This window comes from Azospirillum isscasi (assembly GCF_030849505.1).
In the GTDB taxonomy this organism is placed as follows: Bacteria; Pseudomonadota; Alphaproteobacteria; order Azospirillales; family Azospirillaceae; genus Azospirillum; species Azospirillum isscasi.
The window spans coordinates 1-44,761 of sequence record NZ_JAUJFI010000027.1 but is presented as its reverse complement, the minus strand read 5'-3'; the positions used below and the strand labels follow the sequence as shown (position 1 = coordinate 44,761).

General features: G+C 69.2%; 46 protein-coding genes and 1 other RNA gene. 13 read left to right on the top strand and 34 right to left on the bottom strand.

The window, feature by feature from the left end:
* The 8 genes from deoA to QSG27_RS08225 all read right to left on the bottom strand — a co-directional run.
* Positions 1 to 1,208 (bottom strand): thymidine phosphorylase (gene deoA, locus QSG27_RS08260; RefSeq protein ID WP_306705014.1); only part of this gene is annotated, 1,208 nt, incomplete at its 3' end.
* 37 nt (positions 1,209 to 1,245) lie between these two features.
* Positions 1,246 to 2,088 (bottom strand): deoxyribose-phosphate aldolase, encoded by an 843-nt coding sequence (gene deoC / locus QSG27_RS08255; RefSeq protein ID WP_306705012.1) that lies wholly within the window; start codon positions 2,086 to 2,088, stop codon positions 1,246 to 1,248.
* The gene (locus tag QSG27_RS08250) at positions 2,085 to 2,915 is read right to left on the bottom strand and encodes a purine-nucleoside phosphorylase (RefSeq protein ID WP_306705010.1); all 831 of its coding nucleotides are present in this window, start codon (positions 2,913 to 2,915) and stop codon (positions 2,085 to 2,087) included. Before QSG27_RS08250 ends, deoC begins: the two co-directional genes overlap by 4 nt.
* A 14-nt stretch (positions 2,916 to 2,929) precedes the next feature.
* Positions 2,930 to 3,376 carry a cytidine deaminase gene (cdd, locus tag QSG27_RS08245; protein ID WP_306705008.1) on the bottom strand — a complete coding sequence of 149 codons (447 nt, stop codon included), beginning with the start codon at positions 3,374 to 3,376 and terminating at the stop codon, positions 2,930 to 2,932.
* Positions 3,376 to 4,362: an ABC transporter permease gene (locus QSG27_RS08240; RefSeq protein ID WP_306705006.1), complete on the bottom strand. Its 987-nt coding sequence runs from the start codon at positions 4,360 to 4,362 to the stop codon at positions 3,376 to 3,378. The genes cdd and QSG27_RS08240 overlap by 1 nt, the downstream gene beginning before the upstream one ends.
* Before the next feature lie 3 nt (positions 4,363 to 4,365).
* Complete coding sequence (locus QSG27_RS08235) at positions 4,366 to 5,535, bottom strand: ABC transporter permease (protein WP_306705019.1); 1,170 nt, start codon at positions 5,533 to 5,535, stop codon at positions 4,366 to 4,368.
* Between the two features lie 141 nt (positions 5,536 to 5,676).
* Complete coding sequence (locus QSG27_RS08230) at positions 5,677 to 7,221, bottom strand: ABC transporter ATP-binding protein (protein WP_306705004.1); 1,545 nt, start codon at positions 7,219 to 7,221, stop codon at positions 5,677 to 5,679.
* Positions 7,222 to 7,408: 187 nt separating this feature from the next.
* A complete protein-coding gene (locus QSG27_RS08225) occupies positions 7,409 to 8,383 on the bottom strand; it encodes a BMP family lipoprotein (RefSeq protein WP_306705002.1) in 975 nt (324 codons plus the stop codon).
* Positions 8,384 to 8,554: 171 nt separating this feature from the next.
* On the opposite strand from QSG27_RS08225, the gene QSG27_RS08220 reads away from it, so the two are divergent.
* A complete protein-coding gene (locus QSG27_RS08220; protein ID WP_306705000.1) occupies positions 8,555 to 9,217 on the top strand; it encodes a LysE family translocator in 663 nt (220 codons plus the stop codon).
* Between the two features lie 28 nt (positions 9,218 to 9,245).
* Here QSG27_RS08220 and QSG27_RS08215 read toward each other — a convergent pair whose 3' ends face one another.
* Complete coding sequence (locus QSG27_RS08215) at positions 9,246 to 9,872, bottom strand: DedA family protein (RefSeq protein WP_306704998.1); 627 nt, start codon at positions 9,870 to 9,872, stop codon at positions 9,246 to 9,248.
* 264 nt (positions 9,873 to 10,136) lie between these two features.
* Here QSG27_RS08215 and QSG27_RS08210 point away from each other — a divergent pair, with 264 nt between their 5' ends.
* Positions 10,137 to 11,834, top strand: a complete 1,698-nt coding sequence (locus tag QSG27_RS08210; protein WP_306704996.1) for a methyl-accepting chemotaxis protein — start codon at positions 10,137 to 10,139, stop codon at positions 11,832 to 11,834.
* Positions 11,835 to 11,885: 51 nt separating this feature from the next.
* Here QSG27_RS08210 and mrdA read toward each other — a convergent pair whose 3' ends face one another.
* The 5 genes from mrdA to QSG27_RS08185 all read right to left on the bottom strand — a co-directional run bounded on the left by mrdA (position 11,886) and on the right by QSG27_RS08185 (position 17,317).
* Positions 11,886 to 13,763: a penicillin-binding protein 2 gene (gene mrdA, locus QSG27_RS08205; RefSeq protein WP_306705017.1), complete on the bottom strand. Its 1,878-nt coding sequence runs from the start codon at positions 13,761 to 13,763 to the stop codon at positions 11,886 to 11,888.
* A 49-nt stretch (positions 13,764 to 13,812) separates the two neighbouring features.
* Positions 13,813 to 14,325 carry a rod shape-determining protein MreD gene (mreD, locus tag QSG27_RS08200; protein ID WP_306704994.1) on the bottom strand — a complete coding sequence of 171 codons (513 nt, stop codon included), beginning with the start codon at positions 14,323 to 14,325 and terminating at the stop codon, positions 13,813 to 13,815.
* The gene (gene mreC / locus QSG27_RS08195; protein WP_306704992.1) at positions 14,322 to 15,191 is read right to left on the bottom strand and encodes a rod shape-determining protein MreC; all 870 of its coding nucleotides are present in this window, start codon (positions 15,189 to 15,191) and stop codon (positions 14,322 to 14,324) included. The genes mreD and mreC overlap by 4 nt, the downstream gene beginning before the upstream one ends.
* Before the next feature lie 90 nt (positions 15,192 to 15,281).
* Positions 15,282 to 16,322 carry a rod shape-determining protein gene (locus QSG27_RS08190; protein WP_014240000.1) on the bottom strand — a complete coding sequence of 347 codons (1,041 nt, stop codon included), beginning with the start codon at positions 16,320 to 16,322 and terminating at the stop codon, positions 15,282 to 15,284.
* Positions 16,323 to 16,774: 452 nt separating this feature from the next.
* Complete coding sequence (locus QSG27_RS08185) at positions 16,775 to 17,317, bottom strand: TIGR00645 family protein (RefSeq protein ID WP_306704988.1); 543 nt, start codon at positions 17,315 to 17,317, stop codon at positions 16,775 to 16,777.
* Between the two features lie 209 nt (positions 17,318 to 17,526).
* On the opposite strand from QSG27_RS08185, the gene phoU reads away from it, so the two are divergent.
* Entirely contained in the window at positions 17,527 to 18,231 is a 705-nt protein-coding gene (gene phoU / locus QSG27_RS08180; RefSeq protein WP_306704987.1) for a phosphate signaling complex protein PhoU, read from the top strand.
* Between the two features lie 248 nt (positions 18,232 to 18,479).
* Here the strand turns inward: phoU and ilvC are convergent, their stop codons facing one another.
* The 8 genes from ilvC to QSG27_RS08140 all read right to left on the bottom strand — a co-directional run bounded on the left by ilvC (position 18,480) and on the right by QSG27_RS08140 (position 25,846).
* A complete protein-coding gene (gene ilvC / locus QSG27_RS08175) occupies positions 18,480 to 19,499 on the bottom strand; it encodes a ketol-acid reductoisomerase (protein ID WP_306704986.1) in 1,020 nt (339 codons plus the stop codon).
* A gap of 53 nt (positions 19,500 to 19,552) precedes the next feature.
* Positions 19,553 to 20,008 carry a PIN domain-containing protein gene (locus tag QSG27_RS08170; protein WP_306704985.1) on the bottom strand — a complete coding sequence of 152 codons (456 nt, stop codon included), beginning with the start codon at positions 20,006 to 20,008 and terminating at the stop codon, positions 19,553 to 19,555.
* A complete protein-coding gene (locus QSG27_RS08165; RefSeq protein WP_306704984.1) occupies positions 20,005 to 20,244 on the bottom strand; it encodes a type II toxin-antitoxin system Phd/YefM family antitoxin in 240 nt (79 codons plus the stop codon). Before QSG27_RS08165 ends, QSG27_RS08170 begins: the two co-directional genes overlap by 4 nt.
* A 179-nt stretch (positions 20,245 to 20,423) precedes the next feature.
* Positions 20,424 to 20,930 carry an acetolactate synthase small subunit gene (ilvN, locus tag QSG27_RS08160; protein WP_306704983.1) on the bottom strand — a complete coding sequence of 169 codons (507 nt, stop codon included), beginning with the start codon at positions 20,928 to 20,930 and terminating at the stop codon, positions 20,424 to 20,426.
* A gap of 50 nt (positions 20,931 to 20,980) precedes the next feature.
* Entirely contained in the window at positions 20,981 to 22,744 is a 1,764-nt protein-coding gene (locus QSG27_RS08155; RefSeq protein ID WP_306704981.1) for an acetolactate synthase 3 large subunit, read from the bottom strand.
* Positions 22,745 to 23,050: 306 nt separating this feature from the next.
* The gene (locus tag QSG27_RS08150; protein WP_306704979.1) at positions 23,051 to 24,265 is read right to left on the bottom strand and encodes an aminotransferase-like domain-containing protein; all 1,215 of its coding nucleotides are present in this window, start codon (positions 24,263 to 24,265) and stop codon (positions 23,051 to 23,053) included.
* Positions 24,266 to 24,283: 18 nt separating this feature from the next.
* Positions 24,284 to 25,276, bottom strand: a complete 993-nt coding sequence (miaA, locus tag QSG27_RS08145) for a tRNA (adenosine(37)-N6)-dimethylallyltransferase MiaA (RefSeq protein WP_306704977.1) — start codon at positions 25,274 to 25,276, stop codon at positions 24,284 to 24,286.
* 81 nt (positions 25,277 to 25,357) lie between these two features.
* Positions 25,358 to 25,846 carry a cupredoxin domain-containing protein gene (locus QSG27_RS08140; protein ID WP_306704975.1) on the bottom strand — a complete coding sequence of 163 codons (489 nt, stop codon included), beginning with the start codon at positions 25,844 to 25,846 and terminating at the stop codon, positions 25,358 to 25,360.
* A gap of 147 nt (positions 25,847 to 25,993) precedes the next feature.
* Between QSG27_RS08140 and serB the strand changes: the two genes are divergently transcribed.
* A complete protein-coding gene (gene serB / locus QSG27_RS08135; RefSeq protein ID WP_306704974.1) occupies positions 25,994 to 26,905 on the top strand; it encodes a phosphoserine phosphatase SerB in 912 nt (303 codons plus the stop codon).
* Positions 26,906 to 26,988: 83 nt separating this feature from the next.
* On the opposite strand, the gene QSG27_RS08130 is transcribed toward serB, so the two are convergent.
* The 4 genes from QSG27_RS08130 to hflK all read right to left on the bottom strand — a co-directional run bounded on the left by QSG27_RS08130 (position 26,989) and on the right by hflK (position 31,224).
* Positions 26,989 to 28,518, bottom strand: coding sequence for a DegQ family serine endoprotease (locus tag QSG27_RS08130; RefSeq protein WP_306704972.1), 1,530 nt, complete (start codon positions 28,516 to 28,518; stop codon positions 26,989 to 26,991).
* 258 nt (positions 28,519 to 28,776) lie between these two features.
* Complete coding sequence (locus tag QSG27_RS08125) at positions 28,777 to 28,965, bottom strand: DUF2065 domain-containing protein (RefSeq protein WP_306704970.1); 189 nt, start codon at positions 28,963 to 28,965, stop codon at positions 28,777 to 28,779.
* A gap of 121 nt (positions 28,966 to 29,086) precedes the next feature.
* Positions 29,087 to 30,034, bottom strand: coding sequence for a protease modulator HflC (gene hflC / locus QSG27_RS08120; RefSeq protein ID WP_306704969.1), 948 nt, complete (start codon positions 30,032 to 30,034; stop codon positions 29,087 to 29,089).
* 11 nt (positions 30,035 to 30,045) lie between these two features.
* Positions 30,046 to 31,224, bottom strand: a complete 1,179-nt coding sequence (gene hflK / locus QSG27_RS08115) for an FtsH protease activity modulator HflK (protein WP_306704968.1) — start codon at positions 31,222 to 31,224, stop codon at positions 30,046 to 30,048.
* 183 nt (positions 31,225 to 31,407) lie between these two features.
* On the opposite strand from hflK, the gene apbC reads away from it, so the two are divergent.
* Both apbC and QSG27_RS08105 read left to right on the top strand, forming a co-directional pair.
* Positions 31,408 to 32,565 (top strand): iron-sulfur cluster carrier protein ApbC, encoded by a 1,158-nt coding sequence (gene apbC / locus QSG27_RS08110; RefSeq protein WP_306704964.1) that lies wholly within the window; start codon positions 31,408 to 31,410, stop codon positions 32,563 to 32,565.
* A 129-nt stretch (positions 32,566 to 32,694) separates the two neighbouring features.
* A complete protein-coding gene (locus tag QSG27_RS08105; RefSeq protein WP_306704962.1) occupies positions 32,695 to 34,500 on the top strand; it encodes a monovalent cation:proton antiporter-2 (CPA2) family protein in 1,806 nt (601 codons plus the stop codon).
* Positions 34,501 to 34,506: 6 nt separating this feature from the next.
* On the opposite strand, the gene QSG27_RS08100 is transcribed toward QSG27_RS08105, so the two are convergent.
* From QSG27_RS08100 to QSG27_RS08090, 3 genes are all read right to left on the bottom strand, one after another.
* Positions 34,507 to 35,304 (bottom strand): ABC transporter ATP-binding protein, encoded by a 798-nt coding sequence (locus QSG27_RS08100; protein WP_306704960.1) that lies wholly within the window; start codon positions 35,302 to 35,304, stop codon positions 34,507 to 34,509.
* Positions 35,301 to 36,200 carry an ABC transporter permease gene (locus QSG27_RS08095; RefSeq protein ID WP_306704958.1) on the bottom strand — a complete coding sequence of 300 codons (900 nt, stop codon included), beginning with the start codon at positions 36,198 to 36,200 and terminating at the stop codon, positions 35,301 to 35,303. Before QSG27_RS08095 ends, QSG27_RS08100 begins: the two co-directional genes overlap by 4 nt.
* Before the next feature lie 144 nt (positions 36,201 to 36,344).
* Complete coding sequence (locus tag QSG27_RS08090; protein WP_306704956.1) at positions 36,345 to 37,310, bottom strand: ABC transporter substrate-binding protein; 966 nt, start codon at positions 37,308 to 37,310, stop codon at positions 36,345 to 36,347.
* 79 nt (positions 37,311 to 37,389) lie between these two features.
* Between QSG27_RS08090 and QSG27_RS08085 the strand changes: the two genes are divergently transcribed.
* Both QSG27_RS08085 and QSG27_RS08080 read left to right on the top strand, forming a co-directional pair.
* On the top strand, positions 37,390 to 37,581 hold the full coding sequence (locus QSG27_RS08085) for a hypothetical protein (RefSeq protein ID WP_306704954.1): 192 nt from the start codon (positions 37,390 to 37,392) through the stop codon (positions 37,579 to 37,581).
* 60 nt (positions 37,582 to 37,641) lie between these two features.
* The gene (locus QSG27_RS08080) at positions 37,642 to 38,046 is read left to right on the top strand and encodes a DUF983 domain-containing protein (RefSeq protein ID WP_306704953.1); all 405 of its coding nucleotides are present in this window, start codon (positions 37,642 to 37,644) and stop codon (positions 38,044 to 38,046) included.
* Positions 38,047 to 38,069: 23 nt separating this feature from the next.
* Here the strand turns inward: QSG27_RS08080 and QSG27_RS08075 are convergent, their stop codons facing one another.
* Positions 38,070 to 39,980, bottom strand: a complete 1,911-nt coding sequence (locus tag QSG27_RS08075) for an O-linked N-acetylglucosamine transferase, SPINDLY family protein (RefSeq protein WP_306704951.1) — start codon at positions 39,978 to 39,980, stop codon at positions 38,070 to 38,072.
* A gap of 144 nt (positions 39,981 to 40,124) precedes the next feature.
* Here QSG27_RS08075 and ssrA point away from each other — a divergent pair.
* The 3 genes from ssrA (at position 40,125) to QSG27_RS08060 (ending at position 41,461) form a co-directional block, all read left to right on the top strand.
* Positions 40,125 to 40,501: a transfer-messenger RNA gene (gene ssrA / locus QSG27_RS08070) on the top strand.
* 31 nt (positions 40,502 to 40,532) lie between these two features.
* Entirely contained in the window at positions 40,533 to 41,087 is a 555-nt protein-coding gene (locus QSG27_RS08065) for an SspB family protein (RefSeq protein ID WP_407653187.1), read from the top strand.
* Between the two features lie 5 nt (positions 41,088 to 41,092).
* Entirely contained in the window at positions 41,093 to 41,461 is a 369-nt protein-coding gene (locus QSG27_RS08060) for a TfoX/Sxy family protein (RefSeq protein ID WP_306704947.1), read from the top strand.
* 40 nt (positions 41,462 to 41,501) lie between these two features.
* Here the strand turns inward: QSG27_RS08060 and QSG27_RS08055 are convergent, their stop codons facing one another.
* Positions 41,502 to 42,209, bottom strand: a complete 708-nt coding sequence (locus QSG27_RS08055) for a COQ9 family protein (RefSeq protein WP_306704946.1) — start codon at positions 42,207 to 42,209, stop codon at positions 41,502 to 41,504.
* A 1-nt stretch (position 42,210) separates the two neighbouring features.
* Positions 42,211 to 42,768, bottom strand: coding sequence for a peptide deformylase (gene def, locus QSG27_RS08050; RefSeq protein ID WP_306704944.1), 558 nt, complete (start codon positions 42,766 to 42,768; stop codon positions 42,211 to 42,213).
* Positions 42,769 to 42,983: 215 nt separating this feature from the next.
* Between def and rpsU the strand changes: the two genes are divergently transcribed.
* Positions 42,984 to 43,187, top strand: coding sequence for a 30S ribosomal protein S21 (gene rpsU, locus QSG27_RS08045; RefSeq protein WP_012974546.1), 204 nt, complete (start codon positions 42,984 to 42,986; stop codon positions 43,185 to 43,187).
* A gap of 207 nt (positions 43,188 to 43,394) precedes the next feature.
* Positions 43,395 to 44,219 carry a 3-methyl-2-oxobutanoate hydroxymethyltransferase gene (panB, locus tag QSG27_RS08040; RefSeq protein ID WP_306704934.1) on the top strand — a complete coding sequence of 275 codons (825 nt, stop codon included), beginning with the start codon at positions 43,395 to 43,397 and terminating at the stop codon, positions 44,217 to 44,219.
* A 69-nt stretch (positions 44,220 to 44,288) separates the two neighbouring features.
* Here the strand turns inward: panB and QSG27_RS08035 are convergent, their stop codons facing one another.
* Positions 44,289 to 44,576, bottom strand: coding sequence for a DUF1330 domain-containing protein (locus tag QSG27_RS08035; protein ID WP_306704932.1), 288 nt, complete (start codon positions 44,574 to 44,576; stop codon positions 44,289 to 44,291).
* A gap of 96 nt (positions 44,577 to 44,672) precedes the next feature.
* Positions 44,673 to 44,761: NAD(P)(+) transhydrogenase (Re/Si-specific) subunit beta (locus tag QSG27_RS08030; protein WP_253828409.1), on the bottom strand; the 89-nt coding region annotated here is incomplete at its 5' end.

Sequence of the window (44,761 nt, the reverse complement as noted above, 5' to 3'; positions counted from 1 at the left end):
TGGACGACGGCGAGCGGGCGTTCGGCAGGCCCCACCGCGGCCCCCAGCCCGGCGACGTCGGCCAGCCCGACCGCGAAGTCGATGGGGTCGGTCGTCTTGGTGCGCCCGCCGCCCAGCGCCACCACGGCGATGCCGACGGCCCGCACGTCGATGGCCGCCACCACGCCCGCGCGCTCCGCGAAGACGGGGCGCACGACGGGGGCGGCATCCAGATGACGGTCGGGTGCGTCCAGCAGATCCGCCGGACCGCCCAGCGCGTGGACCATGCGGGCGAAGCGCTCGGCGGCCTGCCCGCTCGCCATCGCCTCGTCGAAACGGGCGCGGCCCGCGGCGACGTCGGGCGCCAGCCCGGCCAGGACCAGCAGTTCGGCGGCCTGCGCCGCGGTGACCTCGTAGAGCCGCGTCTCGGCCTTGCCGCCGCGCAGGATGTCGATGCACTCCCGCATCTCCAGCGCGTTGCCAGCGGTCCGGCCCAGCACCTCGTTCATGTCGGTCAGCAGGGCGACGGTGGGCAGCCCGGCGCCCTCCGCCACGGTGACGAGGCTGTCCGCCAGTTCCCGCGCCTTGCCGTAGTCGGGCAGGAAGGCGCCGGAGCCGAACTTCACGTCCATCACCAGCGCGTCCAGCCCCGCCGCCAGCTTCTTCGACAGGATGGAGGAGGTCAGCAGGTCGATGGTCTCCACCGTCGCCGTCACGTCGCGGATGGCGTAGAGCCGCCGGTCGGCCGGGGCGATGTCGTCGGTGGCGCCGATGACCGCGCAGCCGGCCTCCTTCACCACCCGCTCCAGCGTCGCCCGGTCGGGCTTGGCGCGGTAGCCGGGGATGCTCTCGAACTTGTCCAGCGTGCCGCCGGTGTGGCCCAGGCCGCGGCCCGACACCATCGGCACGAAGCCTCCGCAGGCGGCCAGCGCCGGGGCGAGGATCAGGCTGACCTTGTCGCCGACGCCGCCGGTCGAATGCTTGTCCACCACCGGGCCGGGCAGGTCCAGATGGTCCCATCGCATCACCGTTCCGGAATCCCGCATGGCCAGCGTCAGGGCCACCCGCTCCTCCAGTGTCATGCCGCGGAAGAAGACGGCCATGGCGAAGGCTGCCGCCTGCCCCTCGGTGACGGAGCCGTCGGTGATGCCGCGCACGAAGGCGCCGATCTCCGCCGCGTCGAGGCGTGCGCCGTCGCGCTTCTTGCGAATCAGTTCCTGGGGAAGCATCCCTGCGTCCGTCCGGTGGTCGAGCCTGTCGCCCGGATCAATAGCCGGCGGCGGCGGGCTGGGCAACCGCCCCGCCTCCCTTGCCGCCCCCGTTGCCTCCATGACCGGCGACGGCGAGGAGCGAGTCCAGCAGCCCCGACGCGCCGAAGCGGAAGGTTTCCGGCTTGGCCCAGCCCTTCCCCTGGATGGCGGTGGCGAGCGCCAGATAAGCCGCCGCGCCGTCCGCGTCGCGGATGCCGCCCGCCGCCTTGAAGCCCACCGGCTTGCCCGATTCATGGATGACGTGCAGCAGCAGCGCCGCCGCCTCCAGCGTCGCCGCGGGCTGCACCTTGCCGGTCGAGGTCTTCAGGAAGTCGGCCCCGGCGGCGATGGCGTCGCGGGCCGCCCAGGCCAGCAGATCCGGGTCGGGGAAGCAGCCGGACTCCAGGATCACCTTCATCGTCACCTCGGCCCCGCAAGCCTCGCGGCAGGCGCGGACGACGTTCATCGGCTGGGTGCGGGCGCCGTCGATGAAGGCGCGGTGGGGAAGCACCATGTCGATCTCGTGCGCGCCGTCCTTGATCGCGGCCTTGGTCTCCGCCGCCACCGCCGCCGCGTCGGCCTCCCCCGTGGGGAAGTTGACGACCGTGGCGATCCGCACGCCGGAGCCCTTCAGCGCCTTGCGCGCCGTCTTCACGAAGCGCGGCCAGATGCACACCGCGGCGACCTTCCCGGCGGGCGTCACGGCGCGCTTGCACAGCGCCTCCACCGTCTGGTCGGTGTCGTCGTCGTTCAGGCTGGTCAGGTCGAGCAGACCGATGGCCCGGCCCGCCCCCTTGACGTCGGCCTTGGCGGCAGCGGCGGTGTCGAGCGCCCGTTGCAAGTCGGCGGGAAGTTTCATGACCGGCGTCCTTCTTCGTTCAGCCCGCCCAGAAAACCGGTCAGCAGCCGCTCCAGTTCGGTGGCGGCGGCCGAGGCGGCGCGCAGGGTCTGGTCGTGGTCCACCGGCCCGTCGCCAAGTCCCACCCCCAGGTTGGTGATGACCGCGCATCCCGCGACCCGCAGGCCGCAATGCCGCGCGACGATGCATTCCGGGACCGTGGACATGCCGACCGCGTCCGCCCCCAGGATCTTCAACATCCGGACCTCCGCCGGCGTCTCGAAGGAGGGGCCGGAACAGGCGGCGTACACGCCCTCGGCCAGATCGATGTTCCGCTCCAGCGCCTTGCGCCGCATCAGGGCGCGCAGGGCCGGGTCCCAGGCGTCGGTCATGCTGGGAAAGCGCGGGCCGAAGCTGTCCTCGTTGGGGCCGGTCAGCGGGTTGGCGCCCAGCAGGTTGATGTGGTCGGAGATCGCCATCAGCCGCCCCGGCCCGACCTCCACCCGCAGCGATCCGGCGGCGCAGGTCAGCACCAGCGTGTCGCAGCCGGCCAGCTTCAGCGCGCGGATCGCCGTCTTCAGCGCGTCGAACCCGTTGCCCTCATAGGCGTGGACGCGCCCCTGCATGCAGGCGACGGGCTGGCCGCCCAGATGACCGAGCACCAGCCGGCCCATGTGCCCCTCCACGCTGGGCAGCGGGAAGCCGGGCAGGTCGCCGTAGGGCATGGCGGTCGCCCCCTCGATCCGGTCGGCGACCCCGCCCAGACCGGAGCCGAGCACGATTCCCACCCTCGGGCGGAAACCGGGAACCCGGTGCAGGATTTCCGCGGCGGCGCGTGCGGCAGTCATGGCGGTCTGTGTCCTCAGAAATCGAGATTGTCGGGGCCGAAGGAGTGCGGCAGCAGTTCCTCCAACGTAAACGTGCGGCGAAGCCCGTCCGGTCCACAGACGTGAATCGGCGTGTCGGGTTTGGCGAATTCGCGCAGGCGCTGGCGGCAGCCGCCGCAGGGGGTGCAGAGCCGCCCGTCGCCGGGCTGGCCGCCCATCACCACGACCGCGCGGATGTGCCGGTCCCCGGCCAGGACCATCGCCCCGATGGCCGACGCCTCGGCGCACTGGCCCTGCGGGTAGGCGGCGTTCTCCACATTCGCCCCGGCGTGGATGCGTCCCGACCCGCCCAGGATCGCCGCCCCCACCGGAAAGCGCGAATAGGGCGCGTACGCCTTCGCCATGGCGACGCCGGCGGCGGCGACGAGGGCATCCAGGGGGGCGTCCAGAGGGGCGTCCAGGGGGGCTTGCGGGTCGCTCATCACCGCTCCTTCACATAGGGGATGCCGCCGGCCCTGGGCGCCACGGCCCGCCCGACGAAACCGGCGAGCAGAAGCACCGTCAGCACATAGGGCAGCATTTGGATGAACTGCACCGGGATGACGCCGACCACCGGCAGCGGCACGCCCTGCAAGCGCACCTGCACCGCGTCGGTGGAGGCGAACAGCAGGCAGGCAAACAGCGTCGGCCAGGGCCGCCACTTTCCGAAGATCAGCGCGGCCAGCGCAAGATAGCCCTTGCCCGCCGTCATGTCCCGCACGAAGCCGGCGCCGTGCGCGGTGGACAGATAGGCGCCCGCGATGCCGGTCAGCACGCCGGTGACGACGACCGCCTGATAGCGCAGCCGGGTGACCGACAGGCCCGCCGTGTCCACCGCCGCGGGGTTCTCCCCCACCGCCCGCAGCCGCAGCCCGAAGCGGGAGCGGGTGAACACCCAATGGGTCGCCACCACCAGCAGGACCGTCAGCCAGACCAGCACGTTGGCGTCGTCGATCAACTCCCGGTAGACGGGGCCGAGCACGGGGCCGAGCACGGGGATGCCGGCCAGCGCCTCCACCCCCGGCAGATGGATCTGCGGCAGGCGCGCCTCCCCCGGCAGCAGCGGGGTCTGGCCGCCCTGGCGGAACCACGCATAGGCCAGCGTTGGGGCCAGACCGGCAACCAGGATGTTGACCGCCATGCCCGACACCACCTGGTTGCCCTTGTGGGTGATGCAGGCGAACCCATGGACCAGCGCCAGCCCGACCGAGGCCGCGACGGCGGCGAGCAGCCCCAGCCAGGGGTTGCCGGTGGAGGACGCGACGGCGGCGGCGAAGAAGGCGCCAGCCAGCATCTTGCCCTCCAGCCCGATGTCCACCACCCCCGCCCGCTCGCTGTAGAGCGCCGCGAAGGCGGCCAGCACCAGCGGCGTCGCCACGCGGACGGTGGCGTCGGTCAGCAGGAGGGCGACCAGAAAGGCGTGCTCCATCGCTCACGCCCTCCCTTCGGCCTGCGGCCCGCCACGGCGGCGCCGGAACAGCGCCTCCACCTGCGGCTTGAACAGATTCTCCAGCGCCCCGGCGAACAGGATGACGAGTCCCTGGATGACCATCACCAGCTCCCGGTTCACGGTGGGATATTCGAAGGACACCTGCCCTCCCCCCTGCGCCAGCACGCCGAACAGCAGCGCCGCCAGGACGATCCCCACCGGGTGGTTGCGCCCCATCAGCGCCACGGCGATGCCGACGAAACCCACCCCGCCGGTGAAGTTCAGCAGAATGCGGTGTTGCACCCCCATGATCTCGTTCACCCCGACGAAGCCGGCCAGTGCCCCCGAAATCGCCATGGCGAGGATGATGTTCCGCGACGGCGAGATGCCGGCATAGACCGCCGCCCGCTCGTTCCGCCCGACCGTGCGGATCTCGTAGCCCCAGCGGGTGCGCCACAGGAACAGGTAAAACAGCGCGCAGCAGGCCAGCGCCCACAGGAACGACAGGTTCAGCGGCGAGGCCGGGATGGCGACGCCGAACCAGCCCAGAGCCCTGTCCATGGTCGGCAGCCAGACTCCCGGATCGAACTCCCGCGTTTCCGGCGACTGCGATCCGGGACGGATCAGCACGTCCACCAGCAGGTAGGTCATGACCGAGGCGGCGATGAAGTTGAACATGATCGTCGTGATGACGATGTGGCTGCCGCGTTTGGCCTGGAGCCAGCCGGGAATCGCCGCCCACACCGCCCCGAACAGCCCCGACAGGGCCACCGCGGCCAGCGCCGCCACCGGCCAGGGCCAGCCGGTCAGCGCCAGCCCGACCAGCCCGGCCCCCAGCCCGCCAAGATAGGCCTGCCCCTCCCCGCCGATGTTGAACAGCCCGCAATGGAAGGCGATGGCGACCGCCAGACCGGTGAAGATGTAGCCGGTGGTGTAGTAGAGGGTGTAGCCGACGGCCTCCGGATAGCCGACCGCCTCCGTCACCAGCAGGGTCAGAACGGCCAGGGGGTTTTCCCCGATCACCAGGATGACCAGCCCGGACAGGACAAGGGCGGCCAGCAGGTTCAGCAGCGGCAGAAGCGCGTAGCCGACCCAGCCGGGCACGTCCCCCGGCCTGCCGAACCCCCGGCCCACCACATCCTGTGCCACACCCTGCGCCGCCTCCTGCGCCATCCCGGCCCCATCCGTGGTCATGCCCGTTCACAAGCCGGCCCCTTGATCGACAAGGGCTTCAACGTGCTCGTGCAACGGCTCGAGCCATGGAAGGTGCCCCGCCCCACGGCCCAGCGCAAGCGGGAGCGTTCGGGGATCGCCTTACGCGGCGTCCACAACCCCCGCCATCATCAGGCCGAGGCGCCGCTCGTCCGCCTCCTCCGGCCCAAGCTCTCCCACCAGACGGCCGTCGAACATGACCAGGATGCGGTCGGACAGGGCGCGGATCTCGTCCAGTTCCACCGAAACCAGCAGAATCGCCTTGCCCTGGTCGCGCAGCGCCACCAGACGCCGGTGGATGAACTCGATGGCGCCGATGTCCACGCCGCGGGTGGGCTGGCCGACCAGCAGGAGGTCGGGGTTCCGCTCGATCTCACGGGCCAGCACGATCTTCTGCTGGTTGCCGCCGGAGAAGTTGGCGGCGGGGAGACGCGGGTCGCGCGGGCGGATGTCGTAGGCGTCCATCTCCGCGGCACAGCGGTCGAACAGGGCGCTGCGGTCCATCAGGAACCGCCCGTTGAAGGCCGGATCGCCCTGATGGCCGAGGATCGCGCATTCCTGCGCCTCGAAGCCGGTGACGAGGCCGACCCTCTGCCGGTCCTCCGGCACATGGCCGACGCCGAGCGCGCGCAGCCCCCGCGCGGTGAAGCGGGCGGGCCGGTCCGCCAGTTCCTCCCCGCGCAGGCGGACGGAGCCGCCGGCCAGCGGGCGCATGCCGGCCAGCGCCTCCAGCAGTTCCGACTGGCCGTTGCCGGACACGCCGGCGATGCCGACGATCTCCCCGGCGCGCACGGTCAGGCCGACGCCCTTCACCCGCTCCACCCCCGCGCCGTCGCGCACGCACAGGCCCGCCGCCTCCAGCACCGGCGCGCCGGGGCGGGCGGGCGCCTTCTCCACCCGCAGCAGCACCTTGCGCCCGACCATCAGTTCGGCCAGTTCCTCGCGGCTGGTGCCGGCGGTGGCGAGGTTCGCCACCACCTGCCCGCGGCGCATGACCGTCACGTTGTCGGTCAGCTCCATGATCTCGCGCAGCTTGTGGGTGATGATGACGATCGTCTTCCCCTGCTCCCGCAGCGCGCGGAGGATGCGGAAGAGATGGTCGGCCTCCTGCGGGGTCAGGACGCCGGTCGGCTCGTCCAGGATCAGGATCTCGGCCCCTCGGTAGAGCGCCTTCAGGATCTCCACCCGCTGCTGCGCCCCGACCGGCAGGTCTCCGACCGGGCGGTCGAGGTCAACCTCCAGCCCGTAGTCGCGGGCGAGCCGTGCCAGTTCCGCCCGCGCCCGCGCCATGCCGGCAGCCAGGGTGACGCCGCCCTCCGCTCCCAGCAGCACGTTCTCCAGCACCGTGAAGGGATCGACGAGCATGAAATGCTGGTGGACCATGCCGATCCCGGCGGCCAGCGCGTCGCGCGGGCTGCGCACCGCGACCGGGCGGCCATCCACCAGGATCGCGCCGCTATCGGCGGGCAGATAGCCGTAGACGATGCTCATGATCGTCGATTTGCCGGCGCCGTTCTCCCCGACCACACCGTGGATGGTGCCCTTCGGCACGGCCAGCGACACGTCGCGGTTGGCATGGTTGGCGCCGAACCACTTGTTGACGTTGCGGGTTTCCAGGGCGGGCGGGGTTTGGGGCGATTCAGGCATGGGGGTTTTCTTTATGGCGAGGCCCTTGCCCCCACCCTTCCCACGGCTGCGCCGCGGGCCCCTTCCCTCCCCCGCGTAGCTCTCGCGCAAACCTTCGGTTTGCGCTGACGCGGCAGGCGGACTTTGGTCCGCCGAGAGCGGGGGAGGGTTAGGGAGGGGGCAACGGTCGGCGACGCAGAAACTCAGATCACGGCTGATAAGCCTTCACCACCAGTTCCCCCGCGATGATCTTCCGCTTGGCGTCCTCGACGGCCTTCTCCATCTCCGCCGTGACGAGCCTCCGGTTGTTCTCGTCCAGCGCGTAGCCCACGCCTTCCTCCTTCAGTCCGACGACGCGGTGGCCGGGCGCCCAACTGCCGTCCTTGGCGGTCTTCATGCAGTCGTAGACGGTCACGTCCACCCGCTTGACCATGGAGGTCAGGATCTTGCCCGGATGGATCCAGTTCTGGTTGCTGTCCACCCCGACGCCCAGCCTTCCGGCGTCCGCCGCGGCCTGGAGCACGCCGAGGCCGGTCGCCCCCGCCGCCGCGAAGACCACGTCGGCGCCGCGCCCGAACTGGCTCTTGGCCAGTTCCGCCCCGCGGGTGGGATCGTTCCAGGCGGCGGGGGTGGTCCCGGTCATGTTCGTGAAGACCTCGCCATCCGCCTTCACATGGCGCACGCCCTGCTCGTAACCGGTCTGGAAGTTGCGGATCAGCGGGATGTCCATGCCGCCGACGAAGCCGACCTTCCCGGTCCGCGAGGCCAGCGCCGCCAGCATGCCGACGAGGAAGGAGCCCTCATGCTCCTTGAAGGTCACGGACTGCACGTTGGGCAGGTCCAGCTTGTCGTCGATCAGGCAGAATTTCGTGTTGGGATATTCCCGCGACACCTTGTCCACCGCGGCGGACTGGGAGAAGCCGACCGCCGTGATGACGGTGGCGCCGCGCCGCGCCATGTTGCGCAGCGCCTGCTCGCGCTGGCCCTCGCTGGTGACCTCGAACTCGCGGTAGGCGATCCCGGTCTCCTTCTTGAAACGCTCCGCCCCGTTGTAGGCCGCCTCGTTGAAGGACTTGTCGAACTTGCCGCCCTGGTCGAACACCACCGCCGGCAGGAACTCGTCCGCCGCCAGCGCGGTGCCCGCCGTCAGCGACAGGACCAGGACCGCCAGTATCCGCTTCATCGACATCGTTCCGCTTCCCCCCGTTCCGGATCGCCCGCATGGCGGGTCATGGATGGCAGAATAACCACTCGTCCCGCCACGCGACAGGGGGAACACCGGTTGACGGAAGGACGGTGGGCCGCTATCACGCCCGCCAGCCGTCCGGTCGGGACGTTTCACACATCGGAAGAGGTGGTCGGCGTGCATGGTCTGGTGGTGCTTCTGCAAGGCATCGTCCTCGGGATCGCCATAGCCGCCCCCGTCGGCCCCATCGGCCTGCTCTGCATCCGCCGCACGCTTCAGCACGGGCCGCTGATGGGCTTCTTCACCGGTTTCGGCGCCGCCGTGGCCGACACCATCTACGGCGCCATCGCCGCCTTCGGCGTGTCCGCGGCGCTGGACTTCCTTCAGGGGCACGAGATCGCCTTCCAGCTCGTCGGCGGCATCTTCCTGATCGTGGTCGCCATCCGCACCTTCCGCCAGAATCCGGAGGACGAGGAGCGCGAGGCCGCCAGCGCCCCCGACACCCCGTCCTTCCTGGGCGGCTTCATGACCGGCCTGTCGCTCACACTGACCAACCCGGCGACCATCATGGCCTTCATCGCCATCTTCGCCGGCTTCGGGCTGGGCGGGAACCTGGGGCGGGTGGACGCCTCCACCCTGGTGGCCGGTGTCTTCACCGGCGCGTCGCTGTGGTGGCTTGCCCTGTCCATGGGGGTCGCCGCCGTGCGCCACCGCATTTCGGACAAGGGACTGACCCGGTTGAACCACTGCACGGGGGTCGCGCTGGCCTGCTTCGGCGTCTGGGCGCTCGGCATGGCCTTCACGGGCATGGCCGGCTGGGCCATGAGCTGAGTTCACGGTCCGAATTCACGGGCCGAATTCACGGGCTGAGCGGCGCATCCGCCGCCGGGCCGCCGCCCGACTTCTGTGCGCGGCGGATGCCGTGGAAATGGCTGGCCAGCCGGTACAGGTACAACCCCACCAGGACCACCAGAAGCCCCACGGTGAAATAGCCCACCATGCTGTGCGCGAAGGGCCAGCGGGAGAGCATGTAGCCGGTCCAGGCGAGCAGCAGCGTCCACAGGATCGACCCGGCTCCGGAATAGAGACAGTAGAGCGGGATCGACATCCGGCAGGCCCCGGCGGGGATCGAGATCAGCGTCCGCACCCCCGGCACCGGCTGCGTCAGGAACACGGCGATCCCGCCATGACGGCCGAACCAATCCGTGCTTCGCCGGACCTTCCCGGGGTGGATCGTCAGCCAGTGGCCGTAGCGCTTCAGGAAGGCTTCCAGCCGCTCGCGGCCCATCAGGCGGCTGGGCAGAAACCACACCAGCTGTCCGGCCAGCGACCCCAGCCCGCCGGCCAGGGCGACCCCGAACAGGTTGTATTCGCCCTGCGCCGCCGCGATGCCGGCCAATGGTATGACCGACTCCGCCGGGACCGGCGGAACCACCCGCGCCAGGACCAGGAGCAGGAAGATGCCCACGTAATTCATCGTGTGCATCACATCCACAAGCCAATTGGTCAGCCCGCCCGCCATCTCTGTCCACCCGGGAGTTTTCGCTTCCCGGAAACAGGACTCATCGGCCCGCGGTTCCTGAAACCCTTCGTTCGGGGAAGGGCCGGGCACCACTTTCGAAAGGGAATTTGACACGCATCAAAGCACGGTGGCTGCAAACGTTGTACAGCTCATGATCCAGACATGCCGCTGCTAGCCGGCCCCAGCCCGAGCTTCGCGTCCGGGCCTCCATCATGGCGAGATGGTCCCATGAAACTTTGCAACCTTAAGATCTCCACCAAGATCCAGTCCATCATCGTTCTGCTGGCGGCGATCTGCGCGGGCATCACCGCCACGTCGATTTCCAGCCTCAACGCGCTGAACCACGCCACCGACGAGATCAAGGTGGCGGGGGAAGAGATGAAGCTCGGCGCCCGGATCAACCGGATCGTGGTCGAGTTGGTCCGCGACGAGTACCGGCTGGCCGCCAACCCCGCCGACCTCGAACAGGTTCTCCCCTCCATCGCGAAGAGCCGCGACGCGCTGGCCTCCTATCTGGCCAATGTGAAGAACACCGCCGACGCGGAGCAGAGTCGCCTGCTGGGCGAGTTCGACACCGTGCTGGTCATCTACCAGCGGGAGCTTGAGGACACGCTGTCGGTGGTCCGCCGGAACGGGACGGGCGCCACAGCAGGGGTGCAGCGCGAAATCCTCGCCTCCGTGGAGAAGAGCAACGCCGCCGCGCGCAAGCTGCAGGAACTGGCCGTCGCCTACACCACCTACACCGACGACAAGGCGTCGCGGCTGTCCAAGGACGCCACGCTGCTGGCGGAGCGGCGGTCGGCCCAACTCGTCACCGCCGCCGCCGCCGGCATCCTGGCGGGGCTGCTGATGGGCTGGCTGGTGTCCCGCTTCGGCATCGTCCGGCCGGTGGAAACCATCGTCGCCTGCCTGCGCGGTCTGGCCGACGGCCGGCTGGAAACGGACGTCTACGGCGCCGACCGCAGGGACGAGGTCGGCCAGATCGCCGCCACCGCGGCGGTGTTCAAGGACAACCTGGTCCGCAACCGCGAGATGGAGCGCGAGGCCAAGGAGGCCGCGGCCCGGTCCCAGGCGGAGAAGCGCGCGGCGATGCTCGACCTCGCGGGCCGCTTCGAATCGCGGGTGGGCGTCATCGTGAACGGCGTCGGCGGCGCCGCGGCGGAGCTTCAGGCCACCGCCGCCCAGCTCTCCGCCGCCGTCGAGGAGGTCAGCGCCCAGTGCGGCGCCGTGGCCGGCGCGTCGGAGGAGGCCAGCGCCAACGTGCAGACCGTCGCCGCGGCGTCGGAAGAGATGTCCGCCTCCATCCATGAGCTGGCCGAGCGCGTGTCCCGCGCCGCCGCCCGCTCCAAGGCCGCGGCGGAAGGGGCCAACCTGGCGCAGAGCCAGCTCGACTCCCTGGCCGGCGCCATCGAGCAGGTGGACCAGATCGTCGCGGCCATCAACTCCGTCGCCTCGCAGACCAACCTGCTGGCGCTGAACGCCACCATCGAGGCCGCCCGCGCGGGTGAGGCCGGCAAGGGCTTCGCCGTGGTGGCGCAGGAGGTAAAGAACCTCGCCAACCAGACCCACGCGATGACGGAGCAGATCGGCAGCCAGATCGCCGCGGTGAAGAGCGCCTCGGGCCGGACGGTGGACGCCATGCGCGCCATCATCACCCAGGTCGAGGACATCGACCGCTCCACCGCGGAAATGGCCGCGTCCGTCGAGCAGCAGAGCGCCGCGACGGGGGAGATCAGCCGCAACGCCCAGCAGGCCGCCAACGGCACGGCGGAGGTGTCCAGCAACGTCGTCGGCATCCAGAAGGCCGAAACGGAAACCAGCACCGCCACCCACAGCGTGAAGAATGCGGCCGACCAGTTGGCCGATCGCGCCTCCAGCCTGAAGCGGGAAGTGGACCAGTTCCTGGCCGAGGTGCGTGCGGCGTAGAGCAACCGCGCGCTCCGGCCCCCCCTCGGAGCCCGGCCCTCAGCCCGCCCCTCAGCCCCGGGTGCCGCCCGGCGGCGGGGGCGGCGGGGCGCTTTCCGCAACGGCGGCGCGGCCCGGGTCGCGTTTCTGGCATTCCAGCAGGATGTCGCGCGCAATGGGCGCCGCCGCGGTGGAGCCGCCGCCGCCGTGCTCCACGAACACCGCGCAGGCGTATCGCGGGGAGCTGACCGGCGCGTAGGAGATGAACAGCGCGTGGTCGCGCTCCCGCCAGGGCAGATCCTCGTTCTTCTTCACGCCGGTGCTGCGCTCCGCCATGGTGATGCGGCGGACCTGGGCGGAACCGGTCTTGCCGGCCATTTCAAAGCCCGGTTCGGTGATGCGGGACTTGTAGGCGGTGCCGTTCGGCGCGTTGGTCACCTCGTAGAGGCCGCGCAGGACGAGGTCCAGATTTTCCTTCTTCACCCCGATCGGCGGCCAACTGGTCTGCTCCCCCGACAGCGCCTTGATCTGCTTGGTCAGGTGGGGTTTCACCGCGAAGCCGCCGTTGGCCAGCCGCGCCGTCATGGCGACGAGCTGCATCGGGGTGGACAGCACGTAGCCCTGCCCGATGGCCGCGATCAGCGTCTCGCCCTGCGCCCAGGGCTTGCCCAGGGCACCCTTCTTCCAGTCGATGGACGGGATCAGGCCGGGCCGCTCGTGCGGCAGGTCCAGCCCGGTCAACTGCCCCATGTCGAAGCGGTGGGACATCTCGGCGATGCGGTCGATGCCGATGCGCCGCGACACGTCGTAGAACCACACGTCACAGGAATGGCGCAGCGCGCCGACCACGTCCACCGTGCCGTGCCCGCCCTTCTTCCAGCAATGGAAGCGGTGGTCGCCCAGGTCCATGTGACCCGGGCAGAAGACCGTGTGGTTGCGGCTGATCAGCCCCGATTCCAAGGCCGCCAGCGCCACCACCGGCTTGAAGGTGGAGCCCGGCGGGTACTGCCCGGCCACCGCCTTGTTGTTCAGCGGCGTCGCCTGGTTGGACAGCAGCTCCTCCCACAGCTCGGCGCTGATGCCCATGGTGAACTGGTTGGGGTCGTAGCTGGGGTGGGAGCACAGGGCGTAGATGCCGCCGGTGTGGACGTCCATCACCACGGCGGCGGCGCTGACCTCCTGCGCCAGCCGCTGCTGCACGAACTTCTGGAGGCCGATGTCGATGGTGAGCTGGACCTCCCGCCCCGGCTGCCCCTCGTCGCGCGACAGCTCGCGGATGACGCGCCCGACCGCGTTGACTTCGAGCTGGCTGGTGCCCGCGGTGCCGCGCAGCGCCTTCTCGTGGTACTTCTCCATCCCGGCCTTGCCGATGCGGAAGCCCGGCAGCGACAGCACGGGATCGCCGTTCAGCTCCGCCTCCGACACGGCACCGACATAGCCCAGGATGTGAGCGGTCGCCTCCGCCTCCGGGTAATGGCGGATTTCGCCCACCTCGATGGCGACGCCCGGCAGGTCCGGCGTGTTCATCTCGATGGTGGCGACCTGCTCCCAGGTCAGGTTCTCGCGGACGGTGACCGGGACGAAGCGGCGCTTGCGGTGCAGTTCGCGCATCACGCGGCGGCGGTCGCTGTCCGTCAGCGGAACGATCTTGGAGATCTTGTCCAGCGTGTCCTGGATGTTGCGCGTGCGCTCCGACACCACGACGACGCGGTAATTCTGCTGGTTCATCGCCAGCGGCGCGCCGAAGCGGTCCACGATGGTGCCGCGCGACGGGGCGACCAGCCGCAGGCTGATGCGGTTCTCCTCCGCCAGCATGGTGTAGCGCGCCGACTCGACCACCTGCAGGTAGTAGAGCCGCCCGACCAGCGCGGACAGCCCGGCGAGCTTCAGCCCGCCCAGCACGGCGGCGCGGCGGGTCAGCAGGCGGTAGCGGTCGGTGTCGCGGTCCATCGCAGTCAAAGGCCACTCATCTCCCTTGCCAGATCATCCAAGGCCCCCGTCATCCCTGCAGAAAGGCGCGATGGACGCGGATCAGCATCCAGGCGACCGCCGGGAAGAACGCCATGGTCAGCAGCGCCTGGAACAGCGCCGGCTTGAACGGCAGAACCGCCGCCTGAAGCACCGTGAAGGCCAGCCACTGGATGCAGGCCACGCCCATCATGACCAGCGCGAAGCCGAACCACATCAGGGCGAAGGTGCTGGACACCAGGACGCGCCGCTGGCTGGACACCGCCCAGTGGACCAGCACCAGCACCAGCGCGTTCACCCCCAGCGGCCCGCCGGTCAGCAGATCCTGAAGCAGCCCGATCAGGAAGGCGGTGCCCGGCCCCATCAGGTCGGGCCGGTGGATCGCCCAATAATAGACGGCGATGGCGGTCAGGAAAGGTGCCACCGACGCATAGCCGGGCAGCGGCACCGGTATCATCCCGGCCAGCGCCAGCATCACCGTCACCGCGAAGGGCGCCAGATTCCGCCCCGTCTTGTCCAGCCGCTGCCAGAGGGTCAGCGTCATTTCGGCTCGGACGACGGTTCCGCTTCGCTTCCCGGCAGGGCGAACTCGACCAGTTGCAGGTGCTCGACCCGCGACAGATCGACGTTCGGCTGCACCCGGACGCCACGCTCACTCGCCGAGGACACCACGCCCACCGGCAGGCCCGGCGGAAACTGCCCGCCGTGACCGGACGTCACCACCCGCTCCCCCACCTGGACCGGCGCTTCCGGCGGCAGGTAGAGGAGCCGGGTCTGGTCGGAATTGTCGCCCGCCATCACCGCCCGCTGGCGCGAGCGCTCCAGAACCACGGGAATGCGGGTGTTGATGTCGGTCAGCAGAAGGATGCGGGCCGACCATTCCCCGACCTCGATCACCCGGCCGACCAGCCCGCTGCCGGCGATGGCCGCCTGCCCCTTGCGCACGCCGTCGCGGCGCCCGGCGGTCACCACCAGCGTGCGCAGGAAGGAACTGCCCGGCGCGGCGATGACCCGCGCGGTGATGAAGGAGGAGGACGGTTCGGGGGTCGCCTTCAGCAGGGAGCGGAGGCTGAGATTCTCCGCCTCCAACCGCAGCGCCGCCTGCTTCCACTGGAGCAGCCGCGCGTTCTCCGCCTTCAGCCGCTGGTTTTCCTCGAAAGCGTTCTGCACCTGCACCACCGACTCCACCACATGGGCGGCGGTGGCGGCGGGGCGCGAGATCGCGTCCAGGATGGGGGCAAAGGCGTCGGTCACGCGGGCGCGGGCGCTGTCCACCGACAGCGCGTCGATCTTGCCCACCATCATCAGAGCGACGGAGGCAAGCACCAGCAGAAGAAACGAGAAGCGCTGGGCAAGCGCCCGCAGAGGGGCGGCAAGGCGCACGACGGAGCCGGAATTGCGAGGCTTCACAGGATCATCCCGTCCAGGTACGCGATCCGCCCCCGGCTACGCCGGCGAACGGACGAACCGCCGGGGGAACCCAACCGAGCAATACACCAATCAGTAGGCGCTGACCAAGACGTTTCGCAGCGTCTTCATCTCCTCCAGCGCCCGCCCGGTGCCCAGCGCGACGCAGGACAGCGGGTCGTCCGCGATGGACACCGGCAGGCCGGTGGCGTGGCGCAGGACGAAGTCCAGGTTGCCCAGGAGCGCGCCGCCGCCGGTCAGCACGATGCCCTTGTCCACGATGTCCGCGGCCAGTTCCGGCGCCGTGTGCTCCAGCGCGACCTTCACCGCCTCGACGATGGCCGACACCGGTTCCGCCAGGGACTCGGCGATCTGCCGCTCGGAGATGATGAGTTCCTTGGGCACGCCGTTCATCAGGTCGCGGCCCTTGATCTCCAGGATGCGGCCCTCGCCGTCTTCCGGCGGGCAGGCCGACCCGATTTCCTTCTTGATCCGCTCCGCCGAGCCTTCGCCGACCAGCAGGTTGTGGGTGCGGCGGATGTAGCCGATGATGGCCTCGTCCATCTTGTCGCCGCCCACGCGGACGGAACGGGAATAGACGATGCCGCCCAGCGACAGCACGGCCACCTCGGTGGTGCCGCCGCCGATGTCCACGACCATGGAGCCGGTCGGCTCCGTCACCGGAAGCCCGGCGCCGATCGCGGCGGCCATGGGCTCCTCGATCAGGAAGACGCGGCGCGCGCCGGCGGCCTCCGCCGATTCCTGGATCGCGCGGCGCTCCACGGCGGTGGAGCCCGACGGCACGCAGATGATGACCTGCGGGCTAGCGAAGCTGCGCCGGTTGTGCACCTTGCGGATGAAGTGCTTGATCATCTCCTCGGCGACTTCGAAGTCGGCGATGACGCCGTCGCGAAGGGGCCGGATGGCCTGGATGTTGCCGGGCGTGCGGCCCAGCATCATCTTCGCCTCGTCGCCGACGGCAAGCACCTGCTTCTTGCCGCGGACGTTGGCGATGGCCACCACGGAGGGTTCGTTCAGAACGATGCCGCGGCCCTTGACATAGACCAGGGTGTTGGCCGTCCCCAAATCGATCGCCATGTCGGCGGAAAGCACGCCGAGGAGTTTGGAAAGCATGGACCCGACTAACTCTTCAATGCGGTTGAGACGGCCTTGCCGGCGATGTGCCCGCTCCGGTGCGGAGGGCCACGCCCGCCAACGGTTCCATAGACGAATGCCCCTTCGCGCTCAAGCGGAGAGTGCAACCGGCACGCCTTGCCGGACCCTGTTCCCGGCGCCCGTGGGGCGGACGCCGGCGCCGGACCGGCGCTCTGTTCGATGGGAGGCGGACCTTGACGCAAGGCCGGTCCCGGCTGATTTCCCAGACCCCGAAGTGCTGGCGGAACGCCGTCCTCCGGTGCCCGCCACACTGCCGCGTCAGGGTTAATTTTCCGTCAACGGAAGGCGGAAACCTCCGGCGTCCGGCCAACCGCCCCGCTCGCGCCGGGGGTATCCTTAGGCTGATTCCCAACCCGCCGCAACGGCTTTGTGTCCGCTTTGAAACCGCTCCGGCGGCCCTCCCGGCGGCCTCAATGCCCGCCGGTTTTCTCCGCCACCGCGGCCTTGCCGTGCGCCCCGTGATGCCCCCCCTCCAGCCGGTCCATCAGGGCCAGCAGGACGCCCGACACCACGAAGGTCATGTGGACGATGACCATCCACATCAGGTTTTCCTTGCTGCTGTTGTCGATGTTCATGAAGCTCTTCAGCAGATGGATGCCGGAGATCGCCACGATGGAGGCGATCAGTTTCAGCTTCAGCCCGCCGAAGTCGACCTTGCCCATCCAGTCCGGACGGTCCTCGTGGTCGGCCACGTCGATCTTGGACACGAAGTTCTCGTATCCCGAAAAGATCACCATCAGCAGCAGGTTGCCGGCCAGCGACAGGTCGATCAGCGTCAGCACCGCCAGAAGCACGTCCTTTTCCTGCATCTCCAGCACATGCGGGACGATGTGGAAGATTTCCTGCACGAACTTCGCCAGCAGGAGCACGAGCGACACGACGAGCCCCAGGTAGAAGGGCGCGAGCAGCCAGCGGCTGGCGAAGATGATCTGTTCGAAGCGGCGTTCGATCATGACGGTCGGCGTCCGTGCTTGGTCATAAGGGGTAGGAGCGCCGGACTCTTGCCATTTCGCAGATGCGAAATCAACCTTATCCCATGCCGCATCCGCCGGATCGGCCCGCGGGAAGAGGGCTGGCCTGCGGAGCCACGAGACTGTAACGTTCCCGGCCGTCCCCGCCTCCGGAGCCGGGAAGTGTCTCCGCATCGATAAGGCCCGCCCGCATGAAGCACTCCGCCCCGCACATCGTCACCGCGTTCGAAGACGCCATGAAGCGGCTGAAGGCCAGCATCGTGCAGATGGCGGGTGCCGCGGAAACCCAGCTCGACGGCGCGCTGACCTGCCTGACCCAGCGCAACCCGGAGCAGGCCCGCGCCATCGTGGAGTCCGACGCGCGCCTGGACAGCTACGAGCATGAGATCGAGGCGAACTGCATGCGCATGCTGGTGCTGCGCCAGCCGGTGGCCGACGACCTGCGCGAGGTGATCGCCGCCCTGAAGATCGCCGGCAATCTGGAGCGCGTGGGCGACCACGCCGCCAACACCGCACGCCGGGCCGTCGCCGTGGCCGAGTTCCCCGAATCCCCGGCGATGAGCACCCTGCCCAACCTGGGCCGTCTGGTGCGCCAGCGCCTGACCACGGCGGTGGACGCCTATGTGGACGGCGACGTCGAACTGGCGCTGCGCGTCTGGCGCACCGACGACGAGGTGGACGCGCTGTACACCAGCCTGTGCGACAGCATCAACCAGTCGGCGGCCCGCCTGCCGGAGATGTTCACCGCCCACATGCACCTTCTGTTCATCGCCAAGAGCCTGGAGCGCATCGGCGACCACGCGACCAACATCGCGGAGGTGGTGCATTTCGTGCACACCGGACGGCCGTTGCTGGACGAGCGTCCGAAGGCCGACCGGTCGCGGGGGGATGTGTGACGACATAGGGATGTGGAGGTTTTGCCCCCACCCTGACCCTCCCCCGCTCTCGGCGCACCTTCGGTCCGCCTGCCGCGTCAGCGCAAACCTTTGGTTTGCGCGAGAGCTGACGCAGGGGAGGGAGTCGGACTCCTCCCCCTGCGCAGCGGGGGAAGGTCGGGAGGGGGGCAAGCGACGGCGGCGCGTCCCTCCCAAAACGAAAAAGCGCGCCTCGCGGCGCGCTTTTCCATTCCCGATCCAGGAACCGATCAGTTCTTGGACTTGTCCACCAGACGGCGCTCGGCGATCCAGGGCATCATGGCGCGCAGCTTCTCGCCGACCTGCTCGATCGAATGCTCGGCGTTGCGGCGGCGGGTCGCCTTGAAGGACGGCTGGCCGGCCTTGCACTCCAGCATCCAGTCGCGGACGAAGCGGCCCGTCTGGATGTCCTCCAGAACACGCTTCATCTCGGCCTTGGTCTCCGGCGTGATGATGCGCGGGCCGGTCTTGTAGTCGCCATACTCGGCGGTGTTGGAGATCGAGTAGCGCATGTTGGCCATGCCGCCCTCATACATGAGGTCGACGATCAGCTTCACCTCGTGCAGGCACTCGAAATAGGCCATCTCCGGGGCGTAGCCGGCCTCGGTCAGCGTCTCGTAGCCGGCCTTGATCAGCTCGGTCAGGCCGCCGCAGAGCACGGCCTGCTCGCCGAACAGGTCGGTCTCGCACTCTTCCTTGAAGGTGGTCTCGATGATGCCGGCGCGGCCGCCGCCGATGGCCGAGGCGTAGGACAGGGCGATGTCCAGAGCGTTGCCCGAGGCGTTCTGATGAACGGCCACGAGGCAGGGCACGCCGCCGCCGCGCTGGTACTCGCCGCGGACGGTATGGCCCGGGCCCTTCGGCGCGATCATGAACACGTCGAGGTCGGCGCGCGGCTCGATCAGGTTGAAGTGCACGTTCAGGCCGTGCGCGAAGGCCAGAGCGGCGCCTTCCTTCAGGTTCTTGGCGAGATCGTCGCGGTACAGGTCGGCCTGCAGCTCGTCCGGGGTGAGGATCATCACCACGTCGGCCCAGGCGGCGGCCTCGCCCGGAGCCATGACCGTGAAGCCGGCGGCCTCGGCCTTCTTGATGGTGGCCGAGCCCGGGCGGAGGGCGATGCGCACGTCCTTCACACCGCTGTCACGCAGGTTGTTGGCGTGGGCGTGGCCCTGGCTGCCGTAGCCGACGATGACGACCTTCTTCCCCTTGATCAGGTTCACGTCGGCATCACGATCATAATAGACGCGCATGGTGATCTTCCTTGGATTTTTCGATCTGGTGGTGCGAGTTTTGCGCAGCGGAATTACTCCACCGGCGGAAGGGCCGCGTCAAGCGGAACGCGATTGTCAGGGTTGAATGGGTTCAGGATCCTTACGCCACCCAGAACCCGTCCATCCTGGAAATCCTCAGTCAGCAGCAGACGGCACCCGAACGCATCGACATCCGCCCACAACACCGCGTCCCAAAGCGGCAGGTCGTGGTCCCTCACGGCATCCAGAGCCTTGGCGAAGCCGGCCCTGGTGCCGGGGATGAGGTCAAAGACGTCCATGTGCAGACGCACCGTCCGGAGGGCGTCCTCGCGGGACACCACCTTCTTGCGCGTCAATGAAAAGTAAAGCTCCCCCAACACCTGCATGGACAGCACGACCGTTCCGGGCCGGTCGAGCGCACGTCCGATGAGATCCTGCGCCACGGCCTGCTTTTCCGGGCTGCGCCGGTCGAGCGCATAGAACAGCACGTTCGTATCGAAGGTGATCATCGGTGCCCGTGCAGGTCCTCACGGCTCCAGTCCCGGCCACCGAGGTCGAACCCTTCGCGCATCCTGCGGCGCAGGGCATCGGCGGCGGCGCGGCGTCCATCGGCCGCGGCGGCGTGCGGCACCAGACGGGCCACCGCCGTCCCGTTCTCCGTCAGGACGATCTCCTCGCCGCGCTGCGCCTCTTCGACGAGCTTGGCGAGCTGATCCCGGGCTTCTTCGATGGAGAGCATCTTCATGACCGACTCCTGGCGCGCAACCGCCCGTTCATCCTATCCGAGAACGGGCGGCTCCGCGAGCCAGCCCTTAAAGCGGATTGCGATCCGCTTTGGACCGCGACGGCGGTCCCGGTCGCCCAAGCGACCGAAACCCGCCGGCGAATGAGGCGATATGAGTCTAAAGCGAACGGAAGTTCGCTTTAGAACCCGGCAGCGCCCTTGGACATGGCGACGACGCCGGTGCGGCTGGCCTCGACGAGGCCGAGCTGGGCCATCAGCCCGACGAAGTCGTCCACCTCCGCCGTCGTGCCGGTCAGTTCGAACACGAAGGAGGTCAGGGTGGCGTCCACCACCTTCGCCTTGAAGATGTCGGCCAGACGCAGCGCCTCGATGCGGCGGTCACCGGTGCCGGCGACCTTCACCAGCGCCAGTTCGCGCTCCACCGACGGCCCCTCGTCCGTCAAATCGTGCACCTTGTGCACCGGGACGAGGCGGTCGAGCTGGGCCTTGATCTGCTCCACCACCATGCGGGTGCCGGAGGTGACGAGCGTGATGCGCGACAGGTGGTCGGCGTTGTTCACCTCCGCCACCGTCAGGCTTTCGATGTTGTAGCCGCGGCCCGAGAACAGGCCGATGACGCGCGCCAGCACGCCCGGCTCATTGTCCACCAGCACGGCGATGGTGTGCTTTTCGATCTTGTCTTCCACGATCCGTACTCCGCCAGAGGGCCTTCAACCGTTCGTCTTGGTCGCCGCGATCAGACCAGCACCATGCCGTCTTCCGGCGTGGCGTCGGACGGGCTGTCCTCCGGACCGAACAGGATTTCGTTGTGGGCCTTGCCGCCGGGGATCATCGGGAAGCAGTTCTCCTTCGGATCGACGGCGATGTCCACGATGCAGGGGCGGTCGGTGACGGCCAGCATCTTCTCGATGACCTCGTCCACCTCGGCCACGGTGGTGGCGCGCAGGCCGACGCAGCCCCAGGATTCCGCCAGCTTCACGAAGTCCGGCAGGGCCTCCGAATAGCTGTTGGAGTAGCGGGAGCCGTGCAGCAGCTCCTGCCACTGGCGCACCATGCCCATGTACTTGTTGTTCAGGATGAAGATCTTGACGGGGGCGCGGTACTGCACCGCCGTGCCGATCTCCTGCATGTTCATCAGGAAGGACGCCTCGCCCGACACGTCCACCACGATGGCGTCGGGGTGGGCGAGCTGCGCGCCGATGGCCGCCGGCAGGCCGTAGCCCATGGTGCCCAGGCCGCCGGAGGTCATCCAGCGGTTCGGCTCGTCGAAGGGCAGGAACTGGGCGGCCCACATCTGGTGCTGGCCGACCTCGGTCGTCACGTAATGGTTCTTGCCGCGCAGCGCCTCGCGCAGCCGCTCCAGCGCGTACTGCGGCTTGATGACCGCCTCGGTGCGGTTGTAATTCAGGCAGTTGCGGGCGCGCCAGCCGTCGATCTGGCCCCACCACTCCTTCAGGGCGGCCTGGTCGGCGCGCTTCTGGCGGGCCTTCCAGATGCGGATCATGTCCTCCAGCACCGCCCCGGCGTCACCGACGATGGGGATGTCCACCGCGACGTTCTTGTTGATCGAGCTGGGGTCGATGTCGACGTGGATCTTCTTCGAGCCCGGAGCGAACTCCGACAGCTTGCCGGTCACGCGGTCGTCGAAACGGGCGCCGATGTTGATCATGACGTCGCAGTTGTACATGGCGAGGTTCGCCTCGTACGTGCCGTGCATGCCCAGCATGCCCAGCCACTGCGTCTCCGACGCCGGGAAGGCGCCCAGCCCCATCAGGGTGGAGGTGATCGGGAAGCCGGTCAGCTTCACGAACTGGGTCAGCAGCTTCGCCGCGATGGGGCCGGCGTTCACCACGCCGCCGCCGGTGTAGAAGATCGGGCGCTTGGCGTTGGCGATCAGCTCGATTGCCTCCTCCACGCGGGCGATCTCGGGCTTCACCTGCGGGCGGTAGGTCTTGTGCTTCACCTCGGTCGGCGGGATGTAGGTGCCGTCGGCGAACTGCACGTCCTTCGGGATGTCGATCAGCACCGGGCCGGGACGGCCGCTGCGCGCCACGTAGAAAGCCTCGTGCATGGTGCGGGCGAGCTGGTTGACGTCCTTCACCAGGTAATTGTGCTTGGTGCAGGGGCGGGTGATGCCGGTGGTGTCGGCCTCCTGGAAGGCGTCGTTGCCGATCAGGTGGGTCGGCACCTGCCCCGACAGGCAGACCAGCGGAATGCTGTCGCACAGCGCGTCCAGCAGGCCCGTCACGGCGTTGGTGGCGCCGGGGCCGGAGGTCACCAGCACGCAGCCCACCTTGCCGGTGGAGCGGGCGTAGCCCTCCGCGGCGTGCACGGCGGCCTGCTCATGCCGGACGAGGATGTGCTTGATGTCGTTCTGCTGGAAGATGGCGTCGTAGATCGGAAGTACCGCGCCGCCCGGATAACCGAAGATGATGTCGACGCCCTGGTCCTTCAGGGCCTTGATGACGATCTGCGCGCCGGTCAGCTTCTGTTCGGGCATAGCTCACGACCTTCCAATGGGGGCCCCTCATTTCACGGGCGGCCCTGTTCCTTCTCAAACCCCGGCGCGGCCAACAGGGAAAACAAGGGGTTATCCCCAAAGGCGAAGGCCGGGACCGGCAAACTAGACAATCCGCCGGTCTCCGGTCAACCCATTTTGCGAATGATCGAAAAGATTTTTTGCCGCAGTTTTTCCAAATATTTCGCAAGCTGGAAAGACCGCCTTCCCCGCAAAGCCGGCCCGCAAACGCGAACGGCCTGCCCCGCGGGTGCGGAGGCAGGCCGTTGCGCAAGGGCCGGCGGAGGGTTACGCCGCGACCGCCTGAAGCAGGCCGCAGAGGCGGCGGATGCCCTCGCGGATGCGCTCCGGGTTGTTGTTGGAGAAGCTGAGGCGCAGCGTGTTCTTACCCGACCGGTCGGCGTGGAAGGCGGAGCCGGGGACGAAAGCGACGTTGGCTTCCTTGATGGCGCGGGCCAGCAGGTCCGTTCCGTCGGTGCCCTCCGGCAGCTCGATCCACACGAACATGCCGCCTTCCGGCTTGGTCCAGGTCACCCCCGCCGGGGCGAAGTCGGCCAGCGCGGTGAGCAGGGCGTCGCGGCGCTCCTTGTAGCTTCCGCGCAGGCGGCGGATGTGCGCGTCGAAATTCTGCGACACCACGTCGTGCAGCACGATCTGGTTGATGGTGCTGGTGTGCAGGTCGCCGGCCTGCTTCATCAGCACCAGCCGGTTGATCACCTCCGCCGGGCCGTTGATCCAGCCGACGCGGAAGGCCGGCACCATCGTCTTGGAGAAGGAGCCGCAATAGATCACGTTGGTGATCTTGCCGCCGTTGCGGGCGGCGTCCAGCGCCACGATGGGCGGGATCGCCTCGCCGTCGTAGCGCAGCTCGGTGTAGGCCGCATCCTCGACGATCGGCACGCCGTGCTTGGCGCAGAGGTCCAGCAAAGCCTCGCGCCGGGCGCGCGACACGGTGGTGCCGTTGGGGTTCTGGAAATCGGGGACGAGGTAGAAGAACTTCGGCTTCTGCTCCAGCGCCGCTTCCACCGCGGCCAGCTCCGGTCCCTCCTCGTCGCCGGGGACGGAGAGATACTGCGGCTCGTAGGGGGAGAAGGCCTGGAGCGCGCCGAGATAGGTGGGGCGGGTCACCAGGATCTTTTCGCCCGGCCCGATCAGCAGCTTGCCCACGAACTCCAGCGCCTGCTGCGACCCGCTGGTCACCAGCACCTCGTCCAGCCCGGCCTGGATGCCGTGGCGGCCCATGTAGGCGCAGATCCATTCGCGCAGCGGCGTGTAGCCCTCGCTGATGGTGTACTGAAGCGCGCCGCCGGCCCCGGTGTTGGACTGGAAGATCTTCTCATAGGCGCGGGCGATGGCCGCGGTCGGGAAGAAGTCGGGGTCGGGAATGCCCCCGGCGAACGAGATGATCTCGGGCCGGTCGATCAGCTTCAGCAGTTCCCGGATTTCCGACGCCGTCATGCCGCCGACGCGGCCGGCGAACACATTTCCCCAATCGACCGTCACTTTCAATCCTCCTGAGGCTCAACGACGCAACGTCGTTTCAAGATAGGTCAGTATTGCTTCACTAAGCGGTCTTGAGTAGAGCGAATTGATCGTATGGCAGCCATGCAGAGCGGAGGCCGGCGGGCGGGCCGCGAGCTGGTGGCGGAACCATGTGACCTGCCGCTTCGCATAGCGGCGTGTGGATTGCTGAGCCAGGGCAATGGCTTCGTCCAGCGTCAGCGCGCCGCGCAGATGGTCGCGCAGTTCCGGTACGCCGAGCGCCTTCATCGCCGGCAGATCGGGATCGAGGCCGAGCGCGTCCAACCGCCGCACCTCCTCCAGCGCCCCCTGCCCCATCATCACGCGGAACCGGCGGTCGCATTGGGCGTAGAGCGCGTCGCGCGGCGGGTCGAGCACCAGCACGGAAAAGGCCAGCCCCTCCGGCGCGCCCTCCGCGCGCTGGGTCTGCCAGTGGGACAGCGGGTGGCCGGTGGCCTCCAGCACCTCCCAGGCGCGGGTCAGGCGGGTGGTGTCGCCGGGATTCAGCTTGGCCGAGGCCGGGTCGCGGCGGACCAGCTCTTCCCGGAACGCCGCGCCGCCGAGCTCCCGCAGGCGGACGTGGGCGGCCTTGCGGACCTCGTCGGGAACGGCGGGAACCGCGCTCAACCCTTCCATGAGGGTGCGCAGGTAGAGGCCGGTGCCGCCGACCACGATGGGCAGGCGCCCCGCGGCGTGGGCTTCGGCGATCCCGGCCAGCGCCATGTCGCGCCAGCGCGCGGCGGACCCGCGCTCCGCCGCCGGAAGCGTGCCGTAAAGCCGGTGCGGCACGCGCGCCAGATCTTCCGCCCCCGGACGGGCGGTCAGCACGTCCAGTTCGGCGTAGAGCTGCATGCTGTCGGCGTTGATGACGGTGCCGTCCAGCGCCTCCGCGATGTCGAGCGCCATGCCCGACTTGCCCGACGCCGTCGGGCCGCCGATCACCACCACATTCCGGTTCGGCACGTCCCGGTGCTGCGGGCTGTTCTGATTCATCGCGCCTTGCCTGAGGTTTCCTCCGGCAACAGCGTATGGCAGGGGAAGGCTCGCCTTGGCAAGGCCGCCGGGGGACGCCCGTCAGCGAACCGCGATCGTCCCGGTCATGCCGAAGCTGCTGTGGAGCGGCTCGTGGCAGGCCAGCGCGTAAGTGCCGGCCTGGACGGGCACAAACTCCACCACGTCGGTCTGGCCGGCGGGGATCTCCAGATTGACCAGGGCCGGCGTGTCGACCGGTCCCTGCGGGGTGGTGACCCGCCGCACCGCGATGGCCTTGAAGAAGCCTTCCGAGGTGAAGGTGTGTGCGACGTTCCCGCGATTCTCCAGCGTCAGGCGGTAGGGCACCCCCTGCTCGAAGGCCAGATGTTCGGGCTGGAAGGCGAATTCGGCCAGCTCGACCGTCACGGGGCGGGCCTGCGCCCAATCCACCGCCGCCACGCGGGCCGCCACGTCGCCGACATAGCCGGGCGGCGGGCGCTGCGCCAGATCGGTCCCGGTGCCGCAACCGGCCAGGATCAGGGTGGTTGCCAGAGCCGACGGGATGAGCAGGATGGAGCGCCGCTGAAGCATGGACAGACCCTCCCGTGATTTGAGCCGGAACGCGGCGGCGGACGAATGGGTCCCCGGCGCGGATTGTCTACAACGGTTGGCGGAGTGCCCCGGCTGTGGTACGGAGCGCGCGCGCCCTCCCCCAAGGCTTCTCCAGGATCGCCCGCCATGAGCGCTGTCGTTACGCTGATCGCCGCCGCCTCCGCCGTTCTCGACGAGCAGGCCGTGCAGGCCGCCCGCGCCTCTCTGACCGCTCTTGGCGCCGACACCGGCAAGCCGGACTGGCTGGCGCCGGGCCGCGCCTGCGACATCGCCGAGGAAGGGCTGGTGCCCGAGCAGGCGGAGGCCGCGGTGCGCCGCGCTCTGGCCGGTCTCGCAGCGGACGGCCTTTCCGTGGACGTCATCGCCCAGAAGCCGGCCAACCGGAAGAAGCGCCTGCTGGTCGCCGACATGGAATCGACCATCATCGAGCAGGAGATGCTGGACGAGCTGGGCGACTATGTGGGGCTGAAGGACCACATCGCCGCGATCACCGCCCGCGCCATGAACGGCGAGATCGACTTCAAGGGCGCGGTGCGCGAGCGGGTCGCCCTGCTGAAGGGCCTGAACGAAAGCGTCATCGACGAGGTGTGGCAGCGCGCCACCCTGATGCCGGGGGCCCGGACGCTGGTCGCCACCATGCGCGCCAACGGCGCCACCTGCGTCCTCGTCTCCGGCGGCTTCCGCTGCTTCACCGAGCGGGTGCGGAGCTGGGTCGGCTTCGACGACGACCGCGGCAACGTGCTGGAGGTGGTGAACGGCGTCATGACCGGCGCGGTCACGGAGCCGATCCTGGACAAGGACAGCAAGCTGGAAGCCCTGCTGGCCTACGCCGGGGAGCGCCATGTCCCGACCGTCGAGACCATGGCCGTGGGCGACGGCGCCAACGACCTGCCGATGCTGCTGGCCGCCGGGCTGGGTGTGGCCTATCACGCCAAGCCGACCGTGGCCGCCCAGGCCCGCGCCCGCGTGGACCACGGCGACCTGACCGCCCTGCTGTTCGCCCAAGGCTACCGGATCGGGGAGTTCGTGGAGGGCTGATCGCCCACCACCGCAACCTCACAAAGAAAAAACGGCACCGGCGGTTTCCCACCGGTGCCGTTTCCGTTTCGGCAGCGCCCCGGTCAGCCCTGGCTGAGCGGGATGGCGACGAAGCGCAGGTCGCCGTGACGGTCCACCAGAAGCAGGATGGACTTCTTGCCCTGCTCCTTGGCCTTCTGGATCTTCGAGGTCACGTCTTCCGGCTTGCGGACCTCCTCCTGGCCGACCTCGATGATGACGTCGCCGGCGCGGATGCCCTTTTCCGATGCGGTGGAGTTGCCCGCCACCTCGGTCACCACCACGCCCTTCAGCTCGGGCTTGATCTCGAACTGCTGGCGCAGCTCCGGCGTGATGTTGGTCAGCTTCAGGCCCAGCGTCTCGGTCGGCTTCTGGGCCGGGGCCTGCTGCGGCTGGCGGCGCTGCTCGTCCGGATTGGCGGCGAGAAGGCCGGATTCCTCGGCGGCCTCAAGCTCGCCCACCTTCACCTGGAGCTGCTGGGACTTGCCCTTGCGCCACACCTCGATCGGGACGGCCTTGTCGATCGGCGTTTCGGCGACGACGCGCGGCAGGCGGCGCATCTCGTTGATTTCCTTGCCGTCGAACTTGGTCACCACGTCGCCCGCCTGGATGCCGGCCTTGGCTGCCGGGCCGTTCGGGGTGACGGAGGCGACCAGCGCGCCCTTGTGGCCCTGAAGCCCCAGGCTCTCGGCGATCTCCGGGGTCACGCCCTGGATGCGCACGCCCAGCCAGCCGCGGCGGGTCTTGCCGTATTCGCGGAGCTGCGCCACCACCTGCTTGGCGAGGTTGGACGGGATGGCGAAGCCGATGCCGACCGAGCCGCCCGACGGCGAGAAGATCGCCGTGTTGATGCCGATGACCTCGCCGTTCAGGTTGAACATCGGGCCGCCGGAGTTGCCGCGGTTGATCGAGGCGTCGGTCTGCAGGAAGTCGTCGTAGGGGCCGGCGTTGATGTCGCGCTGGCGGGCCGAGATGATGCCGGCGGTGACCGAGCCGCCCAGGCCGAACGGGTTGCCGATGGCCAGCACCCAGTCGCCCACGCGCATCGCGTCCGAATCGCCGAAGGGAACGGCGACCAGCGGGTGGTTCGTGTTGATCTTCAGCAGGGCGACGTCGGTCTTCGGGTCCTTGCCGATCAGCTCCGCCTTGATGTTGGTGTCGTCCTGCAGGATGACGGTGATCTCGTCGGCGTCCTGGATGACGTGGTTGTTGGTGACCACATAGCCGTTCTTGGCGTCGATGATGAAGCCGGAGCCGAGCGAGGTGGACTTGCGCGGCTGCTGCGGCTGGTCCTGCTGCTGGCGGTCGAAGAAGTCGCGGAAGAACTCCTCGAACGGCGAGCCCGGCGGGAACTGCGGCAGCTCGGGGCGGGCGCCCTGCTGGCGCTGCGGCACCGCCTGGCTGGTGGAGATGTTGACCACGGCGGGCAGCAGCTTTTCCGACAGGTCGGCGAAGCTGGTCGGCGCCGGGCGCGACTGGGCCATGGCGGGGGTGCCGACGGCGGCGGACAGCCCCAACAGGAGAGCGGCGATCAGCGGCACGACGCGCAGCCGGCGGCCAAAATCGGCGCGGTGGATGGGGTGGTTCGGGTTCAACTCAGCTCTCCCTGCCGGATGTCCGGCACCTTCTTGTTCCAATCGGCCATCTGTTCCGATCGGCCCGCGGATTCCGTCGGGAATCCGGGTCCGAGGGGGCGCTTCGCCGATCCGTTTGCCGGATGTAGGCCGCGCGCGGCGCCGCTTCAAGCGAACGCGCACGGGGCCGATCCGCAACGGAGGACGCGCGAGTATAGGAAACCGAGTATGGCCGGAAAATGGCGGCGCGGTCCAGCGACGCGCACGCGGCAAAGGGCGTCAGGCGCCCCGCAGAAGCCAGACGAATCCGACCCCGGCCATCGCCGCCGCCAACCCGGCGGCGCGCAGCCGGTTTTCCGGCATGGTCAGCGCTTCGACGATCATCCGCCGCATCGCGGACGGAAACAGCGCGTACAGCACGCCCTCGATCACCAGGACCAGGGCCAGCGCGGTGAGAAAATCCGTCATCGGTCGGGCGGCACTTCGGGCAGGGAGACGAAATTCGGAAGAAAGACAAAATTCGGGTGGGGGAACGGAGCCCCCACCCCCCCTCCCCGTGGGACGGGGAAGGGGAATCGAGCGCGAAGCCTTACTGCTGCTGGGCCGTCGCCGGAGCCGGCGCCCGCTGCGGCGCCGGAGCGCTGCCCGCCGCCGGAGCCGGCTGGCCGTTGCCACCGCCGGTGATGTCGCCGAAGTAGCGGAAGAACTCGCCGGTCGGGGACAGCACCATGGTGGTGTCGTCCTTGTTCAGCGACTTCCGGTAGGCTTCCAGCGTCCGGTAGAAGCTGTAGAACTGCGGGTCCTGCGAGGTCGCCTCGGCGATCATCTTCAGCGCCTGGTTGTCGCCTTCACCGCGCAGGATCTGCGAATCGCGCTGCGCTTCGGCCAGGATGACGGTGCGCTCGCGGTCCGCGCGGGCGCGGATCTGCTGCGACTGCTCCTGACCCTGGGCGCGGGCCTCGGCGGCTTCGCGCTCACGCTCCGACCGCATGCGGGCGAAGATCGACTGGCTGGTCTCCTCCGGCAGATCGGCGCGGCGGATGCGGACGTCGACGATCTCGATGCCGAAGCGCTTGGCCTCGTCGTTCACCTGGCCGCGGATGTCGTTCATCACGCGCGGACGCTCGTCCGACAGGATGGCGAGCAGGGTCACGCTGCCGAGAACGCGGCGCAGCGCCGAGTTCACGATGGCGTTCATGCGCGTCTCGGCCACCGCCTCGTTGCCGGCGGTCTGGTAGAAGCGCAGCGGGTCCAGGATGCGGTAGCGCGCGAAGGCGTCCACGTCCAGGCGCTTCTGGTCGGCCAGGATGACCTGCTCCACCGGCGGGTCGAGGTCGAGCACGCGGCGGTCGAGGATGCGGACTTCCTGGATGAAGGGGATCTTGGCCTTGAGGCCGGGATCGCGGAGGACGCGCACCGGTTCGCCGAACTGGAGGACGAGCGCCTGCTGCGCTTCGTTCACCGTGAACAGCGAGGCCGAGGCGAGAACGCCCGCCACGAGGATGCCGATGCCGGCCACCAACAGACTGCGGTTCATGGCATCCCTCCTCAGCGGGCCGGCTGCTGCGGCTGGCCGGCAGGCCGCGCCGCCGCCGGAGCCGGCTGAAGCTGGTTGAGCGGCAGATAGGGGACCACGCCCTGGGCGCCCTGCGCGTTGCCGTCGATGATGACCTTGTTGGCGCCGCGCAGGATTTCTTCCATGGTCTCCAGATACATGCGCTTGGCCGTCACGTCCTTGGCCGCGGAATAGGCGTCGTAGACCTTGCGGAAGCGGTCGGCGTCGCCCTGGGCCAGGTTCACGACCTGCTCGCGGTAGGCCGAGGCTTCCTGGATCAGCCGCTCCGCATCGCCTCGGGCGCGCGGGATCACGTCGTTCCGGTAGGCTTCCGCCTCGTTGCGGGCGCGTTCGCGGTCGGCGCGGGCGCGCTGCACGTCGTTGAAGGCGTCGATGACGGGGGCCGGCGGGTCGGCCTTCTGCAACTGCACCTGCGTCACCTCGATGCCCGCCTCGTAGTCGTCCAGCATGGCCTGCAGGAGCTGGCGGGTGGAGGTTTCGGTCTGCTGGCGGGCCTCGGTCAGGGCCGGCTGCAGGTCGGTGCGGCCGATCACCTCGCGCATCGCGCTTTCCGCCGCCTTCTTCACGGTGGCTTCGGGGTCGCGGATCTTGAACAGGTACTGCCCCGCGTCCTTGATGACCCAGAAGACGGTGAAGTCGATGTCGATGATGTTCTCGTCGCCGGTCAGCATCAGCGATTCGTCGGGAACGTCGCGGTCGCCGCGGCGCCCGTCGCCGGCGGAGCGGTAGCCCACCTCGATCCGGTTGACGCGCGTCACCTTGGGCATCAGCACCGTCTCGATGGGCGACGGCAGGTGGTAGCGCAGGCCGGGCTGTTCGGTGCGCACCCACTGGCCGAAGCGCAGGACGACGCCCTGCTCGTCCGCCTCGACGCGGTAGATGCCGCTGGCCAGCCAGACCGCGGCCAGGATGCCGATGACCAGGGCCACGCCCCGTCCGCTGCCGACACCGCCGGGCATGACCTTCTTCAGGCGGTCCTGGCCGCGGCGCAGCAGATCCTCAAGGTCCGGCGGCTGCGGCCCGCCCCCGCCGCCACCGCCGCCACCGCCGCCACCCGGCGGACGGCCCCACGGATTCTGACCGCCGCCACCGCCCGGCGGAGGACCCCAGGGGCCGCCACCGCCACCCCCTCCCTGATTGCTCCACGGCATTCCGTTCGTTCCCCTTCGCGCTCTCACAATTCTTGGGACGGAATTTCCAGACGGCAAATCGTTTCCGGACCGTCCGATCCCTTTACCATTATTGTCCGCCGGCCCTATAGTGCCTGTCCCTTCGGGGAAGGATTTTACCGACGGATATCCGCCAATATCGGGAAGGAAGCGGAGTTTTCAACCATGGCGCAGGTCAGCGAAGCTCAAGTCCTTGAAGTTCTGAGGACGGTTGTCGATCCGGAACGGGGCAAGGACATCGTCAGCCTCGGCATGCTGTCCGGACTCGTCGTGCGCGGCGGCAACGTCGCCTTTTCGATCGAAGTGGACCCCAAGCGCGGCGCCCAGGCCGAGCCGGTGCGCCACGCCGCCGAGAAGGCGGTGGAGGCCCTGCCGGGCGTCCTGTCGGTCACCGCGGTCCTGACGGCGCACCGCGCCGCCGGCCAGGGCCCCGCCCCGCAGCAGGCCCACGGGCACTCCCATGGCGGTCACGGCCACTCCCACGGCCACTCCCACGGGCAGCCGGCGGAGCAGAAGCCGCTGGTGCCGGGCGTGAAGGCCATCGTCGCCGTCGCGTCGGGCAAGGGCGGTGTCGGCAAGTCCACAACGGCCAGCAACCTGGCGCTCGCCATGGCGGCGAACGGGCTGAAGGTCGGGCTTCTCGACGCCGACATCTACGGTCCGTCCATGCCGCGCATGCTGGGCATCTCGGGCCGCCCGACCAGCCACGACGGCCGCATCCTGGAGCCGATGGAGAATTACGGCATCAAGGTGATGTCGATGGGCTTCCTGGTCGCCGAGGACACGCCGATGATCTGGCGCGGCCCGATGGTGATGAGCGCGCTCCAGCAGATGCTGCGCGACGTGAACTGGGGCACTCTGGACGTGCTGGTGGTGGACATGCCGCCGGGCACCGGCGACGCCCAGCTCACCATGGCGCAGCAGGTGCCGCTGGCCGGGGCCATCATCGTCTCCACCCCGCAGGACATCGCCCTGCTGGACGCCCGCAAGGGGCTGAACATGTTCCGCCGGGTGGACGTGCCCGTCCTCGGCATCATCGAGAACATGAGTTACTTCTGTTGCCCCAACTGCGGCCACCGCACCGACATCTTCAGCCACGGCGGCGCCCGCAAGGAAGCCGCGGACCTGGGCATGGAGTTCCTCGGCGAGATTCCGCTGCACCTCGACATCCGCGAAACCTCCGACCAGGGCCAGCCCATCGTGGTGTCGCAGCCCGACTCGGAGCACGCGAAGGCGTATCGCGGGATCGCCAAGCGGGTGTGGGAGAAGATCGCCGGCGAGCAGGGACCGGCGCGCGCCGCTCCGCGGATCGTGGTGTCGTAAGGGCGCACTTGCCCCCACCCTTCCCTCCCCTGCGACAGCGGGGGAGGGAAGGGTGGGGCGGTACTTTGACGGGGCAAGCGCCCCCACACCTCCCATATTCCGTCCCTCGACACAGCGGGGACGGGGCCGATGCCGGATTTCGTGACGTTGGTGGTGCTGCTGGCCGCCGTGGTCCTCGCGGTTCCGGTGGCCAAGCGATTCGGCTTCGGCGGGCCGCTCGGCTATCTCGCCGCGGGGCTGATCATCGGGCCGGGCGGACTCGGTCTGGTGACCGACGTGGAGGCGATCCGGCACGTCTCGGAACTCGGCGTCATCATGCTGCTGTTCCTGATCGGGCTGGAACTGCGCCCCGCCCGCCTGTGGGTGATGCGCCGGTCGGTGCTCGGGCTCGGCGGCGCACAGGTCGCGGTGACCGCCTGCCTGATCGGGGCCGCCGCCGTCCTGCTGGGCTTTTCTCCCGCCGCGGCGGCGGTCGCCGGCTTCGGCCTGTCCCTGTCCTCCACCGCCATGGTGCTTCCCATGCTGGCGGAGCGGGAGTTGCTGACCACCAACGCCGGGCGCAGCGCCTTTTCCATCCTGCTGTTCCAGGACCTTGCCATCATCCCCGCGGTGGCGCTGCTGCCCCTGCTCGGCCACGGCGCCGGGGAGGTGCCGGACGCCGGGACGGCGTGGCTGGCCGTGCTGAAGGCCGCAGCCGCGGTGGCGGCGATCCTGGCCGGCGGACGCTACCTGCTGCGCCCGGTGCTGCGTGCCGTGGACGGCGCCCGAACGCCGGAGATCTTCACCGCCACCGCCCTGCTGATCGTGCTGGGCACCGCGATTTTCGCCGCCTGGGCGGGCCTGTCGATGTCGCTCGGCGCCTTCATGGCCGGGGTTCTGCTGTCCGATTCGGAGTACCGGCACGAGGTGCAGGCGGACATCGCGCCATTCGAGGGGCTGCTGCTCGGCCTGTTCTTCGTGTCGGTCGGCATGGGGGCCGACGTGGCGGCGCTGATGGTGGAGCCGCTGCGCTACCTGTCGCTGGCGCTGGGGCTGATGGCGCTGAAGGCGGCGGCGCTGTTCGGGCTGGCCCGCCTGTCCGGCCTGCGTCCCGGCGGGTCGGCGCGGCTGTCCACGGTGCTGAGCCAGGGGGGCGAGTTCGGATTCGTGCTGTTCGGGCTGGCCGTCGGCGTCGGGGCGATGACCGGGGAGCACGCGGCGGCGGCCATGCTGGTGGTCACGCTGTCGATGATCGCCACCCCCTTCGTCTTCGCGGCGGAGGAGCGCTGGCTGGCGCCGCGCCTGATCGTGAAGCCCGCCCGCCCCTTCGACAGCATCGCGCCGGACGGCGAACCCCCGGTCATCATCTGCGGCTTCGGGCGGGTCGGCCAGATCGTCGGGCGCGTCCTGAGGCTGCGCGGCATCCCCTTCACCGCGCTGGAGCAGAGCGCCGCCCAGGTCGATTTCGTGCGCCGCTTCGGCAACAAGGTCTATTACGGCGACCCGTCGCGGCTCGACCTGCTGCGCGCCGCCGGGGCCGACAAGGCCAAGGTCCTGGTGGTGGCTCTGGAGGACGTGGAGCAGTCGCTGCGCGTGGTGGAGCTGGCGAAGCGCCATTTCCCGCAGCTCGTCATCCACGCCCGCGCCCGCAACCGCCGCCACGCCCATTTTCTGATGGACCGCGGCGTCACCCATTTCGTGCGCGAGACCTACGATTCCAGCCTGCGGCTGACCGGCGGCGTGCTGGAATCGCTGGGCCTGCCACCGGAGGAGACGCGGCACACGCTGGACACCTTCCGGCAGCATGACGAGCGCACGCTGATCCGGCAGCACGCCGTCCACCACGACGAGAACCGCCTGATCCAGACCTCCCGCCAAGCCGCCGCCGAACTTCAGGCCCTGTTCGAAGCCGACCGCGAGGAGCGGGAGGAGGACCGGGACCGCAAGACCGTCTGATGCGGCTCAGCCGATCAGCAGGCTGTCGTCGGTGATGTCCTCGCCGCCGCGCTGCTTGGCGAACAGCGCCAGCAGATGCGGCACGTCCAGCCCGGCGCGCTGCTCCCCGGACACGTCCAGAACGATCCGCCCCTCGTGCAGCATCACCGTGCGGTCACCGTAATCCAGCGCCTGCCGCATGGAGTGGGTGACCATCAGCGTGGTCAGCCGGTTCTCCTCGACGATGCGGCGGGTCAGACCCAGCACGAACTCCGCCGTTCCGGGGTCGAGCGCCGCCGTGTGCTCGTCCAGCAGCAGGATCTTCGACCCCGCCAGCGTCGCCATCAGCAGGCTGACCGCCTGCCGCTGCCCGCCGGACAGCAGGCCCATGCGGTCGTGCAGCCGGTTCTCCAGCCCCAGCCCCAGCTCCGCGATGCGGTCGCGGAAATGGCGGCGGCGGTCGCCGCGCAGGGCGAAGCCCAGGCCGCGGCGCCGCCCGCGGGCGGCGGCCAGCGCCATGTTCTCCTCGATGGTGAGCGCGGTGCAGCTTCCGACCATCGGGTCCTGGAAGACGCGGGCGACCAGCGAGGCGCGCTTCGGAGTCGCCCAGCGGGTGACGTCCACCCCGTCGATGGCGATGCTGCCCGTCTCTGCGATCACGTCGCCGGCCAGCGCGCCCAGGAAGGTGGACTTGCCGGCGCCGTTGGAGCCGATGACCGTAACGAACTGCCCTTCCGGGATCGTCAGATCGACGCCGCGCAGGGCGTGCTTTTCCAGCGGGGTGCCGCGCCCGAAGGTGACGTGGATGCCGTTGACCGTGATCATCGGGCGGCCTCCCTCTTCTTCGACGCGGCCTTGAGCCGCATCCGCGGCAGGATCAGCGCCACCGCGACCAGGACGGCGGTGACGAGGTTGAGGTCGGACGCCTGGAGCCCGATGGCGTCCGCCGACAGCGCCACCTGCACCGCGAGGCGGTAGAGGATGGAGCCGACGACGCAACCGACCAGCGCCCACAGCATCGCGCGGGCCGGCAGCACCGTCTCGCCGACGATCACCGCGGCCAGACCGACCACGATGGTGCCGATGCCGGTGGTCACGTCGGCGAATCCGTTGGTCTGGGCGAACAGCGCGCCGGCCAGGGCGCACAGCCCGTTCGACAGGGCCATGCCGGTGTAGGTGTGGAAATCCGTCTCCACGCCCTGCGCGCGGGCCATCCGCGCGTTGACGCCGGTCGCCCGCATGGCGAGGCCGAACTCGCTGTTCAGGAAGCGGGCCAGCAGCAGAACGACCGCGACGACGACGACCAGCACGACCAGCGGGCGCACCACATGGTCCGCCAGCCCCAGCCCGTAGAAGGGCGTCAGCACCGTGTCCTGCATCAGCAGCGCCACGTTCGGGCGCCCCATCACGCGCAGGTTCACCGAGAACAGCGCGATCATGGTCAGGATGCTGGCCAGCAGGTGCAGGATCTTGAAGCGGACGTTCAGCGTCGCCGTCACCAGCCCGGCCAGCGAACCGGCCAGCGCTGCAACGAGGCTGGCGATCCACGGGTTGACCCCGGCGACCAGCAGCGTGGCGCAGACCGCCGCACCCAGCGGGAAGCTGCCGTCCACCGTCAGGTCCGGGAAATCGAGCACCCGGAAGGACAGGTACACGCCGAGGGCGACCAGGGCGTACACCAGCCCGATCTCGACGGCCCCGAAGAAGGCTATTTCACTCATGCTTGGTCCTTGGGGAGTGTCGCGCAGGCCCCCACCCAACCCTCCCCCGCTTCGCAGGGGAGGGCTTTTCTCCCCCCCCCCCGCGAAGTGGGGGGAGGCCGGGAGGGGGGCCCAGCGCCTGAACGTCCCCCTCAACGAAACAACTTACTGCCCGACCACCTTGGCCGCGCGCTTGGTCACCGCCTCGGGGATGGTCACGCCCATCGCCGCGGCGGATTTGGGATTCACGAACAGGTCGGAGCCCTTGGCGAAGGTCACCGGAACATCGCCCGGCTTCTCTCCCTTCAGGATGCGGGCGACCACCTCGCCGGTCTGGTGGCCCACCTGGCGGTAGTCGAAGCCGATGGAGGCCACGGCGCCGCGCGCCACGCTGTCGGTGTCGGCCGAGAAGACCGGCAGCTTGGCCTGCTGGCCCACCGCCACCACGCTCTCCAGCGCCGAGACGACCGTGTTGTCGAGCGGGACGTAAACCGCCTCCACCTTGCCGACGAGGCTGCGGGCGGCGGGCTGGGCGTCCGCGGACTTGGTGGCGGTCGCCTCGACCACCGTCAGCCCGGCCTTCTGCGCCTCGTCCTTCAGCGCCTTCACCAGCGAGACGGAGTTCGGCTCACCGGGGTTGTAGAGGACGCCCAGACGCTTCACCGAAGGGACGATCTCGCGGATCAGCGCCACATGCTCGGCCACCGGGGCCATGTCCGACACGCCGGTGACGTTGGCGCCCGGCTTCTCCAGGCTCTTGACGAGCTGCGCGCCGACCGGGTCGGTCACGGCGGTGAAGACCACCGGGATGTCGCGGGTGGATGCCACCACCGCCTGGGCGGAAGGGGTGGAGATCGGAACGATCACGTCCGGACGGGCGCCCACGAACTGGCGCGCGATCTGCGCCGCGGTGGCGGGGTTGCCCTGGGCGCTCTGATACTCGACCTTAAGGGTCTCACCCGGCGTGAAACCCGCGGCCTTCAGCGCCTCGACCACGCCGTCGCGGGTGGCGTCCAGCGCCGGATGCTCGACGATGGCGGTGATGGCGACGGTCTTGGTCTGCGCGAACGCGGCGGTGCTGGACAGCGCGGCGACGGCGGCGGCGGCGAGAAACAGGCGGGTGATCGTCATGGCTCCAGGCTCCCGGAGTGGGTTTGTGCATCCCGTAGACGCCCAGGGGCCGGTCCGTCAACTGCCGGAGCAGGAATCGATGAGCGAAGATCCGCGCGACACCCGAATCCGCGAGCTTGAGGCCGCCGTCGCCGACATCGCGGCGGAGGCCCGCGCCGCCGCGCACGCCCTGTGCGCCCATGAGCTTCAGATGCGGCTGGAGAACATCGCCCGCCGTGTGGAGGCCCTGCGCGCGGTGCAATCCCGGCCCGCGGAAACCGGAACGGCGTGACGATCGGTCGCTCCCTTCCCATATGACGCCCTTCGGGGAGCGGAACGCAGAGGGACGGTGATGACGGCGGAGAACAGGGCGGCGGAAGACGGCACTCAGGACGGCACGCGGTCGAAGACGACGGCGGCGCTGCGCGGGCTGATGGGCAACTGCCCGGCCTGCGGACGCGGGCGGCTTTTGAGGAACTACCTGAAGCCGGTGGACCACTGCGCCCATTGCGGCGAGGCGTTCGGCCATCTCCGCGCCGACGACGCCCCGCCCTGGATGACGATCCTGATCGTCGGCCACATCGTCATCCCGGCGCTGCTGTCGGTCGAGCAGAGCTATGAGCCCGCAACGTGGGTGCATCTCGCCATCTGGCCGGCGCTGACGCTTCTGCTGACGTGGCTGCTGCTGCCGCGCTGCAAGGGCGTGGTTCTGGGCCTGCTGTGGAGCACCGGCGCGCCGGGGTCGGAGCGCGCCTGATCCTCTTCGGTCGGAACCCAGGTTCAGTCGAAACTCAGGGAGAAGCTCGCCCGCCCCTGCCCGGCCTGGAAGCGCTGCCACATCACCCCGAAGGCCGCCTCCAGAGCGCGGGTGAAGCGCACGCCGTTCAGCGCCGGGGACGCCGCCAGCCGGTCCCGCAGGCCGCCGCGCAGAGCCGCCAGCCCCGCCGGGTCGGCCACCAGGGCCGCCGCCTTGGCGACGTAAGCGTCCGGCCCGTCCGCCACCAGATCGGACAGGCCCGCCGAGGCGAGATGCGTCACCGAATGGCGGGCGCAGAAGCGGTCGCCGCCCAGAGTCACCACCGGCACGCCCATCCACAGCGCCTCCAGCGTCGTCAGGCCGCCGGAATAGGGGAAGGGGTCCAGCGCCACGTCCACCGCGCCGTAACCGGCCAGGAAGTCCCGGTGCGGCGCCCCGCCCCGCAGGTCCACCCGCGCCGGGTCGAGCCCGGCCCGTTCGAACAGGGCCAAGGTGCGGTCGGCGGTGCCCGCGTCGTCGAAGCCCGGCGTGCGCAGCACCAGACGGGAGCCGGGCACGGCCCCCAGCACGCGCGCCCACAGCGCCGCGACCTCCGCGTTCAGCTTGGGAAGCGCGTTGAAGGAGCCGAAGGTGGCGTGACCGCGCGCGGCCAGCGGCAGGGGCGCCACCGGCGGTGCGTCCTCGGGCGGTGCCCAGGGGACATAGGCGTCGGGCATGCGCACGATGCCTTCGATGCACCAGCCGTCCGCTCCCGCCGGGCTCTGCCGCGCGTCGGAGATGAGATAGTCCATGGCCGGCAGGCCGGTGGTGCCGACATAGCCCGCCCAGGTCGCCTGCACCGGCGCCGCCCGCCGCGCGAAGACCGGCAGGCGGTTGCCGAAGGTGTGCCCCGCCAGATCGACCAGGATGTGGATGCCGTCCGCCTGGATGCGCTGGGCCAGCGCCTCGTCGTCCATGCCCGTGGTCCAGACCCAATGGTCGGCGTGGGCCATCAGCCGCTCCGTCTTCCAATCGGGGTTGGCGGTGTTGGCGTAGCACACGGTCTCGAAGGCGGCGCGGTCGTGGTTCGCCAGCACCGGCTCCAGGAAGAAGCCCACGGGATGCGCGCGGAAGTCCGGCGAGACATAGCCGATGCGCATCTTCGGCGCCGGAGCGGCCACCGCGGGCGCCGGGCGGTCCGGGTGGCGGACGCCCCAGTCGGCGTGCGCCTGGGCGACGGCCGGCATGGCCAGCCCCGGCGCGAACTGCATCAGATAGAGGCGCGAGGCGTGCAGCGAATCGACGGTCGGGTGCTGCGCCGCCACATCCCCGATCTCCGCCAGGGCCTCCTCCGCCCGGCCCTGCATGGCGAGCACGCGCGTGGCGCGGTTGGCCCGCACCTCCGCGCGGCCCGGCGCAAGCGCGAGGGCGGCTTTGTAGGCGTCGTCGGCCTCGCTCAGCCGGTTCATCTCGGCCAGCGCGTTGCCGAGGTTGTAAGGGTGCACCCAGTTGGCCGGGTCGAGCCGTCCGGCGCGCCGGTACAGCACCACCGCCTCTGCCCGCCGGGCCTGGGCGCGCAGCAGCACGCCCAGATTGGCGACGGCGGCCAGCGTCTTGGGGTTCAGCGCGATGGCGCGGCGGAAAAAGGCCTCCGCACGGGCGGAATCGCCGGCCCGGCGCACCGCCTCCGCCATGGTGAGCAGCCCGTCCATCGCCATGTCCAGCGACGGGTCGAGGTTCAGCGCCCCGGCATAGGCGTTGGCCGCCCCGGCGACGTCGCCCAGGCTTTCCATCACCAGCCCGTAATTGGCCCACCAGACGGGGACCGTGGGATAGGCGGCGATGGCCCGTCCGATCAGGTCCAGCGCCTCGTCGAACCGCCCGGCCTGCGCGGCGACGAGACCTTGGCGGTGAAGGCCGTCGGCCTCGTGTGGCGTCACCGGGGGCGGCGTCATGGCGGTTGCTCCTGCGGGGTGTGATGGCGGCTTGGGGGGACCGGCACTCTACGTCCCCGCGAAAGTCCCGTCACCCTGAAAGCCGGAGCCCAAAACGGGTGCCGGGATGCGGCGCGGCGCCCGTTCGACAGATTCCGCGGCCACCCCCTTTCCATCTTCGGACGAACGGCTTATATTGGGAGCGTCGGCAGCCGCCGACTATGGCGATAAACGCCTTGCGGAATAAGCGTTGTGGACCCGGGGGCGGTACCCGGCGCCTCCACCAAACAAACCACCGGTCTCTCGGGCGTTGCCGTTGGGAGCGGGTTCGTTGGGGGCGAAATAGGATCGACACGCGTGGTAAAGGCATGGTCTTCGCTCGGCATGGTTCCGCCGTTATCGGGCCATTGCAATAGTTGCCAACGACAACGTTGCTCCGGTCGCCGTTGCCGCCTAACCGCGGTAACTGACCGAAATCAATCCCCGATGGGTAGCACCTGAGGGTGGGGCCGTGGGCCGCCTAGCAACAGAAGGCCCACACTTACCCGTCTGGCGTTAAGGACCCGCCCAAGAATGCCGAGAGAGCAGTTGCGTTATGACCGCATGGTCGAGGCCGCCTTGCGTGGCGTCGTCCGTGACGCGCTCCGTCAGGTGACGGACCGTGGGCTCCCCGGCGATCATCATTTCTACCTGACCTTCCGGACGGGTTACCCGGGCGTCGACATTCCGGAATATCTGGCGTCGCAGTATCCCAACGAAATGACCATCGTCATCCAGTACCAGTTCTATGGGCTGGAAGCGCTGGACGACCATTTCGAGGTGACGCTGAGCTTCAACAACGTGCATGAGCGGCTGGTTATCCCCTACGCCGCCATCACCACCTTCGCCGATCCGTCGGAGAATTTCGCCCTCCAGTTCCAGCCCGTGGAGCCCGCCGAATCGGCGGAGGTCGCCACCATACCGGCGCGCGACGCGCCGGAGAAGAAGGCTGCGGACGGCAAGGACGGGGCGAAGCCGGCGGTCGCGAAGCTCGCGAAATCCGATTCGGCCAAGGCCGATCCGGACCGATCCGGCGAAGAGCCGAAGCGCGGCGAGGTCGTGGCGCTCGACGCCTTCCGCAAGAAATAAGCCCCATGGCCCTGGCGCCGGTCAGCGAACTCGTCCGTTTCCTGTGCGAGTCGCTGGCCCCGCTGGGCATCGTGTCGGCACGCCGCATGTTCGGCGGCTACGCCCTGTATTGCGACGGCATCGTCTTCGCGCTCGTCGCCCACGACGTCCTGTATTTCAGGACGGACGATGGCAACCGACCCGATTACGAGGCGCTGGGCCTGCGCCCCTTCAAGCCCCTCGACGACAAGCCGACGGTCATGCCCTACTTCCCGCCACCCGACTCGGCGCTGGACGACCCGGACGAGCTGATGCTCTGGGCGCGCCCGGCCCTGGCGGCGGCGATCCGCGTCGCCGCCGCCAGGAAGCCGGTCCGCAGGAAGGCGAAAACCTAAAGCGGAATGAGTCTAAAGCGAACGTCCGTTCGCTTTAGACTCAAATATTCTCCGCCATATGGGTGGAGGCGTTCTCCGCCGGCGCGCTGCCGGCGCGCTGGCGGATCTGGCGGGCGAAGCGCGCGGGGCTGGGCAGGTGGCTCAGCAGGCGCCCGGCGCGCCCCATGGCGGACATCGCCTTGCCCATGCTCATCACGTCGTTCAGGCGGCGGTCCACGAAGGCCCAGGTTTCCGCATGGCCTTCCGACCGGTCGTCGAGCCAGTAGAAGGTGGCGGAGCTGAGAACCGCCGCCAGCGTGGCCCGCTTGGTGTAGTGGTTGAAGTCGGTGGCGGTGTCGCCCGCCGCGAACCACATGGCGTCCACCGTGCGGTACAGCATGCTCAGCCCCATGCCGAGATTCTGCGGCATGGCGAGATGGGCGAGCAGCCGGCGCTTGGCCTCCATATGTGGCTCCAGCACCTCGAAATGGCTGCGGATGGCCAGCGCGATCTTCTCGCGCACCTTCATCTCGTCCAGGGGATGCTTGTCCAGTTCGGCCAGCATGCGGCGGTCGGTCCAGGCGCCGAAATGCTCCACCAGTTCCGGCACGCCGCCGGGAAAGGCGCGGTGCATGGTCGCGGCGTCATAGCCGGTCATCTGCGCGCCGTCCCGCAGAGCCTGGAGGCTCCAGCCGTCGAACACGATGTTGGGCAGCGTGGACAGCAGGATGTCGTCCCGCACCACGTCCATGTCCAGGGCAGCATCCATGTCAGTCTCTCCCCTCTTCCCGGCCCGAATCCAGCCTGACCAGCGCCTCGGCCACATGATGCGCTTCGTCGGTGAACGCCAGATAGCGCAGATCGGTCATCCGGTCGATGTAAAGCACGCCGTCCAGGTGATCGCACTCGTGCTGGATCACGCGGGCGTGGAATCCCGACGCCTCCCGCTCGATGGGTTCGCCGTCCAGCCCGACGCCGCGGTAGCGGATTCGCGCGAATCGCGGAACGATGCCGCGCAGGTCGGGAATCGACAGGCAACCCTCCAGCCCCGGCAGCACGGCGTCGCCCAACGGTTCGATGACCGGGTTGACGAGCACCGTGGGTTCCACCGATTCGCTGCCGGACCGCTCGCCGGGCACGCGGAACACGATCATCCGCAGCGATTCGTGGACCTGCGGGGCCGCCAGCCCGACTCCGGGCGCGTCCAGCATGGTGTCGATCATGTCGGCGGCCAGCCGCCGGATGTCCGGGGCGGTGGGGTCGGGCACGGGGGCCGCGACCTTGCGCAGCACCGGATGCCCCATGCGGGCGATTTTCAACAAGGCCATGCCCTATTATCTGGGAGCCGCGGCCCGCCGGGCAACCGTTTCGCCCACGCCTTCCCGCTTCGGGCTTTTCATGATGGAAAGACTCCGCTTCACAGACGGCCTCGTCCGTGCTACATAAAGGTCCACACAAGGGGTGCGCCCGAAAGCGCATGCCTATTGCATGCCTGTTTGTTGCTTCACAGCAACTCGGCTCACTTGAAAGGGTGACGGTTAACGTGCAAGTTCTGGTCCGAGACAACAACGTCGATCAGGCCCTCCGCGCGCTGAAGAAGAAGATGCAGCGCGAGGGCATTTTCCGGGAAATGAAGCTGCGCCGGAACTACGAGAAGCCCTCGGAGAAGCGCGCGCGTGAGAAGGCTGAGGCGGTGCGTCGCACCCGCAAGCTGCTCCGCAAGCGTATGGAGCGCGAGGGCTATTAATTTCCGGGCGCGTTTCGCGCCGGATTGACAGGCGCGCCTCGGTGCGCCGGGCATCCATGCGCGTTCGCGCGCTTGCCCCTCTTGTGTCCTGCACCTGCCGCCCCGCGTCTGCGCGTGGGCGGTTTTGGTGCATCTGCGGTATGCTTCACCGCACAAAGAATGCCTGAAAAAAGATCCCTGTAAAAAAGATCAAGGGGAGGGTCGCCAATGAGCGCATCCAAGGACATTCCGCGCGTCTCCGTGCCGGCGCTGCGCGCACGCAAGGGCGGCGAGCCGATCGTCTGCCTGACCGCCTACACCACCCCGGTCGCCCGGCTGCTGGACCCGCATGTGGACCTGCTGCTGGTCGGCGACTCGCTGGGCATGGTGGTCTACGGCTTCGACAGCACGCTTCCGGTCACGCTGGACATGATGATCGCCCACGGCGGCGCCGTGGTGCGCGGCTCGCGCCACGCCTGCGTGGTGGTGGACCTTCCCTTCGGCAGCTATCAGGAAAGCCCGCAGGTGGCCTTCCGCAACGCCGCCCGCGTCATGGCGGAGAGCGGCGCCCAGGCGGTGAAGCTGGAAGGCGGGCTGGAGATGGCCGAGACGGTCGCCTACCTGACCACGCGCGGCGTGCCGGTGATGGGCCATGTCGGCCTGCTGCCGCAGTCGGTCAACGCGCTGGGCGGCTACAAGGCGGTTGGCCGCGACCCGGAGGCGGCGGAGCGCATCCGCGCCGACGCCCGCGCCATCGCCGAAGCCGGCGCCTTCTCCCTGGTCGTGGAGGGCACGATGGAGTCGCTCGCCCGCCAGATCACCGAGGACGTGGCCGTCCCCACCATCGGCATCGGCGCCTCCCCCGCCTGCGACGGGCAGGTTCTGGTGTCCGACGACATGTTCGGCCTGTTCGGCGAGTTCCAGCCCAGGTTCGTGAAGCGCTACGCCCAGCTCGGCGCCACCATCGGCGAGGCCGCCGCGGCCTACGCCGCCGAGGTGAAGGCCCGCAGCTTCCCCGGTCCGGAACACTGCTTCGGTGTGAAGAAGGCGTAAAGGGGACCGATCCTCTCAAAATAAAAGCCGTGCGCCACCGCACGGCTTTTCCGTTTTCAGGATTGGCGTTCAGGCGCCGTCCACCACGATCATCCGGAAATCGGCGGCGCCCTTCCGCGCCTCGCGCGCTTCGCGGTACTCGGGGCTGTCGTAGAAGGCCTTGGCGGCGGCGTAATCCGGGAATTCCAGGATGACCACGCGGTTGGGCTGCCAGCCGCCTTCCAGTTCCTCCGCCTGTCCGCCGCGGGCGATGAAGCGTCCGCCGTTCCTGGCGACCGCGTTCGGCGTCAGCTTCTTGTAATTCTCATAGGCTTCGGGATTCGTCACGTTCACGTCGGCGATGATGTAGGCGGGCATGGCGTCCTCTCTCCGTTTCTTGTCGGGGCAAAAAAGAACCCCCGGGGCGAGCCTGCCCCGGGGGTCCATCCTACCCCACGGCCGTGACGGCGCGGGTCACTCCATCGACTTCACGACCTCTTCGGTGACCTTCTTGGCGTCGCCGAAGAGCATCATGGTGTTGGGACGGAAGAACAGCTCGTTCT

What these genes read in the sequence shown, in the direction of transcription:
- QSG27_RS08035 (WP_306704932.1), bottom strand. Translation starts at nt 44,576, where the DNA reads ATGCCCGCCTACATCATCGCCGACGTGAACGTGACGAATCCCGAAGCC.
- QSG27_RS08215 (WP_306704998.1), bottom strand. Translation starts at nt 9,872, where the DNA reads ATGCACACGATGAATTACGTGGGCATCTTCCTGCTCCTGGTCCTGGCG.
- deoC (WP_306705012.1), bottom strand. Translation starts at nt 2,088, where the DNA reads ATGAAACTTCCCGCCGACTTGCAACGGGCGCTCGACACCGCCGCTGCC.
- def (WP_306704944.1), bottom strand. Translation starts at nt 42,768, where the DNA reads ATGGCCTTGTTGAAAATCGCCCGCATGGGGCATCCGGTGCTGCGCAAG.
- QSG27_RS08185 (WP_306704988.1), bottom strand. Translation starts at nt 17,317, where the DNA reads ATGATCGAACGCCGCTTCGAACAGATCATCTTCGCCAGCCGCTGGCTG.
- QSG27_RS08240 (WP_306705006.1), bottom strand. Translation starts at nt 4,362, where the DNA reads ATGGAGCACGCCTTTCTGGTCGCCCTCCTGCTGACCGACGCCACCGTC.
- cdd (WP_306705008.1), bottom strand. Translation starts at nt 3,376, where the DNA reads ATGAGCGACCCGCAAGCCCCCCTGGACGCCCCTCTGGACGCCCCCCTG.
- QSG27_RS08095 (WP_306704958.1), bottom strand. Translation starts at nt 36,200, where the DNA reads ATGAGTGAAATAGCCTTCTTCGGGGCCGTCGAGATCGGGCTGGTGTAC.
- QSG27_RS08080 (WP_306704953.1), top strand. Translation starts at nt 37,642, where the DNA reads ATGACGGCGGAGAACAGGGCGGCGGAAGACGGCACTCAGGACGGCACG.
- QSG27_RS08100 (WP_306704960.1), bottom strand. Translation starts at nt 35,304, where the DNA reads ATGATCACGGTCAACGGCATCCACGTCACCTTCGGGCGCGGCACCCCG.
- QSG27_RS08075 (WP_306704951.1), bottom strand. Translation starts at nt 39,980, where the DNA reads ATGACGCCGCCCCCGGTGACGCCACACGAGGCCGACGGCCTTCACCGC.
- mrdA (WP_306705017.1), bottom strand. Translation starts at nt 13,763, where the DNA reads ATGGACCGCGACACCGACCGCTACCGCCTGCTGACCCGCCGCGCCGCC.
- QSG27_RS08165 (WP_306704984.1), bottom strand. Translation starts at nt 20,244, where the DNA reads ATGAAGATGCTCTCCATCGAAGAAGCCCGGGATCAGCTCGCCAAGCTC.
- phoU (WP_306704987.1), top strand. Translation starts at nt 17,527, where the DNA reads ATGAAGCACTCCGCCCCGCACATCGTCACCGCGTTCGAAGACGCCATG.
- serB (WP_306704974.1), top strand. Translation starts at nt 25,994, where the DNA reads ATGAGCGCTGTCGTTACGCTGATCGCCGCCGCCTCCGCCGTTCTCGAC.
- miaA (WP_306704977.1), bottom strand. Translation starts at nt 25,276, where the DNA reads ATGAATCAGAACAGCCCGCAGCACCGGGACGTGCCGAACCGGAATGTG.
- QSG27_RS08090 (WP_306704956.1), bottom strand. Translation starts at nt 37,310, where the DNA reads ATGACGATCACCCGCCTGTTTCTCGCCGCCGCCGCCGTCGCCGCGCTG.
- mreD (WP_306704994.1), bottom strand. Translation starts at nt 14,325, where the DNA reads ATGACGCTGACCCTCTGGCAGCGGCTGGACAAGACGGGGCGGAATCTG.
- QSG27_RS08190 (WP_014240000.1), bottom strand. Translation starts at nt 16,322, where the DNA reads ATGCTTTCCAAACTCCTCGGCGTGCTTTCCGCCGACATGGCGATCGAT.
- QSG27_RS08125 (WP_306704970.1), bottom strand. Translation starts at nt 28,965, where the DNA reads ATGACGGATTTTCTCACCGCGCTGGCCCTGGTCCTGGTGATCGAGGGC.
- QSG27_RS08065 (WP_407653187.1), top strand. Translation starts at nt 40,533, where the DNA reads ATGCCGAGAGAGCAGTTGCGTTATGACCGCATGGTCGAGGCCGCCTTG.
- QSG27_RS08170 (WP_306704985.1), bottom strand. Translation starts at nt 20,008, where the DNA reads ATGATCACCTTCGATACGAACGTGCTGTTCTATGCGCTCGACCGGCGC.
- hflK (WP_306704968.1), bottom strand. Translation starts at nt 31,224, where the DNA reads ATGCCGTGGAGCAATCAGGGAGGGGGTGGCGGTGGCGGCCCCTGGGGT.
- ilvC (WP_306704986.1), bottom strand. Translation starts at nt 19,499, where the DNA reads ATGCGCGTCTATTATGATCGTGATGCCGACGTGAACCTGATCAAGGGG.
- QSG27_RS08105 (WP_306704962.1), top strand. Translation starts at nt 32,695, where the DNA reads ATGCCGGATTTCGTGACGTTGGTGGTGCTGCTGGCCGCCGTGGTCCTC.
- QSG27_RS08060 (WP_306704947.1), top strand. Translation starts at nt 41,093, where the DNA reads ATGGCCCTGGCGCCGGTCAGCGAACTCGTCCGTTTCCTGTGCGAGTCG.
- panB (WP_306704934.1), top strand. Translation starts at nt 43,395, where the DNA reads ATGAGCGCATCCAAGGACATTCCGCGCGTCTCCGTGCCGGCGCTGCGC.
- apbC (WP_306704964.1), top strand. Translation starts at nt 31,408, where the DNA reads ATGGCGCAGGTCAGCGAAGCTCAAGTCCTTGAAGTTCTGAGGACGGTT.
- QSG27_RS08225 (WP_306705002.1), bottom strand. Translation starts at nt 8,383, where the DNA reads ATGAAGCGGATACTGGCGGTCCTGGTCCTGTCGCTGACGGCGGGCACC.
- QSG27_RS08085 (WP_306704954.1), top strand. Translation starts at nt 37,390, where the DNA reads ATGAGCGAAGATCCGCGCGACACCCGAATCCGCGAGCTTGAGGCCGCC.
- QSG27_RS08230 (WP_306705004.1), bottom strand. Translation starts at nt 7,221, where the DNA reads ATGCCTGAATCGCCCCAAACCCCGCCCGCCCTGGAAACCCGCAACGTC.
- QSG27_RS08235 (WP_306705019.1), bottom strand. Translation starts at nt 5,535, where the DNA reads ATGGCGCAGGAGGCGGCGCAGGGTGTGGCACAGGATGTGGTGGGCCGG.
- QSG27_RS08140 (WP_306704975.1), bottom strand. Translation starts at nt 25,846, where the DNA reads ATGCTTCAGCGGCGCTCCATCCTGCTCATCCCGTCGGCTCTGGCAACC.
- QSG27_RS08055 (WP_306704946.1), bottom strand. Translation starts at nt 42,209, where the DNA reads ATGGATGCTGCCCTGGACATGGACGTGGTGCGGGACGACATCCTGCTG.
- QSG27_RS08155 (WP_306704981.1), bottom strand. Translation starts at nt 22,744, where the DNA reads ATGCCCGAACAGAAGCTGACCGGCGCGCAGATCGTCATCAAGGCCCTG.
- QSG27_RS08210 (WP_306704996.1), top strand. Translation starts at nt 10,137, where the DNA reads ATGAAACTTTGCAACCTTAAGATCTCCACCAAGATCCAGTCCATCATC.
- hflC (WP_306704969.1), bottom strand. Translation starts at nt 30,034, where the DNA reads ATGAACCGCAGTCTGTTGGTGGCCGGCATCGGCATCCTCGTGGCGGGC.
- QSG27_RS08250 (WP_306705010.1), bottom strand. Translation starts at nt 2,915, where the DNA reads ATGACTGCCGCACGCGCCGCCGCGGAAATCCTGCACCGGGTTCCCGGT.